The sequence below is a fragment of the Niallia circulans genome, assembly GCF_003726095.1.
In the GTDB taxonomy this organism is placed as follows: domain Bacteria; phylum Bacillota; class Bacilli; order Bacillales; family Cytobacillaceae; genus Niallia; species Niallia circulans_A.
This window is the reverse complement of record NZ_CP026031.1, coordinates 403,700-461,370: the sequence shown is the minus strand read 5'-3', so window position 1 is coordinate 461,370 and position 57,671 is coordinate 403,700. Positions and strand designations below refer to the sequence as shown.

Genomic DNA, 57,671 nt, shown 5'->3' with positions numbered 1-57,671 from the left:
TTGTCCGTTTTGACTTTGCATATACGCATATAGTGGATGGTCCCAGCTAAATATAAATACTCCTCCTGGCTTTAAATACGAAAAAATAAGTTTAAATGTAGAAGCTAAATCCGTTGTCCATCCAATTGCATAGATGGAGTAAACGATGTCGTAATATACCTTAGGGAGATCGATTTCTTCTTCCATCGCAGCACAATATAGATGGGAAGTTAAGTCTTTAAGTGTTTCTTTTGCTGTTTCAATTTGCTGTTCTGATAAGTCTATCCCCCATAATTCACTAGCCCCTTTGTCTGCCATATAAAGCAAAGAATGTCCGCTGCCACAGCCGATATCAAGGACTTTTTTATTTTCTATTTCTTCAAATAGCCTTAATTCCTCTTCTGTTTGACTAAAAGGTCCATAACTTGGTAGTGCATCAATCCCGTTAAAATGATGGGCTACTTTATCCCAGCTTTCTTTATTTTGTTGCAAAATATCTCTCTTCATATTACCCTCCTCTATCGTACTTACTGATTCTACATTCTTCTTGCACTTACCTGCTTGCTTTTTCCTATGAAAAAAACCCGCCAAAATGGACGAGTTTTTCTCATTCTTATTTATTTCTATTAAATATTCTCTTGCTTTAAGCCATCGATAATATTTTCTTTCTTAATTTTGCTGACTGAATATAGCATAGCTGAAGCGACAATGATAAATATGGCAATAACTACATAGAGAATACTCATCCATGGAAGCGCAAAACCATATTCAAATGTATTGCTTATCGACCAGTATATGATAGCTATTACTCCAATACTAATTGGAAGACCATACATCAATGCTTTTATTCCATAAAAAATGCTCTCAAAATAGATCATTTTATTAAAGCCAGTTGGCGTCATTCCAACCGAACGCAGCATAGCAAACTCTCTTTTCCGCAAAGAAATGCTTGTAGAAATGGTATTAAAGATATTAGCAATACTAATTAATGAAATGAGGGTAATAAACCCATACATAAAGACAGACATCATCATAATCATCTGCTCTGATTGCTTACGATCCTTTTCGACATTGTAAATATAGACCGAGCTTGTTTTCAGATCTTCTAATTCCTCTTGGGCCTTCTCTGGATTTTCGCTGTTTAAATAGAGTGTGTAATTCATAACCAAATTTTCATTTTTAAATAATTCCTTTGCAACCTCATCGGATATAATCATGGTAATCGTTCCATAACTATTAGCATCAATCCCCATTATCGTTTCATTAGTAAATGCGCCAATTTGAATCTTATTAAACTTTTCATCCTTTTCCTCGTCCATATTGTAGCGGTAGAGATCCATATAATCACCAGGTTTTGCGTTCATCACCTTTTCTTCCACAAATTTCTTTTCATTTGGATCCAAATAGGAAACATTCTCTATTACAATACCTTTTGGAACATTAGGATTTGTATATTCTTGGGAATTAAAGCCTGCAGTTTTAGCATATTTCTGCATAGCTGTATCAGATAGCACAAAGAAGTTCACATTAAATGATAGTTTACCATTCTCCAGAATAGTTTTATCTTTCTTCACTTTTTCTCTATTATTTTTACTTAACACATCTTCAGGAAGATAAGTGTTCACATAGGTGCTTTTAATTAAATTACTTTTTGTAACACTAGGTGCATTGGCTAAAATCTTCATCTCTTCCTCTGTAGTATGAGAATCCGCAGACACTGCAATATCATAATCAATATTTTTCTGTGATAACCCAACTGATTTTTTCATATTATCTGTGAAATATGCTACGGTTAAGAAAAGCAAAATACTTATAACTAATGAAAAAACAGTTGTTTGATATCTTCGTTTATTACGTTTTAAATTTTTCAAGCCAATTTCCGCTTCTAAGCCAAATACCTTGCGCACAAGTTTAGAAGTTTTTACTTTTTTTCCAGATAATTTAATATCTTGTGTTTGTCTAATTGCATCTATTGCTGAAATCTTTGATGCCTTCCTTGCTGGCAGATAGGTAGAAATAAAAATTGTTACAATGGAAATCAGAATGGAAAATAAGATAGAATAAGGCGTTACTACTACATTTAAACCTTCTGTAGTGTTTAAAGCTTCTTTAAAATATTTGTTTATAAAATAGAATGTCGCGCCAATTCCTGCTAGTCCCGCAAGGATTCCTATCGGGATGCTGATGCCTCCTATAACTGTGCCTTCAAAAAACACTGAATTTCTTTTTTGTTTCTTCGTTGCGCCGACACTGGAAAGCATGCCTAAATGTCTTGCCCGTTCTGACACACTGATGGCAAAAGCATTATAAATCAATGCCACAGAACCAATTACAATTACAAGTATGATAATTCCTAATAGAGAATACATCGTAACAAGCACATTATCATGTGAAGATACCCCCTCATAACGCAGGAGCTCATCATTAAAATTCACTTTGGCGATAGATAATTTCTTTGCAGAGGATTCCATGTCCTCAAATAAAGATTGCTTTACCTTTTTCATTACTACACTTGCATTGACGCTGCTGTTAGTCGTTAACTCCTTTTGGTCCAAATAGCTAATAACTGTATAGCCTGGTGCCCATGAAGATTCCCATGATGGGGTTTCCATAATCCCCACAATTTTGAATGTAGCTGCTTTGGCTTGCTGGATTTCCTCCGTTTTTTCTCCTTCTTCATTCCTTTGCAAAGGATCTGTTTGTGTTAATATCGTATCTTCTCCATCTGATTTTACATGTCTTTCCCCAATACTAACTTTTATTTCCTTACCGATGGCATAAGAACTATTCCCTTTCTTCCTCATTTCATCAGATATGATAATTTCATTCGAAGATTTTGGATATGTTCCTTCTTTTAAACGAATTGGAAATTGCTCAAATCCTTGCTCATCATATTGTTTAAAAAATAAGTACGGTTTATTATCGTTTTTTGAATCCTTCCATTCCGCATAACCCAAATCATTTGATAAGATAACCTTTTCGATTTTGCTGTCTTTTTTTAGCTCTTTAGCTTGCTCACTATTCACGCCTATAAACTGCGCATGCCATTCTCCGCCCCTTGCTATCGTATCTCTTTTTAATAAATCAATAAAAGAAACACCAAGGGTGGCAACAGCTGTCAGCATACTGACAGAAATAATGACGCCAATAATCGTCACTAGTGTTCTTCGCTTGTTCTCCTTTAAATTTCTCAAAGTAAGTTTATTCATTATATTCATGGACGAATCACCTCATTTTTGGCGATTTTTCCATCTTCAACCGAAATGACACGATCCGCTTGTAAGGCAATCCGTTCATCATGAGTAATTACAATAAGTGTTTGATTATAGGTTTTATTAAACATTTTTAATAGTTCCATAATCTCTTCACTATTTTTACTGTCTAAATTCCCTGTAGGCTCATCTGCCAGCATAATTGCGGGATTACTGATAAGTGCTCGTCCAATGGATACACGCTGCTGCTGTCCCCCAGATAATTGATTAGGCAGGTGATCTAATCTTTGCTGCAGACCTAATATCGAAACAATGCGATTAAATTGTTCTTTATCTACCTTGTGATTATCTAATAGAAGAGGCAGCGTAATATTTTCTTCTACCGACAAAATGGGGATTAAGTTATAAAATTGATAGATAAGACCAATTTGTCTTCTTCTAAAAATAGCTAATTGTGTTTCATTTAATTGATAAATATCTGTATTATCTACAAAAACTTTTCCACTTGTTGGTCTATCTACCCCACCTAGCATATGAAGCAAAGTCGATTTCCCTGACCCAGATGGTCCAATTATCGCTACAAACTCACCCTTATTAACAGAAAAGGATACGTTATCCAATGCTTTAACAGCTGTTTCCCCTTTTCCATATACTTTAGACAGATTTTCTATTTTTAAAATTTCCATTTATTCGCCCTCCAATTACTTGATGCTCTTAGTCTACCTGTCTAAAGTGACTATTGAGTGACTTTAAAGTGACAATTTAGTCACTTTAAATGGTTTATAGCTCTTTTGTGTTAATTTATTGATATTGGGGGTTCTTTGGTTGAACACTACTTTTTCGAATTCCCGCTTTCATTAACTCTATGAACACCATTTTTCCTTGCTGCCCAACCAGTTTTGGCTTTCATCCTCTTTATGAACACCATTTTCCCTTCCTACCGAACCAATTTTGGCTTTCATTCCCTCTATGAACACCATTTTTCCTTCCGGTCGAACCAATTTTGGCTTTCATTCCCTCTATGAACACCACTTTTCCTTCCTGCCCAACCAATTTTGGCTTTCATCCTCTTTATGAACACCATTTTCCCTTCCTGCCGCACCAATTTTGGCTTTCATTCCCTCTATGAACACCACTTTTCCTTCCGGTCGAACCAATTTTGGCTTTCATCCTCTTTATGAACACCATTTCCCCTTCCATCCGAACAAATTATGGCGTTCATTCCTTTAATGAACGCCTCCCCACAGTAAAACGAATTCTCTTTTTCATCTATTCTAATTTCTGCTATCATCCATAATTCAATTTCACTAAATCACTTGTTTATAGAATTTAATATGAAAAGTAGTTCCTTTTCCTATCTTACTTCTTACTTCAATATCCCCATGCTGGCTTTTTATAATACTATAGGCCATTGCTAAGCCTATGCCGATGCTGTCTTCACTAGCATTTTCCCCTTTATAAAATCGTTTAAAAATATAAGGTAAATCTTTTTTAGCGATGCCTTTGCCGTTATCGTGAATAACTATTTCTGTAAACAAAACATTTTCTGCGAAACTAATGTGTATTTGTCCACCTTCTCCGGTGTGTTCTACACAATTTTTTAAAATATTTATTATTGCTTCTACTGTCCAGTTAAAATCACCTATGTATGTAACACTATCATCTCCAGTAATCTGCAAAGTCTGTTCTTTTATATCGATCGGAATTAATACTGGTTCAACCGCCTTATGAATTAGTGCTTTCACAACTACTTTTTCCTTTTTAAAAGGAATCGTCCCAGCATCCATTTTCGATAATTTCAGCAAAGAAGAAACTAACCACTCCATTCTTTCCAGCTGTATCGAGATATTATTCGTAAACTCACGCCGTTTTGATTCCTCTAGATGGGGATTGCTTAACAAATCAGTCATTACCACCATGGAAGTCAGCGGTGTTTTCAATTGATGAGAGATATCAGAAATTGCATCTGTCAGTTTCAATTTTTCCTGACGAAGAAGTGAGCTATGTTCAGAAAGCATTAAGGTAACTTTATAGATATTATTTTTTAAAATACTTAATTCACCTTCGACATTGTCGCGGATGTCCAGACTTTCATCTCCATTACTTATTCGCTGTAAGTAGCTCGAAAGGTTTTCTATTTCCTTATAACGGAATCTTGTAAATAAAAAAAAGCTAATAAAAATAATGCTGATAACGCTAAGCAAATATGCGGCCACAGCGAAAGAAAAGACGGTAAGCGCATATATAATCGCTACTATGCTTATGATTGCTAAAATAAGTATCAGTACTTTCCATTCCCGATTACGAAGCATTACTAGTCACCTACCTTATAACCAAGACCACGGACAGTTTTTATAATGGTTGGCTTTTGGGGATTATCTTCTAATTTCTCGCGGAGCCTTTTAATGTAAACTGTTAAGGTATTGTCATTAACAAAATCCCCTGCAACATCCCAGATTCGCTCCAATAGCTGTGTCCTTGTTAAAACTTGGCCTAAATTATTGGCGAATATCAAAAATAACCGGTATTCCAGGGCCGTGACTACTACTTCTTCATCCTTTTTATAGATCTTTCCTTCCAAAGTATTAATACGTATATCGTCGATTTCGATGAAAGGAGTATTTTGGGGCTGTACATTGTAGCGGCGCAATACGGATTTTATTCTTGAAAGAAGCTCTCTCAGGCGAAACGGTTTAGTAATATAGTCATCTGCCCCCATATCAAGTCCCATTACTACATTAACTTCATCATCTAATGCCGTTAAAAAGATAACGGGCTTATCTGATTTACTTTTCACAAGCTCACATAATTCATAACCAGAACCATCTGGCAGAGACAAGTCAAATAAACATAGATCGATATGGTTAAGCTCTGCCTCTATCGTTTTTCTCGCACCTTTGGCATCATGACAAATAATTGTTTCATAATTTTCACTTTGTAAACTGTAATCTAAACCAGAAGCAATTGTTTTATCATCTTCAACTATTAGTATTTTCATTTTCTACTCCCATAAGTTTTCTTTTCTGTAATTATTCTAAACGATTGGTACATAGAGTGAAAGGTCTTCCCTTATAAAAAGGAAAAAGCTAAAAAATTGATTCAATATTAATAGGTAAATTTAGCATACGATTAAATATGTCTGTGAATACTAAAACAAAACCAACTAAAGGAGTTTTTTGAGATGGACGCGAGACCAAAACCATTGAATATAGATTTAAAACAAACTGACCTAAGTGAAAAGCTAACATCAGCGGAATTAGGTAAACTTTGGGCAACTTATATGGGCAACAGCATGTCAAAATGTTTTCTCCATTATTTCCTTCAGCATGTCGAGGATTCTGATATTAAAAAGCTATTGAAAAATGCCTTAAAGTTGAGCACAGAATTTTTATCTATATCAGCAGAAATACTTTCAAAGGAGAATTTTCCATTGCCAAAGGGTTTTTCCCTAGAAGAAGATGTAAACCTTCATGCTCCTCGTTTGTTTGAAGATGAATACTATGTTCATTATCTTAAGTATGCCGCTAAGGCTGGAATAAGCATTTATAACGTAGCTATTCCCCTTGTTTTTCGAAAGGATGTAAAAGAATTTTTCCAATATTGTATGAGTTCTACCGTACGTTTAATAGAGCAAATTAAGGAAATATTAATGAAAAAGGGCTTCACCCGTAAACCGCCTATTATTCCCATTCCTGAAAGTCAAATGTTTGTTCAGAAGGATTTTTTAAATGGGTATTTTGGACATGTGAGATCTTTACATGCTTTAGAAATAGCACATCTTTACGATAATATCGAGAACAATGTTGCGAGTAAAGCATTGATAATGGCATTTAGTCAGGTTGTCCAACAAGAAGAGATTCGAGAACTCTTTATAAGAGGAAAGAACTTTACCGATAAACATGTTGAACAGTATATGGAAAAACTACATAATGATCATTTACCAACACCATCGTTTCTTGATCACTTAATTACAACATCAACCGTTTCTCCTTTTTCGGATAAAATAATGTTATTTCATAAAATGGATATGTTTTCGATGAAAATCAGATCCTTTGGAAACTCAATAGCTGTAAATGGTCGGCATGATATTGCCTTTATGTATACAAGAGCATTAACACAGATAGGTTTATTTACAGAAGATGCTGCTAAAATTATGATTAAAAATGGCTGGATGGAGCATCCACCCTTTGCAGTGAAACGTGAAAGCTAAGGTATTTCATTCATAAAAAAAGGTATCTGGCTAAAATCCACATACCTTTTTCTCTTTGCTATTTAACAATTAATTATTGCTATCTGCCATCTCTTGAAGTTCATTAACCGTAACAAATGTATACCCAGCTTCTGTTAGTGTTTTTAAAATTCCTTTTAGCGCTTTTCGTTCTTGCCCTGTCTTATCATACATTGGGTGCATCAAAATAATGGACCCTGGCTTTACTGACTCTTTCACATAGTTTATCTTGTCTTCTGCTGTCTGATAATACGTATCAGGCTCCATGTTCCATAGAATCGTATCTATTTCTGCTTGTTTCAAGAAATAAGGAAGCCCAACTAGCTTCTTTCCATTAGGCGGTCTGAAGTCTATTTCACCTGTATAACCAGCTTTTTCAATTAATTGATTTGTTTTTTCTACTTCATTCCTTATAAAAGCTTGCGACTTAAATATCATACGCTCATGTGAGTATGTATGATTTCCAAGTTGATGTCCTTTTTCCGCAATTTCCTCTGCCAAAAGAGGATTTTTTTCTATTTCATTTCCAATTAGAAAAAAAGTTGCTTTTGCATCGTAAGCATCTAGTAAGGACAGAATATCATCTACATTTTTAGTAGGTCCATCATCAAATGTTAAAGCAACTACTTTCTCCTTTGTCTTTACATAATCGGTTAATCCACCGAATAATTGAAAAGATCGAGCGTTCATTAGTTGATAGGCACCAAATAGGATAAGCAACAAAACCAAAAAGCCAATTAATATCTTCCATCTTTTTTTCATTCCAACAACCTTTCTTTACTTTATTTTTTCCGCTATAATTATATCCTCTTCTTGCCCCCTTATCTATTATTTAGTGACATAAAGAAGATGGAGAAAACGATTCCTCGTTTTCTCCATCTTCTTAAAGTTTAAAATGGTTATTCTTTGTTTTTTTTCTTATCAATTGTTCCTTCTGTTAAACTATCATTTGCTTGATCATGCGTTTCTTTCAATCCTTTTGAAGCTTCATCCTTTTGTTTCTTCTCGTCAGGCTGATGAGTTTTGCCTGCAGGGTTTGTGTTTGAATCTTTATTCATTTTAAAACGCCTCCCATTATTTCATGATGTATATATTTATCTACTAGATTTATACCACCATTAATAGATTAGGAAACATTCCATATTACGAACCGGTTGACCGATAGTGACGCACACCAACTATCCACACAAGAATACAAGGAAGGATAAATAGAATACCTGCCAGCGGTGTTAGCATATATAACCATTCTGCTTCTCCTCCCTTACCAAGGAGGTAAAGCAAAGGTAAATAATTGACAGCGCCAAAAGGAATAACAAAAGTAAAAAAACGCGTCACCCATTTTTGATAAATATTTAATGGATACTGAGCCATTTCCCTGCCACCATCGGTAAAAATATTAGCAATCTCCAATCCTTGAATGGTCCAAAAGCTAAGAGTCGCTGCCAAAATAAATATTCCTGTAAAAATAAAAACACCACTTAAAATCATTAACAATAGGGTGATGCACTTCATTATGTTCCAATCAATTGCTAGATTAAATAAAGCCCACCCTAGAACCATAACACTCTGCAATAACCTTCCCACTCTTGTAAATTCAAATTTCGAACCTAACACTTGTATAAAAGTCGTCCTTGGTCGAACAAGCAATCTATCAAAATCACCGCTGGCAACAAGACTGGAGAAATTATCAAATCCTCTTGCGAAGCATTCACTTAATGCAAAAGCCATATGAATGACAGCAAAACAAAGACCAACCTCATAAAAATCCCAGCCTTTAATTTGCCCAAACCTTTCAAACAAGAAATATAATCCAGCAAAGGCAGAAAAGGGAACAAGAAACTGCCCTAATGACAATAGCCAAAAAGACGTTCGATACTGCATTTGTGATTTAAATAATAGCAGAAGGTATTGAAAATAAAGGCGCATAATATTTACCCTCCTTGTACAATGACTTTTTTCATCGCTTTATGTAATGCCATTTTCCCAAGAAACACAAGTGCTACCAGCCATATTAATTGAATCATGATTCCTTCAACTGCTTCGCTGTTCGGAATGTTACCAGAATAGACTCGAAACGGAAAATCTGCCGTTAATCGGAAGGGAAGAAGGTAAACAATTTGCTGAAGCCACTCTGGCAAAAGCGGAATAGGTATTACCATTCCAGCAAAGAACTCCCCTACTACACCAAATACTAACAGAGATCCCATTGGGGAAAGCGTAATAAAAACGGAAATATAAATAAACATAGAAATAGACACTAATACGAACAATCCTAATAAGAGGGAAATACAAAATAATATAAATGTTTTTAAATCTGGCGGTAACATTAGCCGATAAGCAGACGGAAGGAGAAATGCCAGTAATAGTATGGGGAAGCACCTTAGCAGCGCACTTGCTAACCGCTGCGCTAATAACTTACTAAACCAGTATTCATAAATCCCAATTGGTCTGCATAACTCATAGGCAATATTTCCTGTCGTTATTAAATCAAACAATTCATTGTCACGAAACCATAGCATAATAAACGCTAAAAAAGATTGCTGCAACCATAAATAAGTAACTAATTCTTCCAAGGAAATCGGCTGTTCTCCCATCGTTTGTGCATAAAAAGCTTGAAAAATCATAATATAAATAAATCCCCAGAAAAACTGTGTAGCCACTCCCGCTAAAGCGGCTGCCCGGTATTGCATCCCATTTAATAATCGTAATCTTAACACAGCCACATATGGTTTAATTATCCTCATATTTCGTACTCCTTATAAAGCTGTACAATAATATCTTCAATCGGCTGTGATGTTACAGAAACGTCGACAAGATCCAGAGAATGAGACAATTGCATAATAACTTCCGAGACAGAAATTACCGATGTATCTACACTTAAAATGGCTCTTTCCTCCGTCCAAGAAAGAATATCGGCTCCTGGAATTTCAATTGGTGCATTGCTAGATTTATAGTCTGCAGTAATGGTACGATGAGAGCCAAAACGGCTTCTTAATTCCTGCAAATTCCCATCATATAACAGGCTCCCTTTTCCTATTAGAAGAACGCGGTCACATAGTGCTTCGATATCAAACATATCATGTGTTGTCAGGATAACCGTTACGTTCTTTTGTTTATTGATTTTTTTTATAAAATTTCTTACTGCTATCTTGCTTACGGCATCAAGACCAATGGTAGGTTCATCTAAGAAGAGAATTTGTGGATTATGGATAAGAGAAGCAGCAATTTCACAACGCATCCGCTGCCCTAAACTGAGCTGTCTTACTGGTGAATGTATGATATCTTTTAACTCGAGTGTTTCCATTAATAACGAGAGTGTTTCCTTATAGTCCTTGTCTGATACATGATAAATATCTTTTAAAAGGGCAAATGAATCAATTACTGGGACGTCCCACCATAGCTGGGATCGCTGCCCAAAAACTACGCCAATATTTTTCACATATTCTACACGATCCTGCCAAGGGGTATAGCCCATAATTTCACAAGCGCCGCTGTCTGGTACTAGAATACCACTCATTACTTTAATCGTCGTTGATTTTCCTGCTCCATTTGGACCGATATACCCCACAATTTCTCCAGGATTTATTGTAAAACTTACATCCTTTAATGCATGGACAATCGTATGCTCCCTTGAAACAAGAGCTTTCAGTCCTTCTCGAAGACCTGCTGCCCTCTTCGCAACCTTAAAGGATTTATTGATTCCCTGAACCTTAATCAATGCTTCTCCCTCCTTTTCAAAAGAAGAATATAATAGCATTTTATTGAAGATTTTGTCAATATATTTTTTTGATTTTTTCAAATCTTTTGCCACTCAAAAAAACAAAGCCTGAAACCGATATGTAAATCAATTTCAGGCTCTATTTTTAAAAGAAATCTATTAATTTGCAGATTGTTTCCACTTAATTTGATAAATCACCAATAACAAGATAAACCAGACTGGTGTAACAAATAATGCAACTCTTGTATCTTCAGCAAGCGCTAATACAACAAGGACAAACGCTAGAAAAAGAAGAATAAGATAATTTGCAAATGGAAAGAGTGGCATTTTAAATTTATTTTTTGCCGCTAGTGCTGGGCGTGATTTACGATACTTTAAATGACAAAGAACAGTAATTGCCCAAATAAAGATAAAGCAAACGGTCGATATGCTTGTGATTAACGTAAATACGCCTTCTGGCATGATGTAATTTAAAATAACAGCAATTAACACGACAATCACAGAAAAGAATAGCGCATTTGATGGCACTTGATTTTTTGTTAATTTAGCAAGAGATTCTGGTGCATTCTTTTCCTTTGCCAACGCAAACATCATTCTGCTTGTGCTAAAAATCGCACTGTTACAGGCTGATGCTGCGGAAGTTAACACGACAAAGTTCACAATTCCTGCCGCTGCTGTTATCCCAACAGCCAGGAATACTTGAACAAAAGGACTTTCAGCGGGATTAATGGCATTCCAAGGGTAAATACTCATAATAATAAGCAATGCCCCCACATAAAAAATTAAAATTCTTATCGGAATATTATTAATTGCCTTTGGAATAACCTTTTCAGGATTCTCAGTTTCCCCAGCTGTAAGCCCTACTAATTCAATTCCTACAAAAGCAAAAACAACCATTTGAAAAGAAAGAATAAACCCATTCATTCCATTAGGAAACATGCCGCCATGATTCCACAGATTGGTAAAGCTTGAAGGACCCGCATCTGTTGAAAAACCTTTTACTATCATAATGAAGCCAATAATAATTAATGCAATAATGGCAATAACTTTAACTAAAGCGAACCAAAATTCCATCTCTCCAAAAAGCTTTACTGTAGCTAAGTTCATAATAAGTAAGACAATTAAAGCAATAAAACCTGGTAACCATTGAGGTACATGAGGAAACCAAAGCTTTGTATACAAGCCGATAGCAGTTAAATCTGCCATTGCAATCGAAATCCAACAAAACCAGTACGTCCATCCTGTTACAAAGGCAGCTTTTTTGCCAAAATAGTCATTTACAAAATCTACGAAGGAATGATATTCCAGATTAGATAAAAGCAGTTCTCCTAGTGCTCGCATAATCAAAAAACAAATGATACCAGTTATGATGTAGGCAAATAGAATAGATGGGCCCGCTAAGTGGATTGATTTACCAGCCCCTAGAAAAAGCCCTGTTCCTATTGCTCCTCCAATTGCAATTAATTGAACATGTCTGTTTTTCAATCCTCTAGACAATGTTTCTTGCTGCATGTTTAATCACTCTCTTTTCAGTTATACTATTTAAATTTTTTTATGTAACAAGAGTTAACGAAATATAGTTTAGCACATTCTAAGACAAGATACACGAATCACTGTATTTATCGAATTGCAAAAGTTTCTTTTAAAAAACAATCTTTCATTTTAGGTTTGGAAAAGCAGATTATTGGACTATAAAGTATTAATACTATTCTATTGCTCCCACTTGCAAGAGAAGGATGTTTCATTAAGAAAAAAACTATTATTAGGTTGCAATGCAAATATCAGTAACCTACAATATTTGATAGAAGTATCTTTAGGAAAATGAATCATCACTAAGAATGTTCAAATTATAGGAGGAAGCATTCATGCCCAATACATATCAAGGAACCAAATTAAAAGTTTTCGCACTCAATTCGTCGCTAGAACTAGCTCAAGAAATCGTGGATCATCTTGGTACCGAATTAGGAAAATGTACAGTCAAAAAATTCAGTGATGGTGAAATTCAAATCAATATTGAAGAAAGTGTCCGCGGCTGCGAAGTATTTGTTATTCAATCTACATGTGATCCAGTAAATCAAAGTATTATGGAATTGCTTATCATGATAGATGCGTTAAAACGAGCTTCTGTTAACACTATTAACGTTGTTATTCCGTATTATGGATATGCACGTCAAGATAGAAAAGCTCAGCCAAGAGAGCCCATTACCGCTAAGCTAGTTGCCAATTTAATTCAAAAATCTGGTGCAGACCGTGTGATAACTTTAGATTTACATGCACCACAAACACAAGGCTTCTTTAATATCCCAGTTGATCAATTAGTAGGTATCCCGCTCCTTGCCGATTATTTAAATACGAAAGAATTTTCACATGATGTTGTTGTAGTTGCCCCAGACCACGGCAGCGTAACTCGTGCACGTGAGCTCGCAGACCGCTTAAAAGCACCTATCGCTATTATCGATAAACGAGGCCCAAAAGATTTCGGTCCACGCGAAGTAAACGTTGTTGGTAATATTGAAGGAAAAACGGCAATTATTATAGACGATATAGTGGATACCTCTTATCGAATTACTACTGCCGCGAAAGCCTTACTTGATAATGGAGCTGAAGACATATACGCATGCTGTATTCATCCTGTTTTATCTGAACCAGCTATTGATATGATTCAAGAATCACAAATTAAGGAATTGATTGTAACAAACAGCATTCCACTTACGGAAGAAAAAAGAATCGACAAGATTACACAGTTATCTATTGCTGAATTACTAAGTGATGCCATCAGCCGCGTTTATGAACATAAGTCAGTAAGTGTGTTATTTAAATAAACCGTATTAAGCAAAAGGGTTGTCCTGTTGGACAGCCCTTCTGACTGTAAACAAACTCCGGTATTTTGGAAATGGAAGTTTGAGTAAAGAAACTTTATTCTTTGAATCAGGGTATTGCTTTCCGCTCCGGGGGTTCGCTTTCCGTGAGGCTCGCACTGAGCCGCTTCGGCCTTCAGCCTGTAGGGTCTCAGGCTGTCTCGCTAATCCCACAGGAGTCTCACCCCCTCCACTCCAAGCAACACATGATAATGCAATTCCACTTCTCCAAAATCTTTTGTCGACAAACTGAAGGGTTGTCTTATAGGACAGCCCTTTTTACTATAAAAATTCTAATTTAATAAACGTGTTTCCATCCTATAGGGAGAACCATTTAGCACTCTACTTCAAATCTAGCAAGATCCAATTATATACAAATAGACTCCGGCAAAAAATCCATTTCACCTTAGAGCCTATCATGTCTATTTCCTATATTACGTATTTAGATAACTCTCAGCATTACAATTCCGTCGATTTCCTTTAATTGCTTAGATAAAAGAGGAACAATCTCATCCGCTACTTGGTTATCAATATCTATCATCGTGTATGCATACTCGCCTCGACTTCTATTTATCATATCAGCAATATTTAACTGATAAGTAGAAATGACTTGTGTCATTTGACCAACCATATTAGGAACATTTAAATGGAAGGCCGTCACCCGACGTTTCCCCGCATAGGGGATAGATGCATTCGGAAAGTTTACTGCATTTTTAACATTTCCGGTTTCTAAGAAATCCTTTACTTGACGCGCTGCCATTACTGCACAATTTTCTTCTGATTCTCCTGTAGATGCTCCAAGATGTGGAATTGCAATCGTATTTTTCATTTGGAGAACATTTTCATTTGGGAAGTCTGTTATATAGCGTCCGATCTTTCCATCTTCCAATGCAACAGCCATGTCTATTTCATTCACTAGCTCTCCACGAGAAAAATTTAGAATTTGTGTCCCTGGTTTCATTAAGGAAAATGCCTTTTTATTAAACATGCCCTTCGTGTCTTCTGTTAATGGAACATGAACCGTAATGTAGTCAGACTCTGCAAATAATTGATCTAATGTCATTGCTCGCTTGACATTACGTGACAAATTCCAGGCAGTATCAACAGAAAGAAATGGATCATACCCAATAACATCCATATCAAGAGCAAGAGCATCGTTTGCTACGAGAGCACCAATTGCACCTAAGCCAATTACACCTAGTGTTTTTCCTTTAATTTCATGACCAACAAATTGTTTTTTACCTGCTTCCACAAGTTTTGGAACTTGATCCCCTTCCGTAACAAGGGTTTTGGCCCATGACACTCCTTCAAATAAATTTCGGGAAGAAGCCATTAATGACATGAGCACCATCTCTTTTACGGCATTTGCATTCGCACCAGGTGTATTAAATACAACAATTCCTTTTGCAGTACATTGTTCAACTGGTATATTATTTACTCCTGCACCTGCACGTGCTATTGCCTTTAAATTATCTCCCAATTCCAACCCATGCATATTAAAGCTGCGTAAAAGTATCGCATCAGGATTGGCACACGTATCATCCATTGTAAAATTCCCTTTTTTAAATACGTTTAGTCCACTTGCTGCAATATTATTTAACGTTTTAATTGTTTTTACTTCTTTAACAGTCGTAGTGCTCATCTCCATTGCTCCCTTTTTCATCAATTATATTCTTTGTAAGCTTGGAACATCCTGCATCCCTTTTTCAACCGCAATAGTAAAAAAAGAAAAAGGCAAGGAGTTCATTCCCTTACCTCTGCCCAGGCGAACGGCATACGACACTATGTGCTCCCCTACGGTTATCCGTATTTCGCCAGTTACACATAGCCTTTAGATTTGCCTTCATTCTATCAGACTATTCAGTATTCATCAATTACTAATTTCTTATTAATTTTGTTCTTTTTTATGCTTTTTTTAGAATGGTTTATTGATATAACTTATTTTTCTTTATATATTGATAACACTTTTCTGGCAAAAGATACCTTGGTTCTCCCCCCATTGAAAACTCTTCTCGTATATAAGTAGAGCTTATTTCCATGGACAGTCCCTTATCTAACAAGTGAAAGGTCTTCCCATCATCATGATTGCGAAGAAGTGGTGAGCGGCTGATCGTGGAAAGCATATCAATCCCATTTCGAGCCATAACGATAAATCGATTTTCCGCTACTAATTCTTCCCCTTTGGTCCATTTACCTTGACCAATATCAACAAGTAAATCGGCTCCCATAATGAAATATACCTCGTCTTCTGGAAGTAACTTTTTAAAATAATTCATCGTGTGATACGTATAGATTTCCCAGCCATCTTGCTTCATTTCATAGTCATCGAATGCAAATTTATCATTGTCAGCTATTGCCATATTAACCATCTCTATACGATGTTCATCAGCTGTTTCCATTGTTTTATCTCTTCTTTTGCTCGAAGAAGGAAGAAAAATGACTTTATCTAACTTGCATCGATGAGCAACTGTACTGGCCGTCCAAAGATGAACATTTGTAATGGGATCAAAGGATGATCCATAAACCCCTATTTTTCTCACCATATTTTCTTCCCTTCTGTTTTAAATTGGGTTCGTCTTTTCCTTCATTTTCTCTATATAATTGCGCTTGTTCTCCCAGCAAGCTTTACTTAAATCAACTGGATACTCTTCCGGATTGAGCGTTCTTTTATATTCATTCCATAACAACTCTAGGTTATCCTCGACCTTTTTTTGAATATCGGTTAATAGTGGCGGCGTTATTTGAATATGCCCATTCTTTATAACTGGATGATGTAATTCAATTGCCTGGTAATTTGTTACCACCTTATTTAAATAAGGATGAACAGGATGAAACATTTTTAAAGGCTCTTGTGTGATGGCTTCAGATGCGAGGGTAATATAATCCCCTTCCGCATGACCATTTTCCTTGTTAATAATTCGATATACTCTTTTCTGCCCTGGTGTAGATATCTTTTCCGGATTTCCAGATAATTTTATCGTATCCCTCATTTCACCTGATTCATTTTCAATGCTTACTAATTTATACACAGCTCCTAATGCCGCCTGATCAAACGCTGTTATCAGCTTGGTTCCAATTCCCCAAATATCAATCTTTGCTCCTTCTGCCTGTAAATTCATAATTGTATACTCATCTAAATCATTCGATGCGATAATTTTCGCATCGTAGAACCCGGCTTCATCGAGCATTGCTCTTGCTTTCTTAGAAAGATAGGCTAAATCTCCACTGTCTAAGCGAATTCCTTTAAAATGAATTTTATCACCAAATTCCTTTGCAATCTTTATGGCATTTGGTATACCGGAACGAAGTGTATCATATGTATCCACTAAAAAAACGCAGTCTGTATGCGCCTCCGCATATTTCTTAAAAGCTTCATATTCATCTTGATACGCTTGAACTAATGCATGGGCATGTGTACCAGATACAGGAATGCCAAAAATCTTACCAGCCCTTACATTACTAGTTGCAGAAAATCCTCCGATAAAGGCAGCCCTTGTTCCCCAAATCGCCGCATCCATTTCCTGCGCTCTTCTTGTCCCAAACTCCATCGCCGTTTGACTGCCAATAACCTGCTTCATTCTCGCAGCTTTCGTGGCAATAAGCGTTTGATAATTAACAATATTTAACAATGCAGTCTCCACTAATTGCGCTTCTGCAAGTGAAGCTTCTACACGGAGAATAGGTTCATTAGCAAATACTAGCTCTCCTTCTTGCATGCAATAAATGTCTCCTGAAAAAGTAACATTTTTTAGGTAATCTAAAAAATCCTCCTTATAGCCAACTTCATTTCTTAAATAATCAATATCACTATCTGTAAATCGGCAATTTTTTATATAAGATAAAATCCGTTCTAAACCAGCAAAAACAGCAAAGCCATTACCAAATGGCAGCTTGCGAAAATAAAGTTCAAATACAGCTTTTCGCTCATGTACCCTATCTCTCCAATAGGTCTCCATCATGTTAATTTGGTAGAGATCGGTATGAAGCATAAGACTGTCATCAGCATAATTCATCTAAAATTTCCTCCTCCAAATAAATTCATATCAACATGCAAAAATTATTTTATTTCCTTAGGATGTGACAAATCTCTGTATCTTATATAATTATCCTTTTATTCGTCAAATCATTCTTTTTTAAGCAAACCTTTTCACATATATAGTATAAAATTTATTTTTAAAAGTCATATAGTGAATTTCTTTGTATATCTCTTGCCGCTAAAGTCTGAACTAATTCGATCACTCTGTCCCTCACTAGTGTTCCCTAACTATTAAAACGATACAAAAAAAGCAAGTAGTTCAGAAATAACTACTTGCTCGTCTTCACTTCTATTAAAACTTTACTTTTTCCAAAAATAATCCATTCGCTTCTGCCATCATGCCTGTTAGACTACGATCTTTTGTTTCCAAAATTGCTGGAATAGTATCCGCTTCGACTTTTCCTAGGCCAACTTCAATCAATGTACCAACTATTTTTCTGACCATATTATAAAGGAAGCCATCGCCGCTCACGCGAATTTCTATAAATCCGTCTACTTCTTTTATATCAACATAGTATACTTCTTTCACCATTGACTTTTTCTTTGATTTAGCATTGGAGAAAGCTGTAAAATCATGTTTCCCCACAAAATAGACAGCTGCTTGTTCCATTTTCTTTAGATTTAATCTTTTCTCTACATGCATGCTATATTTACGCATAAATGGATGGGTATACGATTTATTCCATATTTTATATAAATACGTTTTATCCTTTGCATTATATCTGGCATGAAAGCGATCAGGAACGATTTGTACTTTTGAGATACTAATATCATTCGGCAAGTAGTGGTTTAAATAATTCATTACTTCTTTTTCCGTCATCTCTTTCTTCATTTTAAAATTGGCAACTTGAGATAAAGCATGCACCCCTGCATCTGTTCTGCTGCAACCTATAATTTCAATCTTTTCTCCTACCATTTCTGTTAAGACATTTTCAATTTTTCCTTGAATGGATTGGTCTCCATTTCCCAGACGCTGCCATCCTTTGTAACGGCCGCCATCATATTGAATAAGCATTTTATAATTTTTCATTTTTTCTCCTGTTCTTTACCCTTTTATGTTATTTATTATAAGAAACTACGAGCATCCTTGTTTCAGGTTTATTAACACGCCATCACCTTACTATGTTGAAATCATTTAAGGAAAATACTCCATAATGGATATTATCTCATTATACACTATTAATCCTCAAACCTTTATTAGCTAAAAAGTCAATTTATTACAAGAAATATTTCTTTTTTATAAAAAATTTTTTTATTTATTTCCTAAATAATAGAAACAATGTTAGAGTATGATATAGCAGTATACTTTAGAAAGAGTTGTAGGTGATCAATTATGATTGAAATTAAAACATCTCCCTTAAGTGATGGAGAATTCAATAGAGGCGTGTTTGCTACATGTGATATCAAAAAAGGTACTTTATTCCATGAAGCTCCCGTTGTTCCATATCCAAATGAGCAGCACAAATATATCGAAAGAACAGTACTAGAAGATTATGTTTATGAATATGGGATTAACCACAGTGCTGTTGTTCTAGGATACGGCATGCTTTTTAACCATTCCTATGAACCAAATGCAACATATGAAATTAATTTTGATAAGCATACATTTGACTATTATGCTTATAAGGATATAAAAGCTGGCGAAGAAATATTAATCAATTATAATGGCGAAGTCGATGATTATGAGCCGTTATGGTTTAATAAAGATAAAGAAGATTAAGAAGAAAAAAGGCTCGATATCACATCGAGCCTTTTTTCTTTTTCCACTTCGATTCATATTCTGCTTTCTCCCGATGCACTTCCTTCAATAAACTTACCGTCATTAAGATCATAATAACGGAAAAAGGGAGAGCGGCAATAATCATCATATTTTGTAAACCATCTAATCCCCCTGAATAAAGTAAGACCAGCGAAATAGAGGTAAGTAAGAGTCCCCAAATTACTTTAATTCTATTGCTCGGATTCTGAATTCCATTGGCAGAAAGCATACCTAAAACAAATGTACCTGAATCTGCTGAGGTAATAAAGAACACACCAATTAATACAATAGCTAAAATAGATAGTACCGCACTAAGAGGAAAATGTTCTAAAAGAGCAAATAATGTTTCTTCCGTTGCAAAAGTGGAAATAGTACCTAATCCTTTATGCTCGATAAACATCGCATTACCGCCAAATACTGTAAACCATAAAAACCCAATTATTGAGGGAATAAATAAGACAAAGGTAACAAACTCACGAATGGTTCTTCCTTTGGAAATTCTAGCAATAAAAATTCCGACAAACGGTGACCATGCAATCCACCAAGCCCAGTAAAAAATGGTCCAAGTATTTATCCATTGACGATTCTCACCATTTAAAGGAGAAATGCGAAAGCTCATGCGCACTAAATTCTGTAAATACGTCCCCAATGTATCTGTAAATAAATTGAGGATAAAGACTGTATTTCCCAAAATAAATACAAATAAAAGCAAGATAAACGCTAATATCATATTCATATTACTAAGGATCTTAATTCCTTTCCCTAATCCTGAGACAGCTGAAAGTAAAAATAAGATGGTAACTATTACGATAATAATGAATTGAGTTAAAAAACTTGAAGGAATCCCATAAAGAAAGGAAAGCCCTCCATTTATTTGCACAGCACCGAATCCTAGTGTTGTCGCTATTCCAGTAACTGTCGCAAAAACAGCGATAATATCAATGATTCTTCCTAATCGTCCATCCATAGAATTACCTAGCAATGGTTTTAAGGTCGAACTAATTAACGTCTTTCCTCCCTTGCGAAAGGTAGTATAAGCAAGACTTAATGCCACAATTCCATACACTGCCCATGCATGAATTCCCCAATGAAAATAAGTAAATCTCATTGCATCTTTCATGCCTTGTTCTGTGCCAACCTCATTTGTAGGTGAACTAATAGCATAATGACTAAGTGGTTCCGCAGTCCCGTAAAACACAAGTCCGATTCCCATTCCCGCGCTAAAAAGCATCGCTAACCATACTATTCGGGAAAATTCAGGCTTATCCTCAGGTTTACCTAATTTAATTCTCCCTACCGGACTTAATAATAAGTACAAACATATTATCACGAAAAACGTGACGACAATTAAATAATACCAACCAAAAGAATCTGTAATAAAAGATTGTGCACTAGCTGAAGTTTGTTCAAGCGTTTCTGGTGCAAATACTCCTACTAACACAATCACTAATAAAATAATTACAGAAACATTAAAGACAAGATAATTTTTAAACTTCATATAATAAATTCTCCTTCTAATAATCGAATACTAATCTATGTAGAATTGCTGTCTAGGTTATTATATCCTTTATTAGGAGAATTAAACAAATACTAGCCCTTTCAGCTTCTTAAGGAGCTATCCTTTTTCCTGGTTCTCTACTGGACTCCCTAATTGCATCTAATACTTGTTGATTCATTACTCCCATCATAAAATCAGGGAAACCTAATCTTACCTCCCCATATAGCATTTTGGCGAAATCTTCCCATTCTGTCAAATAGACCGATTTTGGAACATGTATTTTTTTCTCCACAAGTTCACCCAATGATATGATAATTTATATTACCTACTTAGTTGATATTTCGCTACAATACATAGATTTTATTCATTCTCAGAAAAACGTTGTAAATACAATTTGTGACTATATTGATGAACATTATCATGAGAATATTACAAGAGATAATATTGCAAAGATTGTATACTTAAGCCCAGATTATATAACAAGAATTTTTAAGAAAGAAAAAGGACTCTCTCTTGTAAACTATATCATCAAAAAAAAGAGTAGACATCGCTAAGGAGCTACTCATTCAAACTACATTACCAGTACATATCATCTCAGATAAAGTCGGATATGGAAATTACTCCTACTTTACCAAACTTTTTAAAAAAGAAACAAATTACACTCCTTTTGAATATAGACGAAAAGAAAAATCCTCCGCTTTATAAATAAAACTAACCATCAGTATTTTTGCTTATCCCACTGATGGTTAGTTGCAATTTCGCATTTTTATATCGAGCTCCCATATCCAGCTTCCTCAAATTCAGCAGCTTGAGATGCGGAGAATTACTGAATGATGAAGTTAAGATAAAGCTTCGCTTTATTTATCTATCAAATACACTAACAAGTTAATAAATGGATCTTCTTGGGTGAATAAATTCGATGTCATTTAGGAGCTAGTTCTACAGCTTGTCGCATTGCTTCCATCAAGCTTTTTTCATCCGCGATTCCTTTTCCTGCGATATCAAATGCCGTTCCATGATCTACACTTGTTCGAATAATCGGCAAACCAACGGTAATATTTACTCCGGCATCTAATCCTAATACTTTCACTGGACCGTGTCCTTGATCATGATACATTGCTACTACAATATCAAAATCCCCACGTACCGTACGGAAAAATAATGTATCTGCCGGAAGTGGACCAACTGCTTCTATCCCTTCTTTTTGTGCTCTTTCTACAGCAGGAATTACTTTTTCTTCTTCTTCTCCATAACCAAATAATCCATTTTCACCAGCATGTGGATTAATGCCGCAAACAGCAATTTTCGGATTAGAAATACCTGCCTTTTGTAAAGTATCATGAGCAAGTTTAATAACATGATAGACACGTTCGGGATTAATCATCTTAACCGCATCAAGAATTCCAACATGTGTTGTAACATGAATAACTTTTAAATTCGGAGCAGACAGCATCATAGAAAAATCTTGAGTACCAGTAAGGTCAGCTAGAATTTCTGTATGGCCTGGATATTTATGCCCCCCTTTATGCAACGCCTCTTTATTTAGTGGCGCTGTACATATTGCATGGATTTTATCTTCTTTTGCAAGCTCAATGGCTTTAGCAAGATATTGAAATGCCGCATTTCCAGCTTCTGGAGCCACTTTCCCTACCGGAAGTGTTTCATCCAATAAATTTAAATCTAAACAATAAACAGTGCCATAATCATAGGTTATTTCGTTAATTTCCTCGACGGAAATATTTTGGATAGCTAAATCACTATTAACGAATTGTTTGGCTCTATTCAAAATCTTACTATCGCCAATCACCAATGGTCTGCTAATCGTATACATTTCCTCTTTACCAAGGCTTTTTAAAATAATCTCTGGACCTACCCCTGCTGCATCTCCCATTGTTATCCCTACAATTGGTTTTACATTACTCATACTATCACCCTTCTATTGTTAATTAAAAACTCTAATGCTTTTATTAAGGAATCTTCTTGGCCAAAGCCTCCTGCTTTCGTTACAGCCCAATAGCTATTCGTTTCTGTTCTAATTTTTCCAAAAGGAAGTCCTGGCTCAATTTCCATATATAAATCCATTTCTGTTACTCCCAGCGCACGACATACTGCCTTTGCAGTATCTCCTCCTGTTAAAACTAACCCTTTAATAAAAGGAACATTTTTTACTATATGGGTTGAAATGGTACCCAAACCATTTGATATTGCTGCACTAACATCATGTTTACTTAATCCAAGCATCTTACCTGCTTCAATGGCACGCTTTCTGTTGTCATCATCCGCTTCCACATAAAGAACAAAATGATGATGTTCTTTATTCTGCTGGACTATTCCCATAAACTCATCCAGCCTATAGCTACCATTTATTAAATCTACAGGGTCAACCTGCATAAAATAGGAATCTTGCAATCTATCAACCTTGAATAATTGTTTTTTCGTTACGTGAGATAAGCTTCCAGATACAATCAAAGTAGTTTGGATTTCCATATCTTCCTGTTCTTTTACTGATGAAGGTATCAAATGCAGCATTTCCGGCAGGTATTCTATCAAGCCAGCAGACCCTGCCCAAATAATCGACTTATTTTGCTCAGAAAATAGTTTAGCAATATTTATAAGATCTTCTTCAGCTGCAGCATCACAAACAAACCATTTATTCCCTTCTACTAAGGCTGATTGTATAAGGTTGTTTATCTCCTCTTTAGACTTATGCCAAACTTCCTTATTCAACAACGTAATTTTCCTGTTATTCTTCGAATTTAAAAGCTTAGGCAAAAATGATTCCTGCACAGGTGTCTTCGGATCATTGGAAAATTCGGTTTCTGTAATGATTTTACCGTCTACAAAATGGTGCCCATTGATGGTTTGACGTCTCATTTTAGGATAGGCCGGCGCAATAACAACCATATCTGGATTATAAACAGATTCTAGCGCTGCAAGTTCTGCCTCTAAATTGCCTCTTAATGTGGAATCTACCTTCTTATAAATATGTTTATACCCATTCCTTTTGAGAAAGGTTGCTGCCTCTACTACTGCCTTATATGCATCCTCTTTTGCTCTCGCTCTACTGTCCGTATCTACTATTAGAACATCTGAAGCCATCTCTTTAGATGAATTTGTATAATCAAATACAACACTAGTAGATAACTTTTTTATCGCCAGCTGCACACCAGAATCGTTTGCGCCTGTTAAATCATCAGCAATAATCCCCATTTTGTTTTTCACGTCGAACACATCCTTATCTTACATTTTGATACCTTGTTCCTCAAACTTATATCCCTTTTTTTCTAATCTTTTCACTAAGAAACCTACATAGATTGGAAGCAGTATTGCCGTGGTCACCACTGATGCGGCCACCTGTACTGTTGCAATATCAACCACCGATGCAAAACTAGCATTTGCAGCGGCAATTACTGCAGGTGTTGCAACTGCATTCCCAGCTGTGGAGCCCTCAGCAGCCCCAACAATCGGATTCCATTTTAAAAGCTTAAACACATAGTAACCAGCAGTTCCGGTTACAAAAACGGTTAATAATCCTAGAATAATACCAGCCAATCCACCTTCTAGAATGGCAGAAAAATTGATGCCCATCCCGAGAGAAAAAGCAAAGAATGGAATTAACATAGAACTTCCACTATCTAAAAAATCTCTCATTTTATCATCTAAATTACCTAATACCATACCAACTATGATTGGAAGAAGTACAGAGATAAAAGAAGTAAAAGAAAATAAACCGTCCACAAATCCCATTGCACCAAAAATGGATAGAGCAACCATTGTTAAAAATGGTCCATCATTAAGAGCTAATAAGGAATAAGCAGCTCTGTCTTCCTTACTTCCGTATTGCCCAACTAAAGCAACAAATAAGCCTCCATTACTATTTGTCATCGCGGCAATTACTGCAATAGGAGCTAAACCTAACCAAAGACCATTATCTCCAGCAAACAGATATGCTAGTAATCCAAAGGCTGCACCAACAACCCATTTTGTGATTAATAATGTTGCCCCTTTCCCAACAGATACCCCAAATGATTTTACATTTATTTGAGCTCCAGTACACAATAGAAATAATGCAATTAAAGTAGATGATCCATTAACAAATAAAGCCTCTGTAAAATTCCCGATTCTCAGAAGATTTGGAGCAAATGTATTTAATAATGCTGCAATTAACAACGGAACTACCATCATCCCTCCAGGAATCCGATCCAACGTTTCTTTAATCTTCATAATTTTAACACTCCTTTTTATATGTTTCAATTTTAAACAACAAGTAATCGTTTACAATTAAAATTGTAACTGCTTTCACCTATTACCACAATATAATTAGTATAAAACGTTGCAAAATGAAACAAAAAAATAAAAAAGCTGAAACTTTTATTGTTTCAGCTTTCTCCACAAAGTTGTTCGATTAATCCCGAGTCTTTCAGCAACTTTTGTTTGATTGTAATTTTCTTCTTTCATGACGGCATCAATAATTCTTTTTTCTATTTCTTCTAATGTACCTTGTAAATATTCATTATCAAACATTTCCATTTTACTCAACCGATCCCCAAGTAGCTGTTGTATAAGCCCTTTTCCTATTACAAATCCTTTTTCTTCCTTAACAGCATCATGAATAAGTATATATAATTCTTCGACATTTCCTGGCCATGAATAGGATTCCAATACTTTCCATGCATCTTCCTTTATCTTGATCGCTGAAGTGCCAAATTCAGCATGAAATGCAGTTAAAAAGTGGGTCGCTAATGGTCTGATGTCCTCTTTACGTTCAACCAAAATTGGTAAATCAACTCGTATAAATTCAAGATAAGGAAGAGCAGTATACCTATTTACGTCTGACGTCTCTATCGCTATTATAACTGTGATGCCATTATTGTAATTACGCTTAACTTTTCCAACAAATATCCTTAACTCTTCATGGCTTAACATCTCTATTTCATTCAAATAAATTGTTTTTATATCAGGATCCAACTGTTGGTTCATATTGATAAATGCATTGGCAGACATAACAGCCAAAAAACCATTCCCTCTATTTTTTTGAAAATGAATCCATTTGGAGATTAACTTTTTTCCTGTACCCGATTTCCCAATAAGTATCCAACCATAACTACTAAGATTATTTTGAATCTTTTCTATGCACCTTTTCATACTATCACTTTTCGAAAGGATAACGGGCGGAGTTTGTATATCTATAATATGTAAGGAGTTATCCGGTACTAAATCTTTCATAAAAGAAAAAGCAAATAAATAATGAAGTTCCCCCTCTACCTTTATAGGAATCACCATCTGTTTTACTCGTTTATGCTGATCCGTTTCAATGATATCTAATTCTTCTTTATTATCATTTTTTTGTTGAATTATATTTATCATTTTTTTGACCGATAGCGGGGACTCCCTAAATCGTTTCCAATTTTCATAGACAATATTTCCATCACGAGTCATTACAATGACATCCGAAAACTGTCTTTCTATAATCATTTGCATAATACTCATTTGAAAACGCTGCTTTCTCAGCATTCGGTAGATGCTCTTCACTTCTTTAATTGCTTCAAATATTGCCTCTCTGCCTGACTGTATTAGTATTCCTTCTAGATTATATTTAGCGGCGGCATCACGAGTTATAACATCTCCAATAATTAATTGATATCCATCCATTTTCAATTGATTGACTAATGGATCAACTTCAATAGCATCTTCGATTGTAAATACCTCAATAGGTATTTCTAACAAGTCCGTTATCGCCTTCGCTCCAATTGTAATGTTAGAAAAACCGACAATCGCTTTTTTGCCTGGATAATCATTTGCCAGGGTCAAAACACGGAGCATATCATAACCAGAAACATGTATGTCAACAACTGGAATATTCACTTCCTGTTCTATTAATTGCGCGGTTCCCCCACGACTTATAATAACCTCAACACCATGTTTTTCAGCCTCTTTTGCAATTGGAATTGCTTCTTGAAGATTGGCCAATTCAATTTTCATATTAAGGTCAGGCTCTAGTTTTATGCATTCTTCCATCACATGCTCCAATGCAGGATAAGGAGCAATTAACAATGTTTTAATTCCCATTTTTTTCACCTATTATTATTTATTACTTTATACATTGAAAGAATTGTGTCTAGATGTCAAGTTTCGTTAATAATTTACTAGATACTGACAAGCAAACAGAAACTAAAAAAATCGAGTAAAAGACAAGTTTCCATGTTGCAGTAGACGCTCTTGCCTTTAAACTGATGGATGGATGATCTGGTCTTTTACTGAAAGGGGCTGAGACAAAACTAAAAAGGATATGCTTAAAGCTGAATAATCATTTGTTGAATTAGACGAATGATAAATAAAATCTATTTTTGTTTCTCGCCCCATTTTATAAGATTAGTGAAATGGAGTGGAAGACACTCGACTCCTGCGGGAAATAGAGGAAAGGCTGAGACCCCGCAGGCGTGAACTGCACCCCAATTGTTAGACACTATCTACAATAATTGGAGGTGCAGTTTTTTTGTCCAAATTTACTGCGGAAATGAAGCTACAAGCCGTAACTCGCTATTTAAGCGGAAAAGAAAGTTACAGAGAAATTGGAAAATCAATTGGAATAGATCACAAATCGATTGTTAAATGGGTAAGACAATACAACTACAATGGTGCAGAGGCATTGATGAAACGTTGTACAAGTTATACACAAATGTTTAAACTAGAAGTACTACAATATATGACTGAAAATGGTACTTCTCTATGTGAAACGGCAGCTATTTTTAATATCCCAGCGCATTCCACTCTAGCTGTTTGGAAAAGAAAGTTTGAAACACAAGGGATAGAGGCCCTTCAGTCACAGGAACAGGGACGTCTATCCATGAAAAAAGATTCAAATAAACAAAGTTCTACTGATCGTTCTTTTGAAGCACTAGAAGATCGAATAAAACAACTGGAAATGGAAAATGAGTATTTAAAAAAGTTGAATGCCTTAGTTCAAAACAAGGAAAAATCACCAAACAAGACAAAGCACAAGTAGTCTATGAGTTAAGGCATAAGTATTCGGTGAAGTCACTCGTAAAACTCGCTGGCATTCCACGCAGCACCTATTATGATTTAGTAAAACGAATGAATCGACCTGATCCAGACACCGATATAAAAAGAGAAATCCAAGCCATTTATGAAGAACATCAAGGTCGTTACGGATACCGACGTATTCGGGATGAGCTAGTGAATCGTGGAAAAAAAGTAAATCATAAAAAGGTTCAACGAATCATGAAAGAGCTGGGTTTAAAATGTCTAGTGAGGATGAAAAAATATAAATCTTATAAAGGCACAGTCGGTAAAATTGCGCCAAATCATTTAGACCGTCAATTTAGTGCGGACGCACCAAATGAAAAATGGGTAACAGATATTACAGAATTCAAGTTATTTGGGGAAAAGCTGTATCTATCGCCTGTATTAGATTTATTTAATGGGGAAATTATTACGTATACCATCGGTTCTCGACCAACGTATTCATTAGTTTCGGACATGTTAGAAAAAGCATTAGAATCCTTACCAAAAAGGCATCAATTACTCATGCATTCCGACCAAGGTTGGCATTATCAAATGAAACAATATCGCAACTTGCTTCAAGCAAAAGGGATTAAACAGAGTATGTCACGTAAAGGGAACTGTTACGATAACTCTGTAATGGAAAACTTCTTTGGGATACTGAAGTCAGAACTCCTTTATTTTAAGGAATTTGAAAGTGTGAACCACTTTAAACTAGAATTAGAAAAATATATAGAATACTATAATAGAAAACGGTTAAAGGGAAAATTCAAAATGAGTCCGGTACAATACCGAACTCATTTTCAACAAGTTGCCTAATGAAATAACTGCGTCTAACTTTTAGGGGTCACTGCAGCGCAGTGAGGAGGCTCAGCTTCCTCCCCGCGGAAAGCGAGTGACTGGAGCGCAATGGAACGAACTTGTTTTTTAGCTATAAAAAAGATAAATCAGCGAAAAGAAAAAACCGAACTATTACGATGTTTATTGTATTATAGTTTGGCTTTTTCTTTATGTAAAATTCTTTTGTCCCACCCTTTTAAACTTTTATTATATTTCCTAATCCTTACTTGGCTTACCAAACACTGGCAGCCCATTCTCATCCCAAGTAAATACTTGTGCTCTCGCGTGGCGATCTGGATTATTCAAAGGATCTCCCTCTATTTCTGTATATGGTCTTGCATGATAGATCAGAACATCTTCCCTTCCATCTTCACTAATAGTAAAGCTATTATGTCCTGGACCATATTGTTGATTCTCTGGAGCGCTGCTAAAAACTGGCTTATCTAATTTAGTCCAAGAATATCCATCTAATAAATCGGAATTTATATCTGCCCAAAGCATTCCCATGCAATAATTTTCATCGGTTGCACTAGCTGAATAGGTTATGATGACTTTTCCATTTCTAATCAATACTGCTGGACCTTCATTCACTAAAAATCCGATTTTCTCCCAAGCGTATTCAGGAACAGATAATAATAACTGCTTCCCTTTTAAGGTCCAAGGGTTTTCCATTTCAGATAGATATAGATTAGAATTCCCTGGAATAGCTGGCTCCTTTTGCGCCCACACATAATAAAGCTTGTCGTGTAATTCAAACACCGTTGCATCTAAACTAAAACTTTCTTGAGCCGTTTTCACTTGACCCTTTTCAATCCATCTTCCAGTTAAAGGGTCTTCATCAGCACATTCAAGTACAAACATCCGATGCTGAAAAATCCCATTTTTAGGGTAATCATACTCTGCAGCGGCAAAGTAGATATACCATTTTCCATGGATATAATGAATTTCCGGTGCCCAAATTAGAGAGCTTAATGGGCCTGTTGAATGAGCATGCCAAACAAATGCACTTTCACCATTTTTCAGCCCATTTAATGTTCTAGCTCTGCGGACTTCTATTTTCTGATAGCCAGGAACAGAACCAGTAAAATAATAGTATCCATCTGTATGTTTATATACCCAAGGATCTGCTCTTTGTAAAACTATTGGGTTGTTATAATGAACTGTCTTGACATTCGTCATCTTACTCTCTCCTTTTTATCCATTACATTTCAGATTATAAAGATTGTCTCTCCCATCAAATTATCCAAATAGCCATCGTTATGATTATCTTAGAACTTATTTGATTGAGAAATTTAAAAACTGCATAAGTTATCATTTTTAATCTGTCGTTGTATGATTTCCATCTAATAAAAATTCCTTCAGCATTTTATCTATTCAAAATCTCTTATTATTCCTTTTTTGACTAAATCTCCTGCTATGAACTTATCTATACATAAAAAATAGGTACTAATTAAAAATAGCGGGATTATAATACTAAACTTATAAGCTACTGCTAAAAGTACTAAAAAAAAGAGTAAACTAAATACTGTATGTAAAGGTAGTAATAACGGTAAACTCAATACTAATTTCGCTTTCTCCTTGAACGTACCATGGGTATAAATGGCAATGGGAAATGTATAAAGAAGAGCAGCCAAAACATATATAATGAAGAATAGAACTGGATAATAGAAAATAGCAGCCCCAACTGTCATTCCTCGTACCAGCTGTAAATCGATCCAAAGCACATATAATACAAGGAAATAAATAATTCCAACACCATTCATTTTTAGAAAGTTCTGCTTATATGCAGAAAAGTATTCCTTCGCAAGCCTACTAAATGATGGAAAATCATTAGAAAACTCCTCTCTTCTAATTAGGACATTAAGGGCATAGGTTGCTGGAAAAATCCCGAAAATTCCAAGCCCAATTATGCTCCCCATAATCCAAAGCAGATTAAGAATGATGACACTTAACAGCCTATCAAGAACGATCATCACTTTGTTTGACCACACCATAGATTACACCCTCTTTCCAAATATAGCATTTCCTGATTTTGTTAAACCGGAGAAGGCTATTGTCTCTACATTGTTTCTCCAATCTTTAACTGGAAAAATAACAAACTCAAAATTTCTATCCGCAAAGGCAAACTGATTATTACCTAATGAATCAATCTCAGTTAGACTATTCTCTTTTAAAGAAAACCTTTTACTATGCTTAACTCTTCTGTCTTCATCAAAAGAAATATATTCCCAATCACCCAATAGATCCTGAACGGAATAATTAGGTGGTTCAGTATGATAGTAGTATTCTGGCGATACAACCGGCCAGCCGCTCTTTAGCCAAAACATTTCTCGTATAAATCCATAATGATAGGGAGAAAATTCCTCTAAACGAACATGATGAACCATAAATTGTTTATTCATTTCGGTAAAAATGGAATTGTGACCTGGTCCAATCCAAGCAATATCATCTTCAAACTGATAGCTTCCCACTAACTTAACACCAATAGTATGTGGTTCATCCTCTGTATCTATCATATTTTTACCGTTTACATCCACATAAGGACCGGTTATTTCTTTCGATCTCGCTACACGAATATTGTAACTATCATGTAAACTATCATAAGAAGTAAACAAATAATAATAATCAAATGCCGAATTGTAGATAATAAAAGCGCCTTCTATCGCACCTTCTACTTCTTTTGGTCTTATCGCAAGCAATGTTCCATAACCATCCTCAGCAACCGGCATCCCTGTTTCCATATTTAGTCCGACAAGGTAAATGCCTCCAAAGAAGGATCCATAACAAAGCCAGTACTTACCATATTTATCCCTTACTACATTTGCATCTATGGCATTATGTGTTGCAATTTCTGGATTTGTTTGAAGCACAATCCCTTGATCACACCAAGGTCCTTTTAAATGATCAGCAGTAGCCAATCCAATACAAGAAATCGTACTTCCAAAAGTGGAAGCGGAATAATACATATAATATTGACCTTTATAGTTAATAACTTCAGGGGCCCATAAGCCTAATGCCTTGGACCACTCTTTAGCCTCTTGAGGAACAGCCTTCAATGCAGTTCCAATATAATCCCAGTGAATTAAATCCTTTGATTTTCTAATTTGTGCCCCCTCAGTTGGCGCATTATCGATATATGTATCTGTTGAAAACATATAGTAGAAATCATCTTCTTTGATAATCGTAGGATCATGCGTACCCAATGTTCCCCAGCCGTATGATTCAATCAATTCTAATCCTTTTCTTGTTTCTTCTTTCATTTTCATAGCTTGATCCTCCTGGTTATCCTTTCACACCTGATAAGGCAACTGATTCAATAATCTGTTTTTGAAATATCAAGAATACGATTAATACTGGAAGTAAGGAAACAACAGAACCTGCCATAATCAATGGATAATCCGTTTGAATAGCGTAAGTTGCTTTTAAGTTTGCAATAACTACTTGTAATGTTTGTTTCTCTGGACTATTTAAATAGATTAGTGGTGCTAAATAGTCATTCCACACACCCATGAACCAAAGAATAAATTGTGCCGCTACCGCTGGGCGAATAACAGGGAAAATTAATTTAAAGAAAATTTGAAGGTAACCTGCTCCGTCTACCTTTGCTGCTTCAATTAAAGAATAAGGCACATTTGTTAGATATTGACGAAGGAAGAAAATCATCGTAATATTTCCAAATAAACCTGGCACAATTAACGGTAATAATGTATCTACCCAACCCATTTTAGAAAACATTACGAATTGGGGAATCATAATAATCGGATAAGGAATCATAATTGAAGCTAATAAAATCAAGAATAATGTATTTTTAAAAGGCATTCTGAGTTTTGCAAAAGCAAAAGCAGCCATACTAGAGGTTATGGTACCAATAATAGTTACGGTTAAAGAGACAATTATGGTATTTTTAAGTCCGTATCCCAAAGTATCAAGCTGAAATAATTTAGTATATGCATCAAACTGAAAGGGATCTGGTATCCATTGTGGCGGCAAGGCAAATACACCAGTCTTGTCTTTTAATGAAGTGGTAATCATCCATAATAATGGTCCAATCATAAACACGGAACCAATTGTGAGAATGAAATAAATGAATATATCCGTTATTTTCTTATGCTTTTTCATACTATGCACCCCCTTAATCCAAACTATAATCTGATTTTCTATTAAAATAAAATTGAATAACAGTTACGATAAAGATAAAGATAAATAGAATAAGTGACATTGCTGAACCATATCCCATTTGATAATATTTGAATGCTTTTTGCCATACGTACCAAACAATAGACGCTGCACTATAAGATGGACCACCAGTCGGGGTCATAATGTTAATTTCAGTAAAGATTTGGAATCCGCCAATTATGTTTGTAATAACTAAGAAAAACGTTACCGGTTTAACCATTGGCCATGTGATACTTTTAAATTTTTGGAAAGAATTTGCACCATCTAGATCAGCCGCTTCATAATAGGTTTTAGAAACACTTTGAATTGCAGCTAAATAAAGCAGCATCGAATAACCTAACCCTTTCCATACTGCCATCAGGATAATTGCAGGTTTAACAGTTGCAGTATTTTCTAACCAGTTCGGGCCCTTAATGCCAAATAAATCTAAAAATTGATTAATCAATCCAAAATCTCCATTATAAGCCCATGCCCACATGATGGATATCGCCGCCAGAGAAGAGATAACAGGAATATAGTAGATCGTTCTAAAAACAGTAGTCCCTTTCAGCCCCCTGCTCAAAGCCATTGCGAGCAGCAATGCCAATCCTAATCCAATGGGAATTCCTATCATATAAAAAACTGTATTATAGAGAGTTTGATAGAAATATTCATCTTTAAATAGTTTAATAAAGTTATCCAAGCCGACAAAGTTCATCCTATTCAAGCCATTCCAATCTGTAAAAGATGCATATACAGAATAAGCAAATGGATAAACAGAGAATAATAGGAACCCAATAATTGGAGCAGCCACAAACATCAGTGCAACTCTATGTTCTTGCTTATATAAGTTACTAGTTTTTCTTTTTGGTTTTATTTTCGGATTTTTATTTTTTTCACTATTTGTAGCTATCACACTGGACATATTATCACCTCTTTAACGATTGGTGATGTCTTAAAAGCAGAGAACCTCACAAGAAGTTCCACTTGAAGTTCGTGAGGTTACTCTTAGTAATAAGACATCCTAGTTATTTAGACATTTTCGCTTGTTCGTTGGCTTCATCCAAAAGTTTTTGCATTTTAGGCTGTATTTCTTTTACGAAATCAGCTGCAGTCTGTTTTCCTTGCATCACAGGAGTAATATTCGACCAGAATTCATCTAACCATTGAGAGTTATAGGTAGCGAAAGTTGGGTACGGAACACCATAATCTCGCACAATATCTAAAAATTCTTTCTTGTTATTTGGAACCGTTTCTGTATCGTTAGCCCATTCTTCAGCCATATCAATTAAATTCGGAATTTGCACTTTAGCATCTAATAATGTTTGTTGTGCATTTTCATCTGCAGACAAGTAAATGGCCAATTCAGTCGCTAAATCAGGATATTTTGTAGTCTCTGAAACTACTAATCCTAGAGAACCAACATATGCGACTGATTTTCCTGTTGTACCAGATGGCCATGGCATGAGATCATATTCAAAATCTAGTTTGGCATATGTACTCATATCCCATGGACCTACTGGGAAGAAAGCCAATTCGCCATTCATCCATCTTTGGTATGTGTCCAATGTTTCTGCTTGTGAAGCATTTGGTGTTGTATTATATTTATTAGTTAAATCGGCAAGGAACTGCAAAGAACTTGCAAATTCTGGTGTGTCAACTGTTACAGTATCTCCAGCATCATTTAAAAAGGACGCCCCATTACTATAAGCAAATGATTGCAGAGTCCATGTGGCATTAAAACCGCTTGCCCATTGATCAACTTCGCCATCACCATTTGTATCTTTTGTTAATTCTTGACTAATTTTCAAGAATTCATCCCAAGTATAGGCTTTATCTTTATCTGGCAACGGAATTCCGGCTTCTTCAAACATGTCTTTGTTATAACCTAGCGCAAATGGACCGATATCTTTTGGTAATCCATAAAGCGCACCCTGACCAGGCGTTTTTCCATCATAGCGATAGATGTCTACACCAAATTTCCAAATACTATCTAAATCAAAATCTGCATTTTCAACTTCTTCTGTAATATCTTTAATGATGCCATTATCAACATAATTTGCGATACTTCCAGAATCAAGATAAAAAACATCGGGTACATTCCCACCGGAAACAGCAGCAGATAATTTAGTAGCATATTGATCAGCATCTGTATTAATGATTTTCACCTTCACGTCCTCATGCGATTCTTCAAACTTTTTAATCGCTTCAGTATAAGCCGTTTTCTCATCTGGCCCTCCTCTAAACATAAACGTTATTTCTTTCTTCCCATCCGCATTACTGCTACTGCTACTTGAACATGCACCTAAAAGCAACATACTGAAAATCACAAAACTTGAAAGTAATATTTTTACTTTTTTCATTTTATATTCTCCCCTATTTTTAATTTCTTTTATAAAACAAAAAGGATAATACTAATCTGCATTTCTATCACTTTAAGCGTAGACTTACTTTGTTCTCTTTATGTAGCATTTAATTCAAAATTACTTTCCTTTTCACCAACATATCGACAGTTTATTTGTTTTGTCATTCCTCCCCTCCCTTTTTACATGACACTATAATACAACTTAATAGCAAAAGGCGATTTTTACAAAGTTTGTTGTTTATTTACTGATAGTCTCAAGTTGTGTTGAATCCCCCAAAAAAGAGAACAACATTTTTAAAAACAACCTTTTTATAAAATATCTCATAAGTTATTTATACAATCATCTGTAAGCGTTGTCAATAACTTTCATATAAATCTTAATATATTTTTCATGCATTAAGTTAATGAATATGTTAATCTTATTTATCGCTTAGTAAATCATCTAAACAAAGTTAATGTTTATATTAACCTTTCCCTTTCATTACACCATTATTAACAACTAACTATATTTAAAAATCAGAAAGAAACGATTTTTCCTTTCAACTTGAATTTTTGAGAAGCAGTACGCTCTTTAAATACAAAAAAAGACAGACCTGCTAACTTCGCAGAATCTGCCTTTTTAGAACATTTCTAAATGATAACTACCGCAGCAAATAAATAATTTCCTCAGCCAATTTAATCATTCGCTCTTTGGCATCATTGTCTGTAATTTCATTCTCTTCATCGAAATAATCGTTATGAACAAATACATTTTGCACGGTAACCAGTGCTTTAAAATACGTAAGAATTGGTTTTAATTGATATTCCATCACAAGAAAATGTTTATCTGTACCACCCGTGATAACCATTCCTGTTACTTTTGATTTAAATGCATCGACCGGTAGATGATCAAAGAGATTTTTTAATACACCTGAAATGGAAGCTTGATATACTGGTGTTCCAATCACAAGAGCATCTGCACTCAAAATAGTATTGACCACTTTAATCGTATCATCATTATAATAACTTAATGGCACTCCATTCACAAATTCGATCTCATATTCTCTTAAATCAATTAATTCCACTTGAATAGTTGGATCAAGTGCCTTGGCAGCAACTAAAACCTCATTAACCGCCTTAGCTGTTTTAGAACCAACTAACGATCCGGAAACTCCTACAAGCTTCATATTTTCCTCCAAGCTTAAAGATAAGCAGGAAACATCTTATCTTCATCTATCTGATTAGTTATTATTAGCAAATTTATCAGCTACTACACTCCAATTAACAATAGAGAAGAAATTGGAAATGTATTCAGGTCTTCTGTTTTGGTAATTTAAATAGTAAGCATGCTCCCATACATCCAATCCTAAAATAGCACGTTCGCCATCCATAATTGGATTATCTTGATTTGGCGTGCTTGTTACTTTTAAGTTGCCTTCTTTATCAACAACCAGCCAAGCCCAACCAGATCCAAATCGAGTAGTAGCAGCAGCAGTAAATTGCTGCTTGAATTCATCAAAGCTTCCAAAAGCTTTATTCATTGCTTCTGCTAATTCACCAGAAGGAGTATTAGCACCCGAAGCTGGGGCAATTACTTCCCAAAATAAGGAATGGTTTAAGTGCCCACCACCATTGTTTCTTACAGCAGTTCTGATTTGTTCTGGAACTTCATCCAGATTGCTTAATAACTCTTCTAAAGATTTTGCTTGTAATGCATCCTGTCCTTCCAGTGCAGCATTTAAATTACTAACGTATGTTTGATGATGTTTTCCATAATGAATTTCCATCGTTTTCTGATCAATATGTGGTTCTAAAGCATTAAATTCGTATGATAAAGCTGGTAATGAATATGTAGTCATTTGTGTTTCCTCCATTTTTTTATTTTTTATACTTATTAGTTTAAAAAGTATATTTAAACAATAAACCATCCATAAAAAAAAATCAATTACTTTGGCCTAAATTGGTGGATGTTTTTTTACTAACTAACCTAATCTTATGCACTGACTCTTGTACAGGTAACTACTTTCAACATTTTATACTTTCTGGTATAATTAATTTCTATACCTTTAAAAATCTTTTTGATTTTTTTCTCCAATGAAATAGAATGGAGGTTTAAAATGGTTCCAACACAAAAAACGACAAAAGATAAAATTCTGTATCTTCTTAAGAAAGAGGGTTCCTTAACGGTAAACGATTTTACCGATCGTCTGCAAATAACACATATGGCTGTGCGAAAGCACTTAACAATATTAGAAAAAGATAGTTTAATCCAATCCGAATTTATCAAACAGCCAATGGGCCGACCTATTCAAAGCTTTACTTTGGCGGAAAAAGCAGAACAGTTTTTTCCAAAGAGTTATGAAGGAATCAGCATCGATTTATTACACGACGTTAAAGAACTGTATGGAAAAGATTCGGTTCAGCAATTATTCAACAAACGAGAAGAACGTCTAACAAAAGAGTATATTTCACGTATGGATGACAAAGATCCTGCTGAAAAAATGCAAGAAATGATTACTATTCAAAATGAAAAAGGATATATGGCTGATTTAACAAAAGTGGACGACCATACTTTTGAAATAACAGAATATAATTGTCCTATCCTCGAGGTAGCAAAGGAGTTTAAAATAGCCTGTAAATGTGAGACAGAAATGCTCAAAAAAGTTCTCCATGCAGAGGATGTTACGAGAACATACTGCCGAACAGAAGGAGACAATCACTGTAAGTTTGTCGTAAAGTTTGTTTCCCAGCATGATTCCTCGTTAGTAGTGGTATAAAGACTTTTTCTTAGAAAAGACTTACAATAATAGAAAAGGGAAGTCATCAAGAAATTAATTCTTAAGACTTCCCTTTTCTATTATTTCTTCTATTAAGCAAATACAGCTAATTCTGCTTCAATTTGTTTCATTATTAATTCAAGACATTCCTCAGTAGTTTTTGCAAAAATTCTTTTTCCGTTTACAATTGCATAAGGACGTTTTGCACACATTCCACAAAAGGAAAGACAGCTGCTTTCAATCACGGCTACTTCTGGATATTTAGATTCTAGTATTTCTTCTAAATTTATTGAAGTGATCAAACTTCCATCACAAATTTCTACAACCACAATCCCCATTTGCTACTTCCTCCCTTCAATTTTACAAACACTATATATATACGATTAATTTTATGGTCCATAGTTATGAGAAAAAACAAATCACTCTGTATAAAAATTTTTTATACCATATAGTATAAAAACAAGTATATACATTTAATCATTTTCTATATAAAAATGCAAGTAAAGAAGCTCTAAATATGCTTGATAGACTAAGAATAAAAATTACTCCTTTCCAGCTGTTAATATGTATGAACATGTTTTTCATCAGCTGCCAAGGAGTATGACACTATCATTATGAATTTATAGGTGGAATTTTGCTACTTATCCTCCAAAAAATTTCTTGAATTTTTCCAACTCTTCTTTACTATATGTTTTTGTTTTATCAAAATAAGGATTATCTTCTAGCACATTTTTAGGATCTAAACTTGTCTTAATCGATACACTTGTCTTATCTGAATCAGCATTCATCATGTGATCATTTATTTGGCCAAAATCAGGGATATTCGCTCCGTTTTGTTCGTTCATCCAAATCACTCCTTTTTTATAAGTTTTACAGAAAACAGAAAATTATTCTCTTCCATTAACATCTATATTTAACGAACAAAAAAACATCTTACTAAAAAAAGAAATAATATTCTGAAAATAGTTCACCACTTCACAATATTTGATTTTGAAATCGTTTTCATTTATAATAAAAAATAGGTTGGATAACATTAGTGGTTATCACTGTACACAGCGTAGGTGGAGCTGGTACTTCAATAGAGCTTTATTAGTTCTAAATGAGAAGCAGAAAAGTATCCGATTCAATAAGAATCGGATACTTTTCATTAACCTGCACAACTAACCCATAGCTAAAGGGAAAGTACCATCGATGGAGTTTTGTCTTTGTCCTATTATATAGTGATAGTTTTCCATTTCTGCTCATGACTAAGCAGCCATTCCTTTCTCCATAAACCACCCGCATAGCCAGTCAGCATTCCATTCGCTCCTATTATTCGATGACATGGAATGACAATGCATAGTTTATTCCTGCCATTTGCACTTCCCACCGCACGAACTGCCTTTTCGTTACCGATGCTATTTGCAATATCCTTATACGATCCCGTTGCTGCATAGGGAATACTAGTTAAAGCATTCCATACTTGCCTTTGAAATGGAGTCCCATCCATTTCAATAGGAAAAGAAAAATCTTGACTATTTCCATTAAAGTAAGCATCAAGCTGTTTATAACATGTCATTAAAACCTGAGGCGTCTGATCATCTATCTGGTTCTCTGGCGACTCTTTCTCTGAAAATAAGATCGAATAAATTGCCTTTTCTGTTCCAGTTATCTCTATTACTCCAATTGGAGATTGGTAATCGAGTACAAACATCCTATCCCCCCAAAAAACTATTTTCTATTATTTTAACAGAATAGTACTGTTCACTTCATAAAAACCTCTTTATTTTTTGAAAATTATATTTACAAATGAGGCAATTAGTGTTAGTCTTTTAAAGAAATTATGCAATCCCTATTTAACCTATAGGAATTACAATAAAAGGAGGACATAGCATTGAATCTTTATGCTATTTTAAACATTATTATATTACTTATTTTGCTTAGTGTTCTATTCTATATGCAAAAGAAACATATATCCTTCTCTAAACGCGTGTTTACCGCTTTAGGACTAGGTGTATTATTTGGGGCCATCTTACAGTTATTTTTTGAACCGACTTCAGAAGTAATCACGGTTACAAATGATTGGTTCGGATTAGTTGGAAACGGATATGTAAAACTGTTACAAATGATCGTTATGCCACTAGTCTTTATTTCCATTGTGGCGGCCTTCACGAAATTAGAAAAATCAGCTAACCTCGGGAAAATTAGTGGTCTCGTAATCGGAACATTATTACTAACAACAGCTATAGCTGCAGGAATCGGGATCGCATCTGCTGCAGGTTTTGACTTAAAAGCAATTGATGTAAACGCTGGAGATGCTGAAGTTCTTCGCGGACAGCAATTAGAAGAATCTTTGGGGGAAGTCCAAAGCACAACTGTACCACAGAAAATTCTTAGCTTTTTACCAGCTAATCCATTTCAAGATTTAACTGGTGCAAGACCAACTTCTACTATTGCGGTAGTAATTTTTGCGGCATTTGTTGGCGTTGCATTCCTAGGGATTAGAAGAAAAAATCCAGAGCAAGCAGCTTTCTTCCAAAAAATCGTTGAATCATTACATACAATAGTGATGCGAATTGTAACATTAGTACTACGATTAACTCCATATGGAATACTTGCGCTTATGGCAAAGACAGTTGCAGGAAGTAACCTTGATGCAATTGTGAAACTAGGAAAATTTGTTATTGCGTCCTATGTTGCCTTAATAGCAATGTTTATTATTCATTTAATTATTCTTGCGATTATGGGACTTAGCCCAAAACAATATGTGAAAAAAGTTTGGCCTGTACTTACTTTTGCATTCACATCACGTACAAGTGCAGGAACAATGCCTTTAAATATTGAAGCACAGAGGAATAAATTAGGTGTACCGGAATCTATTGCTAACTTCTCTGCATCCTTCGGAGTTTCGATTGGCCAAAATGGTTGTGCTGGTATCTACCCTGCAATGCTTGCAGTCATGATTGCACCAACACAAGGAATCAATCCTTTATCCCCATCTTTCATCGCGACATTAATTATTGTCGTTATGATCAGTTCTTTTGGGGTTGCTGGAGTGGGCGGAGGAGCAACATTTGCAACATTGATCGTTCTTTCTACTTTAAACTTACCAGTAGCCTTGGCTGGTGTATTAATTTCTGTTGAACCATTAATTGATATGGGTCGTACTGCTCTAAATGTAAGTGGATCAATGGTGTCAGGTGTTGTAACAAGTAAAACACTTGGTGAATTAGATACAAAACAGTATCAGTCGAATGAAATAGATACTAGTGAGAATATGGCATAATAAAAAAGCAAAGCTCCTTCTAAGGTGCTTTGCTTTTTTATTATCTTATTTAATCATCGCAAAAACTTCTGTGCGCTTATCACTGTCAGTCTGAAATACACCTCGTACAGCTGATGTAACTGTTTTAGCACCAGGCTTTTTCACTCCACGCATGGTCATACACATATGCTCTGCCTCTACCACGACCATTACTCCATGAGGCTCAAGTGTTTCCATCATTGTATCTGCCACAGTGGACGTTATTCGTTCCTGAAGCTGAGGGCGTTTTGAAACTGCCTCTATTGCTCGAGCAAGCTTACTTAACCCAGCCACTCTTCCGCCTTTCGGGATATAGGCAACATGTGCTTTCCCGTAAAAAGGGACTAAGTGATGCTCGCACATGGAGTAAAAAGGAATATCCTTTACTAATACCAATTCTTCATGGTCTTCATGAAAAATCGTTTCAAAATACTCTTTTGGATCGATGGTAAGACCAGAAAAAACCTCTTCATACATTTTCGCTACCCGTTTTGGAGTATCTAATAATCCTTCTCTATTTGGATCTTCTCCAACTGCTTCTAATAGTAAGCGAACAGCCTCCTCTATTTGAGGAGTATTAATTTTACTCATTCTAAAATCCTCCTAAAATCCTTCCCGACTATCTACACTCCACGCTTATTTCCCCAAATATACGTATGTAGCTGTGGAAGTACCTTCACATTTTTGAATTGATGATCAAGCATAGTTTTATCAATCAACCACTCATACTTCGCCAATAAATGCTCGACTAATTTAGTATCATCAGTCGTTTTATTATCTTCATTCCCAACTTGCAAGAAAAAAGGAATGTCAGGATAACGCAAATGCACTTTTTTGGCATAGTTGTAATCTTCATCAGAAAATACAACAACTTTTAAGCTAATATGAGTACTTCGATTAGCATTTCTTAATCTTTGCACAATGGAATCCAACATGTCAAAATCCGTATTCATTTTAGAACTTGGCGGCTTAGGAGAAATAGTTAGTTCATCAATATCTATAAACCAATCTTGCCATTTGCTCCCTTGTGTCTCAAGGCCAATCTTTATTTCCTTTTCCTTTAATAAATTTACCAGAAAGGAAAGATTTTTCAAGAGGGCGGGATTTCCTCCTGAAAGGGTGACAAAAGAAAATCCGTCTCCCCCTAGTCGAACTAGTTCCTCCCATATTTCCTCTGCCTGCATTTGCTTAATCAGCTCTTTACCGCTGCCATCCCAAGTAAAGGCAGAATCACACCAAGCGCAGGAATAATCACAGCCAGCTGTTCTGACAAACATCGTTTTTTGGCCAATGACCATTCCTTCTCCTTGTATCGTTGGTCCAAAAATCTCCATAACAGGTACTTTACTCACTCTCCATCCACTCCCTTCTCATTTCTGCATAACTAGTAGGAGTTTCATAGAGACGAACAAATTCTACTCTAGCCCCATTATCTGCTTGCTTTATCTCATCTTTATTCAAAGCCTCTGCCATTTTTTCAAAGATCCAATATACCATATTTTCGGCTGTTGTATTCATCGGTGGCAGAGTTTCATTCAAGTAGCGATGATCTAAGTAAATTTCAATCTCGTTTTTCCATATTTTTTTAATGTCACCAAAGTCTATCATTAATCCTCGGTTATCTAAATATCCACTTATTCCAAAAACGACCTTGTATGTATGTCCATGAAGATTCATACATTTTCCTTCATAAGCATGCAGGTGATGTGCCGCATCAAAGGTAAACTCTTTACTAACCATAACACGTTTGCAATGATATTTTAATTGCTTAGAAGAAATATCTTCCCCAAATTTTTGCAATCTATCTACTATTCGAAAGTCATGCATTCTCTTATAACCCCTTTCGAACAGCGAGATAATCATTTAATCCCTTTTTACGCAGCTTACAAGCAGGACATTCTCCACAGCCATCTGCCACAATTCCGTTGTAGCATGTTAGTGTTTTTTCACGAACAAAGTCAAAAGCACCTAACTCATCCGCAAATCTCCATGTTTCTTCCTTATTTAACCACATAAGTGGAGTATGAATGACAAATTGTTTATCCATAGAAAGATTTAATGTTACATTCAATGATTTAACAAAGATATCACGACAGTCTGGATAGCCGCTAAAATCTGTCTCACATACACCTGTTACAATATGTTTTGCTTGTATTTGACTTGCTAATACACCAGCAAACGACATAAACAATAAATTTCGTCCTGGAACAAATGTGGAAGGCAGCTCTCCTTCCTTGCCATCTTCGACTGCAATATCGTCTCTTGTTAATGCATTTGGCGCCAGCTGATTTAGCAGAGACATATCAAGAATATGGTGTTTAATGCCAAGCTCTTCGGTGATTTTCTGTGCACATTCAATCTCTGTAATATGTCTTTGATTATAGTCAAACGTTACAGCTACTACTTCTTTGAAATTTTTTATAGCCCAAAATAAACAAGTAGTGCTATCTTGACCCCCACTAAATACAACAACCGCTTTTTCGTTTTTCATTTTGCAAATCTCCTTCATATAGAAAAAACAGCACTACTAAGAAAGTAGTACTGTTTTTTCTTAGTTTTTTAAAGAGGGTAGCTAGAACCTCCACCGCCGAAACGGATTTTTACTATGCTATTGTTTAGCTCGATTTATTATATCGCAGATTCATTAATTATTCTATGACAATATTAATTTAACTTTATAATATGCTTATTGAAAATTACCTTTTCTTTGTAAATAAATTCGTAATAACGAATCCAAGAACAATAATGATTGTCGCTAAAAAACCGCCTTCCAGACCAAAAGAACCACCTGTTAGCCAATCATTTCCCACGGAAACATCTATTCCGTATAGACCATGGGGAGTGGTACCACTGACTGGAAAACCAAACACATTCCCTTGGAAATAATTCCATGTTATATGATAGCCAATTGGCATCCAAAGGCTTTTTGTCTTATCATACATATAAGCAAATAAAAGTCCTACAAGAAAAATATTGATAATTCCAAGAGCCGCTACATGTGGATTTAATAAATGAGCTATCCCAAAAATTAATGACGAAACGATATATACTACCCATTTTGAATTTTCGTTATCGGTAAGTGTAGACATAATATAACCTCTGAAGGTCAATTCCTCTGAAAAACCGACTAAAATAAAAAACAGTAGATAGGAAATGGTATAGGCTGAAAAGTTCGGTGAACTAATTGAATTTGTCAGCTCTATATTCTTAGTAACTAGTAACAGTAAAAAGATAAAAATAATAGAAACCGCACCAAGAATTAACCCAATAAAGAAATCGGAAGTAAAATGCCCAAACCCCATCTCTTTGATCTTTTTCTTATTCACAAATTTCCACAATAAAAACAGCATTCCTATACCGCCAATTAAGCCAATCCCTTGAGTAAAAAGAATAAACCAAGGAGATGATTCTATCACATCTTCCACATTTTCATTCAAACTATTTGGATCCGTCACCATTTGCAACACTACAGTGAGAACCGTCCCTGGAATCATTAATAAAGATTGAATAATTGTTGTTGTTGCTAAGGCTAGCACAATAATCCATCCAGATCTTACCTTGCCCAACTTATTTTTGAACATATTACCCTCCACTTCTTGGCATACTTAATTCGAAATTTCTCCCTCTCATTATATCTATTTTTTTTTGGAAAATATATGCTTTTATCCGTTAGATAAATAGAAAGTGGGTCTCGAAAAAGAAAGCAGACTGACTTTATGGTTCGTTAAGATATCTTCATTTAATAGAAATGATTAGTTAGTTAAAATTTTGGGTATTGAATAGTTACATAATAATATACTATAAAGATTGGGACGATTTTTATGATTCAATTTAAAAGTGATATGGAATTTAGAAAGTTTTTAGAAGAAGAATTAGTTTCTACCTCACAGGTTACCGAATTATTAGGATGTACACGGCAATATATCCATGACTGTGTAAAAAAGGGGATTCTAGAACCGCTCAATGTTGGCAATAAAGAAAGAATCTATTTAAAATCTGATATCATGGCACATATAAAGAGAAAGAGAAAATGAGGCACTCATTTTCTCTTTCTTCTTGCAGTCCATTTGTTTTAATCAGCTAACATTACGTTAGTTCTCCTACTACCTTTACTCTTAGTCTTGTCGCATTTCCTGGATGATATGCTAACGGAATTTCTTCTATTTCTACAAGTTCAATTGTTTCCACTTTTGCACCAGCTAATATTGCTTGCTGTTTCGCTCTTTCTTCCGCATCTTTTCGCGCCTCATCACGAGGAGTTTGTGAATAGATATATATTTGCTCATATTGTCCGCTGATTTGCGAAATGGATGCGCCTATTGCATTGGCAACCGCACCATTCTCATTATGAATGATTTCTTTTACCCCTTTTAACTGTCTTGGGATAATGATGCTCCCGCCTCCTACTAAAACAACCGTGGCATCATTATTACTTGTTTTCATTTTATCAATTGCTTCTTCCGTCATTGCGGCTATTTTCGCGTATGCTTGTTGAGCGAATTCTTCATCAATATGTTTCACTAATTCTGGATTTCCTATCTCTGCAACTCCTAACCGTACTGCAATGTCCGTTGTTGTGAGTGTTTCCCCCCGAAGACAAGCGCTTCTTCAGTAATTCGGTAACCTACGCTGTCTGGTCCAATCGTTACTTCATTATTCACGTTTCGGACAATACTTCCTCCGCCTAATCCAATGGATACAATATCCGGCATACGGAAATTTGTTCGGACTCCGCCTACATCTACTGCAAGCGAAGACTCACGCGGAAATCCGGCTGTTAAGACACCAATATCCGATGTCGTTCCACCTACATCTAATACCATCGCATCTTTAATCCCAGCTAAATAAGATGCCCCACGAATGCTATTAGTTGGTCCACATGCAATCGTTAAAATGGGAAATTTCCGAGCATACTCTATCGACATCAATGTTCCATCATTTTGGCAGAGAAATACTTGGGCATCTGTTATTCCTTCTTCTCTTAATGCATTTTCAAAGCCATTGCTTGTTGCTGCAATAACCTTAAATAAAGCACTATTTAATATCGTTGCATTTTCCCTTTCAATTAATCCAACAGAACCAATTAAGGAAGAACAAGATACTGGGGTTTCTTCTCCCATCACTTCTGCCACTAAATCGGCTACTCGAAGTTCTTGATCGTTTTTCAAGGAAGAAAAAACACCAACAACTGCTATTGCTTCTACTTTTCCTTTCCATTCCTTTAAAATGGAGCGGATTTCTTCCTCTGAAAAGCTAGACAGTACTTGTCCATCATACTCATACCCGCCTCCGGCTAAGCGATACTCTCCCGTTAAGACAGAAACCATTTCCTTTGGCCAAGCAGTATAAGGAAGGACAGAGGCCGTTGCAGGATATCCCAGTCGAATCACACCTACTTTAGCTAGTTTTTTTCTTTCCACAATAGCATTTGTACACTGAGTAGTTCCTAACATCGCATGGGTTACTTTTTTTCTATCAATCCCTGCTTCTTCTAATACTCTTTTTAAAGAAGAGACAATCCCTGACTCGATATCTTCACTTGTAGGCATTTTTACTTGATGGATTAAATTTAAACCTTCATCAAGTATAACAGCATCTGTATTTGTTCCCCCAACATCAATTCCTACTTTATACATCTATCACACTTCCTTTCTCACAAGATCCTCTAATGGTGTATAGGAAATATCGTAACCAAAATACTTTGGTCCTACTGTTTCAATCCCTTTCTCTGTTCTCCACTGGGGATCAGAAGGCAATGCCAGCAGCCTCACTCTTTTTCCATATTTCAGCGCTTCTGTCGTAACTGGATTTAATGTTTCTAAATCTACTAAACAAATGAGGTCAGGAGTCATAGCTAATGGTTTACCATTTTTTTGGGCTACTAAATTTTCATTTTGGAAAAATACTTGTACTTCTTCTCCGGTAAATTGCTCCAATCCATCTAATGTTACACAGCCCCTATTAAACCCTCCCATTGTATTTCGTTCAACATCTATAATTTTTCCATCAAACAAATGATATCCACTAGTAGTATCTAAGAGTTCGTGTAGTTTGGTTAATTCATCCTTTGTATTGGAGCGGATAATTTGTCCAATTGTTTCAGATAAGGTAATAATATTTTTCACACTATATTTTTTTAACTGCTCCCCTGTACATGGATAAATACTAACTAATGAACTTGCACCCATTTCAACGGTAGCTACTCTAGCAATCCGTTCTGTCCATTTATTATCAATTGTTTCCATAATACCGATATTTCCTTTTTCATCTGTTATAGCCATCGGCGTAGAAGAAACGCCATTTAGATGGAAGGTTACCATTTGTAGTTCTGGAAATGCCCGTCCCATTCCATCACAATCAATGAGCGGCAATCCTAACTGTGCAGCAACTACAATAGGAATCATGGAATTGACTCCCCCTGCTTCCATGGGAAATGTTCCCTTTACTTCTTTATTTAAATATTGACCTAGTTTTTTAAATACACGTACGAATTCATCACCTTTTGGAAATTTCTCTATCAACACAGATGGAGCCCCCATCATTGCCGCTGGGATAAAAAAATCATCATTTTCTACTTCTTCGGGTGACAAAAGTTGAACGGGACCATTTTCTTTTATCGCTGAAAGAGCCATCATTTTTCCTATGTAAGGGTCCCCTCCACCCCCTGTACCTAGAAATGCTGCTCCAACTGCTATATTTTCAATCGCTTCTTCATCTAAATATCGCATGTGATTCCCTCCAGTTGTGATTATTGATTAATAGATACTTGTTTTTGAACGATAATATTTCTGGCTACTAGATAACATACAAAGGAAATAACCATTCCAATCAATGGCTGATTTGGTAGCTGTGGTAAGCTTGGAAAAAAAGAGAAGATAACAGGAATGCCTGCAATCGCTGCCCCAACAAGCCAAGAGATTACTCCTAAGAAATTTATTCCTGCTTTACTAGCCCATTTTGATTTGTCCCCTTTTTGAATAACCCAATAAGAAGCAATCATTACCCCTGCGACAGGAGGAATCATGGCAGAAAGCACGGACATAATCGGAATAAAATAATCTAAAATTCCAACCACAGCAAGAAGTGTGCCTACACCACCTGCAATCGCAACTGCTATCCGTTCTTTTTCTTTTGAAATATTAAATACATTGATAATGGCAATTCCACCAGAAAAGGCATTTACTGCATTCGTAGTCCAGGTTGCTAAGATAAGAGCAATAATTCCCAAAACAGGTAGTCCTAGTTCTGTAAATACACTTGTAATATCAGCAGTTCCAGCAGTAAGGGTCAATATAGCGCCAACAGTGATCATTAAGACTCCAGAAGGCAATATCCCAATAAATGCAGCTTTGCCAACATCTTTACGTGATTTCGCATATTGAGAATAATCCCCTGCAATAACTGCACCTAACGCAAATGAACCAATCGTAATAGAAAGTCCAGATAAAAAGGACATGGATCCAGCCGGCAGATAATTTTTTATTTGTGCAACACCGTCACCCATTAAAGAAACCGCAACTGCATAGACACAGACTGCAAGCAAAATAGGAACTGCAACGTAATTTAGAATATTCAGTATTTTTATCCCGTAAATGGCTGATAACAGCATAATGATGCCCCATATGAGGGAAGAAAGCGGTACTGGCAGATTAATCCCATATACGCTTAAAAATTGGGAAAATGCTGCCCCACACACATTTGCTTGTATTCCGAACCAGCCCAGACATGCAACAGCTAATATAATCGAAATTATTTTCTTTGAGCCTTGTTCTCCAAAAACTTGCGAAGCGACACTAACGGTCGGCTTGTGTATATCACTGCTTTGTATTCCTTGAAAGATCATTAAAACAACAATAATTCCATACCCTAATAACCCGACTAGGACAGCTTCCCATAAAGGCATACCACTAACTAGTGTACCGCCTATTAATAAACTAGGTATACAAATCATCGAGCCCGTCCATAGAAAAGCTAGACTCTGCCATGATTGTGCCTCCTGATTTCCGTCTCTGTTGTCACTCATTTTCACGCCTCCTTTATTTAATTAAAACTTATTATATCGATAACGAAACTATATGTATTTAGCTGAACCGAAAAATAAAAAGAGCATTCTTTGTTTAATTGAACAAAAATGCTCTTTTTTCTATTGCTCTTTTATTTGTGCTAACATTCGATAAACAGCGACAGCTTTGTATAACTGAAAAACTTCTGGTGATTTCGTAACAGGATATTTGAGAATTTCGATTATCCTTTGAATTCGATATTTTATCGTATTTTTATGTAAGTAAAGAATATCAGCTGTTTCCTGAAAACGATTATTACCTTCTAATAAATATACCGTAAGTGTACTTAAGAGCTCTTCTGCTTGGTTGCCATGTTCTCTTATAGGCGAAATAGGCTGCAATATTTTCTCAATTGCCAATTCTCCACTATTAATAATCTGAAAACACTCTAAAGAAAAATTCATTTCTTGCAGGGTAAATATTTTTTTATATGGATAAATAATTTTTGCTATCCGTAAATACTCATTACAGTTCGTATATGCTTGCTGAACCTCTGTTGTATTGTTCATATTTTGACAAATAGTTATCGTAAAGTTCTGTTCCTTTTCATCCAACAAAGCTAACAATCGATTTGCTGACTGAAAGGGATCTTCTTGAATAATAGAATCATCTACTAGGATAATAAGAAAACCATTATAAAAATCAACCAATGAAACATGATAATTCTGTCTGACGTATTCTTTCACTTTCTTCAGCAGTTGCTCTTCCTCCATATTGTTCGTTTCCACAATCCACATCATATGGATAGCTGTGACATCAATATTTAATATATTGGCCAGACGTCGCATCTTTACACTTTCATCGTTCATAATCGCCTTCATTAGCTCTGCTGTACTTATTTCATCGTAGTGTTTTCCCCATAAATTAATAAATACTTGCACGACTTCTGCTAATTGAACAGCTGTATCAAGAACTAAAGGATCCTTTTCCTTCAAAATATATAAATTTAAAAAAGGGATTCCTTCTTGGGCAATTACTTTTTTTGATATATATAAAGGCTGGTCGCCATTTCTTTTCACCAAAACTTGGTCAACAGACAATTCTTTATATTGCTCAACTGTTTCAAAGATATTCATTGTACTTGTTCTTGGCCATGTGACTGCATGGATCACCTGGTTATTTTTATTGGCTAATACAAGAGAAGAACGAGTACGGTCAGCCAGTATTTTTAAGACAGTGTCCATATTTCTTTGTGGAAGTGGTACTCCAGATATTTGCTCAACCATCTCACTTACAAAGCTAGGGGAAGCCATCTCATTCTTTACAATCGCTTCAATGACTTCATATATAACTTCACTATAACGCAAAGACATTTGCTTTTCAGGCATAACAATTAATGTAAAACCGAGTGTATCTGCTAATTCGATAACTTTCTCATCAATTTTCGGGAGAAAAACACCGACATAATATAAGATTAAGCCAATTTCCCCTACTTTATGCAAATGCTCAATTGTTCTGCATTGTGCCTCAACATCATCTTTAATCATGATTAAGGCAGAAATAACAATTTCACTTCCATAAAACTCATCATTATTAAACAAATCTTCCTTCAGAGAAGCTACATCCGTATATTCTAAAACCGAAATAGAGGAAACTAGCTTTGTTAGTCCCTCTTTCCCTGCAACTACTTTTGCCTCACGCAGGGAAGGGAGCTTTAATAATTCTTCTAACTTTATACTCATCCAAAAACCTCTTTCTTATTTGGCAAATCTAAATCCTTTATCCATAAGCCTGGGCTGCAATTACATAAAGACTGCCATTTCTCTCAGGAAACGCTTCGCTATTTTTAACCATTACCGGAGGACGATCCTTTTCTTGAAAATCTAATTCTACGAGTGCTTTTATTATCTCTTTTTTCCCTTCTACTAGGTCCATTCTTATCATCCCCCTATTGTTAGAGATGATTGTTTGTATAAGAAGCATAGCCTGTTCATCATTTTGAGCAACAACGGGACCTATTACTAGATTAGCAGGCTTTTTTACAGCAGCAGCATAGCCAACAATCAAATTACTTTTCTTTATCACTATTACTTCTTTTGCCTGCTCAAATCTATTCTTTAGAAACAGGTCTCTCTCACAGCCAAATGCCTCTTTGTCCAATTTGAGCATTTCTTTAAAATCTTTTGACTGATATGGGCTTATCGTATAACCATTTAGCGATTGTCTGCACTGCTGCCCTTCTCCAAGTAGTTTCGTCACATGACTATAATCATTAAATCCCAATTTTTTATAAACTGGTCTTCCTTCTCGCGTGGCAATTAACATAAGGGCAGAATCTTTTGAAACCTGATTCATACATGTAACTAATAACTCCTTGGCTAAACCAATTCCACGATAATCTGGATGAACAATAACCATACCGATAGATGCCAAATTGCTTCCATATGGAATAATTGCGGCACAGGATACCACCGTATGTTTATCATTAACATGCCCAAAGACCGTCCCCGAAGCAAGTAAAGTGCGGATTTCTTGCTTATCATAATCCCAGCCGACAATAGTCGCTAGAGAAAGCAGTTCTTCCATATGTTTTTGATTTAAAAGCTGCATTGTTACGATTTTTTCCTTGTTCATCAGATTCTCCTTCCAAAACAAATCAACAGAATATTATAAATAATATTTCTATTATAATGGGAATCTACAAAAAGTGGGGATTTTTCTTTTATCATTTCGTTTAAAAGAGTTTCCATACATAAAAAAAAATCAGAAATAGCTTTGCATCGTGCCGCCCATTTCTGATACTATCTATATATTACTTAGATTTTCATTTCCCGTCCTCTAAAATCAATAAAACCTAATTCACTCGTTCCGACGATTTTTCCTTCTAAAATATCTAATATCCCCTTTGCCGAATCGTCTGGATAGCCTGTTGCATCTTCCCCACCCATATCCGTTTTGATCCAGCCAGGATGAATAGCATATACCGTAATATTCTTTTCTTTTACATATCTTGATAATTGAACACTAAACATATTCAGTGCCGCTTTGGAAATACCGTACGGGAAATCTCCTCCATAGGCGTTTTGGATACTTCCTGCTTCGGAAGAAATATTAATAATAGCTTTGTCCTCGCCTTTATGTATAAGCGGAAGAAAATGCTTCATTACTCTCATTGGTCCTAATACATTGACGTCCATCGTAAATTGGACATGCTCGAAATCTAATTCTTCGATCTTTTTCCCTCGTTCTGTTAACACTCCTGCATTATTAATAATCCCATCAATGGCTCCAACATCCTTGGCAGCAAGTTCAGCCGCTTTGATAATTGATTCTTCCTGAGTAACATCAAGGTAATATGTATGTAGTTGATCTGGATATTGTTCTTTCAAAAGATTAATAGGAGAAGTTTCCTGAACCGTTCGAACTCCTGCAAGCACAGTATGTCCCCTTTTCAAAGCAGTTTTAGTTAGATGAATTCCCAAGCCTCGATTTGCCCCGGTAATTAATATTTTCACTTTTTATCCACTTCCATTCCAAATGAATGTAGTATTATTGACATTTACCCTTTTTCTGGCTGTATCTCTGTATGAAGTGCTTTAAAAAAATGTTGAATATGTTTATAGCTTGAGCCGAAATCACCCAAAGTCCCTTCCTTTGAGCAATAAACATCCACAGCTGATTGCATTCCTGCTAATTTGTAAACAGTCACAATCATTAAGCTTGAGCCTTTGCTGAGTACGATTTCTCCTCTCTCCATATCTACTTTTTTCAGATCCCAATTTGTCAGTTTTCTTTCGACTACATTCTTAATCGTTTCCATTAAGCGATCCCGGCTTTTTTTATAATAACGAGTCTTCAATTCAGGAACCTTAGGCTGTTCCTTTGTTTCTTCAAAACTTTTAAAAATACCAACTAGTACACGTGATAAAGTCAATTGCTTTTCCTCCTTAAAAACATGAAATCCTCTTATTTTGTTAACCGTTTGTTAGTACTCATCTTCTACTAACAGCCGTTCTTCTTTTTGGTTATACGATTTAAATGTAAGAGCTTTCTTTTTGTTTTTATTATAGCTTATATACGTAAATCAATCTAGGACAAACTATTTAGATAGCTAGTAAACAATAACCCTTTCTATTAATATATTATCCTGCCAGTTAGCTTATGCCTGAATGGAGCTTAACTAATGAATAAGATGAAGAAGGCTAGTTTAATATAGCTTTTTAGTGAAAACCTGTTTCTTCTACTTTGATTTTTAATAAGGAATTCTCAAAAGAGTGAATAGACGGAGTTTAATGGCATCCCTTTCTCTATTTATCTTATTTCAGCCCTTTCCATGCTAAAGCTGGCGGGACACGATGCTTTGTTGCTTGTTCGTAGCTATAGGCCATTTCAATCAGACTCGGTTCACTATAAGCTACTCCAGTGAAGGTTAATCCCATCGGCTTCCCTTTCGGGGTATAACCAGCTGGTACAGTAATTGATGGATAGCCTGCTTTTGCTGGCAGCTCACAGCCTACATATTTCGCGAATACTAAACCATCTAATTCATATTTTTCTATCGCTGCATCTATGCCCTCCAAAGCGGATAATCGAATATCTTTATCCCGATGTTCCTTATAGGTAGGGTCTGCTAAATCTCCATTTAACGTTTCACAGTATTCCAAAATAGTCTGGCCATATTTTACAACATCTAAATGATTTTTATTAAACTCAATTACTTCCTTTAATGAATGGACAGGAACTTCTTCTGCACATTTACGCAGGTAATTATCTATCCCATATTTAAACTCATGATAAAGAACAATGGAGTCAAATTTTTCACGGTGGATCGTCATATCTATTAAAATAGCACCTTGCTGCGTTAATTCTTCTAAGCCTTTATTAAATAATGCAACTTCTTCTTCCTCTTCCGGTAAGAAGGAACGATCAACTCCAATTCTTTTTCCTTTCAGACCATCTGCTTTTAAAAATGCAGTATAATCCCTAGGCTGACCAATACTTGTTAATGTCACCTCGTCTCTTTCATCCACTCCTGCCATTATTCCCAGTAAGATAGCGGCATCTTGAACCGTTCTAGTCATCGGCCCTGCCGTATCCTGGCTATGCGCCAGCGGAATAATTCCGGTCCGGCTAATGAGACCTAACGTTGGTTTAATACCAACAAGGGAATTATTGCTAGCAGGACTAAGAATCGAACCAGATGTTTCTGTCCCTATTCCTACCACAGCAAAATTGGCAGCAATGCTTGCTCCAGTGCCAGAGCTTGAACCACCAACATCCCATACTCCTGGCCCATACGGATTCATTACCTGGCCGCCTAATGAGCTATAACCATTTGGCATATTTAATTCCGTAATGAAATTGGCAAATTCGGATAAATTTGCCTTGCCAATAATAATCGCTCCTGCTTCGCGCAGCTTTTTTACAATAAAGGCATCCTCTTTGGCAAAATTATTTGCTAAGGCAATCGAGCCAGCCGTTGTGGCCATCGCATCCTGTGTATCAATATTATCCTTAATGATGACTGGAATACCGTAAAGGGGGCCAATTTGATCCATTTCTTGTCTTTTTTTATCCAGTTCAGCAGCAATTGCTAATGCATCTGGATTAATTTCTCTAATGGAGCATAACGTCGAATCAAATGTCTTGATTCGTTCTATATATTGTTTTGTTAGCTCCCATGAAGTAATTTGACCCGAATCCAGTGCCTTTTGTACTTCTAATATAGTTGTTTCTTCTATATGAAATAGAATTTGATTTTCTTTTTCCATTTGTCTGATGCCCCCTTCTTATTTTCTTAAGTATAGCCTGTTCAACTAGACGAGAGAAGAGTAATTTCTCATTTATCAAAATATTTCTATATGTTATGATTTAAAAAAAAGAGAGGTTTTTATGTATTCATTTCAACTTATTACCCAAGAGCAAGCAGAGGAAATTGCTTTTAACTGGCATTATGATGGAAAGTATGCGTTTTATAATATGGAAGCGGATGAAGAGGATTTAACAGATTTTCTTGATAGGGAAAAAAGAGCTGACTCTGTTTATGCTGTTACAGAAAACAATCGACTCACTGGCTTTTTTAGTATTCATCATGAAGAAAACGACACAATTGATATTGGTCTTGGTTTAAGGCCAGACTTAACAGGACAAGGACTTGGCTATACCTTTTTAGCCACTGGGATCGATTATATAAAGGAACGCTTTTCGCCAGCTTTTATCACCTTGGCTGTTGCTGTCTTTAATGATCGAGCCATAAAAGTATACAAAAAAGCCGGCTTTAAAGAGGCAGCTACATTTCTTCAGTATACTAATGGTGGAGAATATGAATTTGTCAAAATGATTTATCCGTGCAAAAAAAGTGTTGATTTCAATTAAATGAAACCAACACTTTTTTTACTGCTATTTAAAATCTATTTCCATACCTGGATAGACCAACTGAACGGAACCACTATAAATTTCTTTTGCTTCTTCCACCAGTTTTTCCTGTTCTCCATAATGGGGAAGATGGGTTAATAAAAGCTGCTTTACACCGGCAAGTTCCGCCAACTTCCCAGCTTCTTCACCAGTTAAATGTCCTTTTACCAAGCCGAACTGTTCTTTATATATACTTGCTTCACTTATTAAGAGATCCGCATTTTCCGCAAAAACAACTAACTCATCCTTCCACTCTGTATCTGCTGTGTAAAGAATGGTTTTGCCATTTGCTTGGATCTTCATTGCCAAACAGTAGGCAGGATGAATCGTTTCACAAAAAGAAATAGTAAACGGTCCAATATTAGATGTTTTTCCTACAGAAATTTCTCGCCCTTCTGTATAAATATTGTTAGTTAATTCCTCAAACTTGCTATCCTGTTTATGTCCATAAATTGGGAAAGCTGCTGCGCGATTTCCAAGTATAGATTCCACTAACATAGCATATTGCAGCACGCCTATATCTGCGATATGATCATGATGATAATGGGAAAGAATGCACGCATCTAAATCTTTTAAATCCACATAGGATTGCACCTTTGCTAGCACGCCGCTCCCACAATCAACCAATAAATGAAATCCAGCGGACTCCAATAAGAAGGAAGAGGTCGGACTTTCTTTCCCAGGATAACCTCCATATTTTCCTAAAAAGGTAATTTTCATCACATTATTCTCCTTTAAACAATCTATATCTATTTATTATTACCGATTTCGATTAACCATATAATCTACTAAGTACCTTAAAAAATTAGTCTTCTTCGGTATAGCATCGACTACATCTAACGCTATGCAATAATGCTCCCACATTTCCTTTTTGGCACCTTCTACACCTAGCACACTTACAAAAGTGGATGTATTATTGTCTTTGTCCATTCCAGACTCTTTTCCTAATATTTCTTTACTTCCCTCTTCATCGAGTAAATCATCCTTTATTTGAAATGCAATTCCAGCATGATAAGCATATTTCTTCAGCAAATCCTTAACCTTTTCTGGAACTCCTGCTAAAATGGCTGGCATAACAAGTGCTGCTTCAAATCCAAGGCCCGTCTTATAAAAACATAGAGTATTCAGTTCTTGAAGAGATAGTTGTTTTTCGCGTGATTCTAAATCCATTATCTGGCCTTTACACATATCAGCGGTGGCTTTCGTTGTATATTGAATCAGCTGTAATACCCTGGATTCATCAAAATCACGTAAATTAGCTTGTTCTTCTATTGCCTTTTGTGTCAGAAATAATCCAGTTAATTCTGCTGTTGCAGTATCATACACTTCATGCAGCGTTGGTCGTCCTCTCCTTATTGCGGCATTATCCTGCGATGGCAAATCGTCAAATATTAGAGAAGCTGTGTGCATATATTCCACTGATCGTAATAGGGGGGCAATTTGGGTATTATCTAATCCCCATTCTTTTTCCCCAATAAAACTAGTAATAACCGGTCGTAATCTTTTTCCATTTCCAGTAAGACTATAATTTGCTGCGTCTGTCA

General features: G+C 35.7%; 56 protein-coding genes, 1 pseudogene and 2 riboswitches (2 of these 59 running past the window's edge). Of the genes and pseudogenes, 9 read left to right on the top strand and 48 right to left on the bottom strand.

All coding sequences use genetic code 11. From position 1 onward, the window contains the following. From C2I06_RS02080 to C2I06_RS02060, 6 genes are all read right to left on the bottom strand, one after another. On the bottom strand, positions 1-486 hold the 5' portion of the coding sequence (locus C2I06_RS02080; RefSeq protein ID WP_123257366.1) for a class I SAM-dependent methyltransferase. Its footprint begins 270 nt before the window's first position; 486 of the gene's 756 nt are visible here — the first part of the coding sequence; its start codon is at positions 484-486; its stop codon lies beyond the left edge, outside the window. Positions 487-605: 119 nt separating this feature from the next. Next, a complete protein-coding gene (locus tag C2I06_RS02075; RefSeq protein ID WP_123257365.1) occupies positions 606-3,197 on the bottom strand; it encodes an ABC transporter permease in 2,592 nt (863 codons plus the stop codon). Beyond that, entirely contained in the window at positions 3,194-3,877 is a 684-nt protein-coding gene (locus C2I06_RS02070) for an ABC transporter ATP-binding protein (protein ID WP_047941584.1), read from the bottom strand. The genes C2I06_RS02075 and C2I06_RS02070 overlap by 4 nt, the downstream gene beginning before the upstream one ends. A 333-nt stretch (positions 3,878-4,210) precedes the next feature. Then, a complete protein-coding gene (locus C2I06_RS24805; RefSeq protein ID WP_164463599.1) occupies positions 4,211-4,348 on the bottom strand; it encodes a hypothetical protein in 138 nt (45 codons plus the stop codon). A 150-nt stretch (positions 4,349-4,498) separates the two neighbouring features. Next, positions 4,499-5,503 (bottom strand): sensor histidine kinase, encoded by a 1,005-nt coding sequence (locus C2I06_RS02065; RefSeq protein ID WP_123257364.1) that lies wholly within the window; start codon positions 5,501-5,503, stop codon positions 4,499-4,501. Positions 5,504-5,505: 2 nt separating this feature from the next. After that, positions 5,506-6,189 carry a response regulator transcription factor gene (locus tag C2I06_RS02060; protein WP_095333169.1) on the bottom strand — a complete coding sequence of 228 codons (684 nt, stop codon included), beginning with the start codon at positions 6,187-6,189 and terminating at the stop codon, positions 5,506-5,508. A gap of 183 nt (positions 6,190-6,372) precedes the next feature. On the opposite strand from C2I06_RS02060, the gene C2I06_RS02055 reads away from it, so the two are divergent. Next, complete coding sequence (locus C2I06_RS02055; RefSeq protein WP_095333171.1) at positions 6,373-7,401, top strand: DUF3231 family protein; 1,029 nt, start codon at positions 6,373-6,375, stop codon at positions 7,399-7,401. Between the two features lie 69 nt (positions 7,402-7,470). On the opposite strand, the gene C2I06_RS02050 is transcribed toward C2I06_RS02055, so the two are convergent. The 6 genes from C2I06_RS02050 to C2I06_RS02025 all read right to left on the bottom strand — a co-directional run bounded on the left by C2I06_RS02050 (position 7,471) and on the right by C2I06_RS02025 (position 12,649). Continuing rightward, complete coding sequence (locus C2I06_RS02050) at positions 7,471-8,181, bottom strand: polysaccharide deacetylase family protein (protein WP_123257363.1); 711 nt, start codon at positions 8,179-8,181, stop codon at positions 7,471-7,473. Between the two features lie 137 nt (positions 8,182-8,318). Then, positions 8,319-8,477, bottom strand: a complete 159-nt coding sequence (locus C2I06_RS02045) for a YozQ family protein (protein WP_095333175.1) — start codon at positions 8,475-8,477, stop codon at positions 8,319-8,321. Positions 8,478-8,562: 85 nt separating this feature from the next. Then, positions 8,563-9,345 carry an ABC transporter permease gene (locus C2I06_RS02040; protein ID WP_095333177.1) on the bottom strand — a complete coding sequence of 261 codons (783 nt, stop codon included), beginning with the start codon at positions 9,343-9,345 and terminating at the stop codon, positions 8,563-8,565. A gap of 5 nt (positions 9,346-9,350) precedes the next feature. Then, the gene (locus C2I06_RS02035; protein ID WP_217279807.1) at positions 9,351-10,163 is read right to left on the bottom strand and encodes an ABC transporter permease; all 813 of its coding nucleotides are present in this window, start codon (positions 10,161-10,163) and stop codon (positions 9,351-9,353) included. Then, on the bottom strand, positions 10,160-11,137 hold the full coding sequence (locus tag C2I06_RS02030) for an ABC transporter ATP-binding protein (RefSeq protein ID WP_249928269.1): 978 nt from the start codon (positions 11,135-11,137) through the stop codon (positions 10,160-10,162). The genes C2I06_RS02035 and C2I06_RS02030 overlap by 4 nt, the downstream gene beginning before the upstream one ends. A gap of 159 nt (positions 11,138-11,296) precedes the next feature. Beyond that, the gene (locus tag C2I06_RS02025) at positions 11,297-12,649 is read right to left on the bottom strand and encodes an amino acid permease (RefSeq protein WP_095333179.1); all 1,353 of its coding nucleotides are present in this window, start codon (positions 12,647-12,649) and stop codon (positions 11,297-11,299) included. 353 nt (positions 12,650-13,002) lie between these two features. Here C2I06_RS02025 and C2I06_RS02020 point away from each other — a divergent pair, with 353 nt between their 5' ends. Beyond that, the gene (locus C2I06_RS02020) at positions 13,003-13,959 is read left to right on the top strand and encodes a ribose-phosphate diphosphokinase (protein WP_095333181.1); all 957 of its coding nucleotides are present in this window, start codon (positions 13,003-13,005) and stop codon (positions 13,957-13,959) included. A gap of 478 nt (positions 13,960-14,437) precedes the next feature. Here C2I06_RS02020 and C2I06_RS02010 read toward each other — a convergent pair whose 3' ends face one another. The 4 genes from C2I06_RS02010 to truA form a co-directional block, all read right to left on the bottom strand. Beyond that, a complete protein-coding gene (locus C2I06_RS02010; RefSeq protein ID WP_095333183.1) occupies positions 14,438-15,637 on the bottom strand; it encodes a phosphoglycerate dehydrogenase in 1,200 nt (399 codons plus the stop codon). 110 nt (positions 15,638-15,747) lie between these two features. After that, a riboswitch (ZMP/ZTP riboswitch) is annotated at positions 15,748-15,827 on the bottom strand. Positions 15,828-15,920: 93 nt separating this feature from the next. Beyond that, complete coding sequence (gene nadD, locus C2I06_RS02005; RefSeq protein WP_217279794.1) at positions 15,921-16,538, bottom strand: nicotinate-nucleotide adenylyltransferase; 618 nt, start codon at positions 16,536-16,538, stop codon at positions 15,921-15,923. 18 nt (positions 16,539-16,556) lie between these two features. Continuing rightward, positions 16,557-18,008 carry a nicotinate phosphoribosyltransferase gene (locus C2I06_RS02000; RefSeq protein ID WP_095333185.1) on the bottom strand — a complete coding sequence of 484 codons (1,452 nt, stop codon included), beginning with the start codon at positions 18,006-18,008 and terminating at the stop codon, positions 16,557-16,559. A gap of 315 nt (positions 18,009-18,323) precedes the next feature. Further along, positions 18,324-19,061 carry a tRNA pseudouridine(38-40) synthase TruA gene (truA, locus tag C2I06_RS01995; protein WP_095333187.1) on the bottom strand — a complete coding sequence of 246 codons (738 nt, stop codon included), beginning with the start codon at positions 19,059-19,061 and terminating at the stop codon, positions 18,324-18,326. A 303-nt stretch (positions 19,062-19,364) separates the two neighbouring features. Between truA and C2I06_RS01990 the strand changes: the two genes are divergently transcribed. Then, positions 19,365-19,751: an SET domain-containing protein gene (locus C2I06_RS01990; protein WP_095333189.1), complete on the top strand. Its 387-nt coding sequence runs from the start codon at positions 19,365-19,367 to the stop codon at positions 19,749-19,751. Between the two features lie 19 nt (positions 19,752-19,770). On the opposite strand, the gene C2I06_RS01985 is transcribed toward C2I06_RS01990, so the two are convergent. Next, positions 19,771-21,288, bottom strand: coding sequence for a glycine betaine uptake BCCT transporter (locus C2I06_RS01985; RefSeq protein ID WP_123257361.1), 1,518 nt, complete (start codon positions 21,286-21,288; stop codon positions 19,771-19,773). Between the two features lie 109 nt (positions 21,289-21,397). Further along, a complete protein-coding gene (locus C2I06_RS01980; RefSeq protein WP_176474249.1) occupies positions 21,398-21,580 on the bottom strand; it encodes a hypothetical protein in 183 nt (60 codons plus the stop codon). A 230-nt stretch (positions 21,581-21,810) separates the two neighbouring features. On the opposite strand from C2I06_RS01980, the gene C2I06_RS26000 reads away from it, so the two are divergent. Further along, positions 21,811-21,993, top strand: coding sequence for a helix-turn-helix domain-containing protein (locus C2I06_RS26000; RefSeq protein ID WP_123259095.1), 183 nt, complete (start codon positions 21,811-21,813; stop codon positions 21,991-21,993). A 217-nt stretch (positions 21,994-22,210) separates the two neighbouring features. Here C2I06_RS26000 and pdxA read toward each other — a convergent pair whose 3' ends face one another. The 4 genes from pdxA to C2I06_RS01955 all read right to left on the bottom strand — a co-directional run bounded on the left by pdxA (position 22,211) and on the right by C2I06_RS01955 (position 27,357). Further along, complete coding sequence (gene pdxA / locus C2I06_RS01970) at positions 22,211-23,212, bottom strand: 4-hydroxythreonine-4-phosphate dehydrogenase PdxA (protein WP_095333195.1); 1,002 nt, start codon at positions 23,210-23,212, stop codon at positions 22,211-22,213. Then, positions 23,209-24,510: a four-carbon acid sugar kinase family protein gene (locus tag C2I06_RS01965; RefSeq protein ID WP_123257360.1), complete on the bottom strand. Its 1,302-nt coding sequence runs from the start codon at positions 24,508-24,510 to the stop codon at positions 23,209-23,211. Before C2I06_RS01965 ends, pdxA begins: the two co-directional genes overlap by 4 nt. Before the next feature lie 18 nt (positions 24,511-24,528). Further along, positions 24,529-25,512, bottom strand: coding sequence for a 2-keto-3-deoxygluconate permease (locus tag C2I06_RS01960; RefSeq protein WP_095333199.1), 984 nt, complete (start codon positions 25,510-25,512; stop codon positions 24,529-24,531). Positions 25,513-25,659: 147 nt separating this feature from the next. Continuing rightward, the gene (locus tag C2I06_RS01955) at positions 25,660-27,357 is read right to left on the bottom strand and encodes a sigma-54-dependent transcriptional regulator (RefSeq protein ID WP_123257359.1); all 1,698 of its coding nucleotides are present in this window, start codon (positions 27,355-27,357) and stop codon (positions 25,660-25,662) included. 427 nt (positions 27,358-27,784) lie between these two features. Between C2I06_RS01955 and C2I06_RS01950 the strand changes: the two genes are divergently transcribed. Continuing rightward, a protein-coding gene (locus C2I06_RS01950; RefSeq protein WP_095334233.1) for an IS3 family transposase occupies positions 27,785-29,130 on the top strand; the annotation gives its coding sequence in 2 pieces (ribosomal slippage) (positions 27,785-28,229 and positions 28,229-29,130; 1,347 coding nt in all). Between the two features lie 237 nt (positions 29,131-29,367). Here the strand turns inward: C2I06_RS01950 and C2I06_RS01945 are convergent. The 8 genes from C2I06_RS01945 to C2I06_RS01910 all read right to left on the bottom strand — a co-directional run bounded on the left by C2I06_RS01945 (position 29,368) and on the right by C2I06_RS01910 (position 37,509). Then, on the bottom strand, positions 29,368-30,330 hold the full coding sequence (locus tag C2I06_RS01945) for a glycoside hydrolase family 43 protein (protein ID WP_095334009.1): 963 nt from the start codon (positions 30,328-30,330) through the stop codon (positions 29,368-29,370). Positions 30,331-30,521: 191 nt separating this feature from the next. Continuing rightward, positions 30,522-31,145: a YesL family protein gene (locus C2I06_RS01940; protein WP_095334011.1), complete on the bottom strand. Its 624-nt coding sequence runs from the start codon at positions 31,143-31,145 to the stop codon at positions 30,522-30,524. A 3-nt stretch (positions 31,146-31,148) separates the two neighbouring features. Next, positions 31,149-32,417, bottom strand: coding sequence for an arabinan endo-1,5-alpha-L-arabinosidase (locus tag C2I06_RS01935; protein ID WP_206427983.1), 1,269 nt, complete (start codon positions 32,415-32,417; stop codon positions 31,149-31,151). 16 nt (positions 32,418-32,433) lie between these two features. Then, complete coding sequence (locus C2I06_RS01930; RefSeq protein WP_095334013.1) at positions 32,434-33,270, bottom strand: carbohydrate ABC transporter permease; 837 nt, start codon at positions 33,268-33,270, stop codon at positions 32,434-32,436. Positions 33,271-33,283: 13 nt separating this feature from the next. Beyond that, positions 33,284-34,126: a carbohydrate ABC transporter permease gene (locus tag C2I06_RS01925; protein WP_235850359.1), complete on the bottom strand. Its 843-nt coding sequence runs from the start codon at positions 34,124-34,126 to the stop codon at positions 33,284-33,286. Positions 34,127-34,334: 208 nt separating this feature from the next. Next, positions 34,335-35,669: an ABC transporter substrate-binding protein gene (locus C2I06_RS01920; protein ID WP_095334017.1), complete on the bottom strand. Its 1,335-nt coding sequence runs from the start codon at positions 35,667-35,669 to the stop codon at positions 34,335-34,337. A gap of 643 nt (positions 35,670-36,312) precedes the next feature. Next, positions 36,313-36,837: an NADPH-dependent FMN reductase gene (locus C2I06_RS01915; RefSeq protein ID WP_095334019.1), complete on the bottom strand. Its 525-nt coding sequence runs from the start codon at positions 36,835-36,837 to the stop codon at positions 36,313-36,315. A 54-nt stretch (positions 36,838-36,891) separates the two neighbouring features. Beyond that, positions 36,892-37,509, bottom strand: a complete 618-nt coding sequence (locus tag C2I06_RS01910) for a superoxide dismutase (RefSeq protein WP_095334021.1) — start codon at positions 37,507-37,509, stop codon at positions 36,892-36,894. A gap of 258 nt (positions 37,510-37,767) precedes the next feature. Here C2I06_RS01910 and C2I06_RS01905 point away from each other — a divergent pair, with 258 nt between their 5' ends. After that, a complete protein-coding gene (locus C2I06_RS01905; protein WP_095334023.1) occupies positions 37,768-38,427 on the top strand; it encodes a helix-turn-helix transcriptional regulator in 660 nt (219 codons plus the stop codon). Positions 38,428-38,519: 92 nt separating this feature from the next. Here the strand turns inward: C2I06_RS01905 and C2I06_RS01900 are convergent, their stop codons facing one another. From C2I06_RS01900 to C2I06_RS01890, 3 genes are all read right to left on the bottom strand, one after another. After that, positions 38,520-38,765 (bottom strand): YuzB family protein, encoded by a 246-nt coding sequence (locus C2I06_RS01900; RefSeq protein ID WP_047941554.1) that lies wholly within the window; start codon positions 38,763-38,765, stop codon positions 38,520-38,522. 303 nt (positions 38,766-39,068) lie between these two features. Then, entirely contained in the window at positions 39,069-39,272 is a 204-nt protein-coding gene (locus tag C2I06_RS01895) for a hypothetical protein (RefSeq protein ID WP_095334024.1), read from the bottom strand. Between the two features lie 368 nt (positions 39,273-39,640). Then, on the bottom strand, positions 39,641-40,120 hold the full coding sequence (locus C2I06_RS01890) for a methylated-DNA--[protein]-cysteine S-methyltransferase (protein ID WP_095334026.1): 480 nt from the start codon (positions 40,118-40,120) through the stop codon (positions 39,641-39,643). Between the two features lie 180 nt (positions 40,121-40,300). Between C2I06_RS01890 and C2I06_RS01885 the strand changes: the two genes are divergently transcribed. After that, positions 40,301-41,692, top strand: a complete 1,392-nt coding sequence (locus C2I06_RS01885; protein WP_095334028.1) for an L-cystine transporter — start codon at positions 40,301-40,303, stop codon at positions 41,690-41,692. Positions 41,693-41,737: 45 nt separating this feature from the next. Here the strand turns inward: C2I06_RS01885 and folE are convergent, their stop codons facing one another. The 5 genes from folE to C2I06_RS01860 form a co-directional block, all read right to left on the bottom strand. Further along, positions 41,738-42,301: a GTP cyclohydrolase I FolE gene (gene folE, locus C2I06_RS01880; protein WP_095334029.1), complete on the bottom strand. Its 564-nt coding sequence runs from the start codon at positions 42,299-42,301 to the stop codon at positions 41,738-41,740. Positions 42,302-42,333: 32 nt separating this feature from the next. After that, on the bottom strand, positions 42,334-43,062 hold the full coding sequence (gene queE, locus C2I06_RS01875) for a 7-carboxy-7-deazaguanine synthase QueE (protein WP_061799649.1): 729 nt from the start codon (positions 43,060-43,062) through the stop codon (positions 42,334-42,336). Further along, positions 43,055-43,537 (bottom strand): 6-carboxytetrahydropterin synthase QueD, encoded by a 483-nt coding sequence (queD, locus tag C2I06_RS01870; RefSeq protein ID WP_095334033.1) that lies wholly within the window; start codon positions 43,535-43,537, stop codon positions 43,055-43,057. Before queD ends, queE begins: the two co-directional genes overlap by 8 nt. A 4-nt stretch (positions 43,538-43,541) precedes the next feature. Beyond that, a complete protein-coding gene (queC, locus tag C2I06_RS01865) occupies positions 43,542-44,219 on the bottom strand; it encodes a 7-cyano-7-deazaguanine synthase QueC (protein ID WP_123257358.1) in 678 nt (225 codons plus the stop codon). Positions 44,220-44,255: 36 nt separating this feature from the next. Further along, positions 44,256-44,298, bottom strand: a riboswitch (PreQ1 riboswitch). A 108-nt stretch (positions 44,299-44,406) separates the two neighbouring features. After that, positions 44,407-45,291, bottom strand: a complete 885-nt coding sequence (locus C2I06_RS01860; protein WP_095334037.1) for a CPBP family intramembrane glutamic endopeptidase — start codon at positions 45,289-45,291, stop codon at positions 44,407-44,409. Positions 45,292-45,531: 240 nt separating this feature from the next. Between C2I06_RS01860 and C2I06_RS01855 the strand changes: the two genes are divergently transcribed. Then, complete coding sequence (locus C2I06_RS01855; RefSeq protein WP_095334038.1) at positions 45,532-45,744, top strand: helix-turn-helix transcriptional regulator; 213 nt, start codon at positions 45,532-45,534, stop codon at positions 45,742-45,744. Between the two features lie 52 nt (positions 45,745-45,796). On the opposite strand, the pseudogene C2I06_RS01850 reads toward C2I06_RS01855, so the two are convergent. The 8 genes and pseudogenes from C2I06_RS01850 to C2I06_RS01815 form a co-directional block, all read right to left on the bottom strand. Beyond that, positions 45,797-47,346: pseudogene (locus C2I06_RS01850) on the bottom strand (hydantoinase/oxoprolinase N-terminal domain-containing protein). Between the two features lie 3 nt (positions 47,347-47,349). Further along, positions 47,350-48,438, bottom strand: coding sequence for an S-methyl thiohydantoin desulfurase family protein (locus C2I06_RS01845; protein ID WP_095334042.1), 1,089 nt, complete (start codon positions 48,436-48,438; stop codon positions 47,350-47,352). 20 nt (positions 48,439-48,458) lie between these two features. Then, positions 48,459-49,733, bottom strand: coding sequence for a cytosine permease (locus tag C2I06_RS01840; protein ID WP_095334044.1), 1,275 nt, complete (start codon positions 49,731-49,733; stop codon positions 48,459-48,461). Between the two features lie 120 nt (positions 49,734-49,853). Next, complete coding sequence (locus C2I06_RS01835; RefSeq protein ID WP_095334046.1) at positions 49,854-51,455, bottom strand: PucR family transcriptional regulator; 1,602 nt, start codon at positions 51,453-51,455, stop codon at positions 49,854-49,856. A gap of 37 nt (positions 51,456-51,492) precedes the next feature. Further along, positions 51,493-52,347, bottom strand: a complete 855-nt coding sequence (locus C2I06_RS01830) for a GNAT family N-acetyltransferase (RefSeq protein WP_095334048.1) — start codon at positions 52,345-52,347, stop codon at positions 51,493-51,495. Between the two features lie 182 nt (positions 52,348-52,529). Further along, positions 52,530-53,228 (bottom strand): SDR family oxidoreductase, encoded by a 699-nt coding sequence (locus tag C2I06_RS01825; RefSeq protein ID WP_095334050.1) that lies wholly within the window; start codon positions 53,226-53,228, stop codon positions 52,530-52,532. 44 nt (positions 53,229-53,272) lie between these two features. Further along, entirely contained in the window at positions 53,273-53,647 is a 375-nt protein-coding gene (locus C2I06_RS01820; protein ID WP_047941533.1) for a hypothetical protein, read from the bottom strand. Positions 53,648-54,029: 382 nt separating this feature from the next. Next, positions 54,030-55,484 (bottom strand): amidase family protein, encoded by a 1,455-nt coding sequence (locus C2I06_RS01815; RefSeq protein ID WP_123257357.1) that lies wholly within the window; start codon positions 55,482-55,484, stop codon positions 54,030-54,032. A 121-nt stretch (positions 55,485-55,605) separates the two neighbouring features. On the opposite strand from C2I06_RS01815, the gene C2I06_RS01810 reads away from it, so the two are divergent. Next, positions 55,606-56,088, top strand: a complete 483-nt coding sequence (locus C2I06_RS01810; protein ID WP_123257356.1) for a GNAT family N-acetyltransferase — start codon at positions 55,606-55,608, stop codon at positions 56,086-56,088. 24 nt (positions 56,089-56,112) lie between these two features. Here the strand turns inward: C2I06_RS01810 and C2I06_RS01805 are convergent, their stop codons facing one another. Then, on the bottom strand, positions 56,113-56,847 hold the full coding sequence (locus tag C2I06_RS01805) for an MBL fold metallo-hydrolase (protein ID WP_123257355.1): 735 nt from the start codon (positions 56,845-56,847) through the stop codon (positions 56,113-56,115). A gap of 39 nt (positions 56,848-56,886) precedes the next feature. Then, positions 56,887-57,671: the final stretch of a polyprenyl synthetase family protein gene (locus tag C2I06_RS01800; RefSeq protein ID WP_123257354.1), read on the bottom strand. Its footprint extends 1,582 nt past the window's final position; 785 of the gene's 2,367 nt are visible here — the last part of the coding sequence; its start codon lies off the right edge, out of view — the gene reads right to left on this strand; its stop codon occupies positions 56,887-56,889.

What these genes read in the sequence shown, in the direction of transcription:
- C2I06_RS01805 (WP_123257355.1), bottom strand. Translation starts at nt 56,847, where the DNA reads ATGAAAATTACCTTTTTAGGAAAATATGGAGGTTATCCTGGGAAAGAA.
- C2I06_RS01960 (WP_095333199.1), bottom strand. Translation starts at nt 25,512, where the DNA reads ATGAAGATTAAAGAAACGTTGGATCGGATTCCTGGAGGGATGATGGTA.
- C2I06_RS01920 (WP_095334017.1), bottom strand. Translation starts at nt 35,669, where the DNA reads ATGAAAAAAGTAAAAATATTACTTTCAAGTTTTGTGATTTTCAGTATG.
- C2I06_RS01925 (WP_235850359.1), bottom strand. Translation starts at nt 34,126, where the DNA reads ATGTTTGTGGCTGCTCCAATTATTGGGTTCCTATTATTCTCTGTTTAT.
- C2I06_RS01985 (WP_123257361.1), bottom strand. Translation starts at nt 21,288, where the DNA reads ATGAAGTTTAAAAATTATCTTGTCTTTAATGTTTCTGTAATTATTTTA.
- C2I06_RS01810 (WP_123257356.1), top strand. Translation starts at nt 55,606, where the DNA reads ATGTATTCATTTCAACTTATTACCCAAGAGCAAGCAGAGGAAATTGCT.
- C2I06_RS02070 (WP_047941584.1), bottom strand. Translation starts at nt 3,877, where the DNA reads ATGGAAATTTTAAAAATAGAAAATCTGTCTAAAGTATATGGAAAAGGG.
- truA (WP_095333187.1), bottom strand. Translation starts at nt 19,061, where the DNA reads ATGAAAAATTATAAAATGCTTATTCAATATGATGGCGGCCGTTACAAA.
- C2I06_RS02020 (WP_095333181.1), top strand. Translation starts at nt 13,003, where the DNA reads ATGCCCAATACATATCAAGGAACCAAATTAAAAGTTTTCGCACTCAAT.
- C2I06_RS02000 (WP_095333185.1), bottom strand. Translation starts at nt 18,008, where the DNA reads ATGAATTATGCTGATGACAGTCTTATGCTTCATACCGATCTCTACCAA.
- C2I06_RS01940 (WP_095334011.1), bottom strand. Translation starts at nt 31,145, where the DNA reads ATGGTGTGGTCAAACAAAGTGATGATCGTTCTTGATAGGCTGTTAAGT.
- C2I06_RS01930 (WP_095334013.1), bottom strand. Translation starts at nt 33,270, where the DNA reads ATGAAAAAGCATAAGAAAATAACGGATATATTCATTTATTTCATTCTC.
- C2I06_RS02075 (WP_123257365.1), bottom strand. Translation starts at nt 3,197, where the DNA reads ATGAATATAATGAATAAACTTACTTTGAGAAATTTAAAGGAGAACAAG.
- C2I06_RS01900 (WP_047941554.1), bottom strand. Translation starts at nt 38,765, where the DNA reads ATGGGGATTGTGGTTGTAGAAATTTGTGATGGAAGTTTGATCACTTCA.
- C2I06_RS01905 (WP_095334023.1), top strand. Translation starts at nt 37,768, where the DNA reads ATGGTTCCAACACAAAAAACGACAAAAGATAAAATTCTGTATCTTCTT.
- C2I06_RS01890 (WP_095334026.1), bottom strand. Translation starts at nt 40,120, where the DNA reads ATGTTTGTACTCGATTACCAATCTCCAATTGGAGTAATAGAGATAACT.
- C2I06_RS01835 (WP_095334046.1), bottom strand. Translation starts at nt 51,455, where the DNA reads ATGAGTATAAAGTTAGAAGAATTATTAAAGCTCCCTTCCCTGCGTGAG.
- C2I06_RS01830 (WP_095334048.1), bottom strand. Translation starts at nt 52,347, where the DNA reads ATGAACAAGGAAAAAATCGTAACAATGCAGCTTTTAAATCAAAAACAT.
- C2I06_RS01915 (WP_095334019.1), bottom strand. Translation starts at nt 36,837, where the DNA reads ATGAAGCTTGTAGGAGTTTCCGGATCGTTAGTTGGTTCTAAAACAGCT.
- C2I06_RS02045 (WP_095333175.1), bottom strand. Translation starts at nt 8,477, where the DNA reads ATGAATAAAGATTCAAACACAAACCCTGCAGGCAAAACTCATCAGCCT.
- C2I06_RS01860 (WP_095334037.1), bottom strand. Translation starts at nt 45,291, where the DNA reads ATGTTCAAAAATAAGTTGGGCAAGGTAAGATCTGGATGGATTATTGTG.
- C2I06_RS02050 (WP_123257363.1), bottom strand. Translation starts at nt 8,181, where the DNA reads ATGAAAAAAAGATGGAAGATATTAATTGGCTTTTTGGTTTTGTTGCTT.
- C2I06_RS01845 (WP_095334042.1), bottom strand. Translation starts at nt 48,438, where the DNA reads ATGCGATATTTAGATGAAGAAGCGATTGAAAATATAGCAGTTGGAGCA.
- C2I06_RS01855 (WP_095334038.1), top strand. Translation starts at nt 45,532, where the DNA reads ATGATTCAATTTAAAAGTGATATGGAATTTAGAAAGTTTTTAGAAGAA.
- C2I06_RS01895 (WP_095334024.1), bottom strand. Translation starts at nt 39,272, where the DNA reads ATGAACGAACAAAACGGAGCGAATATCCCTGATTTTGGCCAAATAAAT.
- C2I06_RS01955 (WP_123257359.1), bottom strand. Translation starts at nt 27,357, where the DNA reads ATGGGAATTAAAACATTGTTAATTGCTCCTTATCCTGCATTGGAGCAT.
- C2I06_RS02055 (WP_095333171.1), top strand. Translation starts at nt 6,373, where the DNA reads ATGGACGCGAGACCAAAACCATTGAATATAGATTTAAAACAAACTGAC.
- C2I06_RS02060 (WP_095333169.1), bottom strand. Translation starts at nt 6,189, where the DNA reads ATGAAAATACTAATAGTTGAAGATGATAAAACAATTGCTTCTGGTTTA.
- pdxA (WP_095333195.1), bottom strand. Translation starts at nt 23,212, where the DNA reads ATGAGTAATGTAAAACCAATTGTAGGGATAACAATGGGAGATGCAGCA.
- C2I06_RS01840 (WP_095334044.1), bottom strand. Translation starts at nt 49,733, where the DNA reads ATGAGTGACAACAGAGACGGAAATCAGGAGGCACAATCATGGCAGAGT.
- C2I06_RS01990 (WP_095333189.1), top strand. Translation starts at nt 19,365, where the DNA reads ATGATTGAAATTAAAACATCTCCCTTAAGTGATGGAGAATTCAATAGA.
- folE (WP_095334029.1), bottom strand. Translation starts at nt 42,301, where the DNA reads ATGAGTAAAATTAATACTCCTCAAATAGAGGAGGCTGTTCGCTTACTA.
- C2I06_RS02025 (WP_095333179.1), bottom strand. Translation starts at nt 12,649, where the DNA reads ATGCAGCAAGAAACATTGTCTAGAGGATTGAAAAACAGACATGTTCAA.
- C2I06_RS01815 (WP_123257357.1), bottom strand. Translation starts at nt 55,484, where the DNA reads ATGGAAAAAGAAAATCAAATTCTATTTCATATAGAAGAAACAACTATA.
- C2I06_RS01945 (WP_095334009.1), bottom strand. Translation starts at nt 30,330, where the DNA reads ATGACGAATGTCAAGACAGTTCATTATAACAACCCAATAGTTTTACAA.
- C2I06_RS02065 (WP_123257364.1), bottom strand. Translation starts at nt 5,503, where the DNA reads ATGCTTCGTAATCGGGAATGGAAAGTACTGATACTTATTTTAGCAATC.
- C2I06_RS02010 (WP_095333183.1), bottom strand. Translation starts at nt 15,637, where the DNA reads ATGAGCACTACGACTGTTAAAGAAGTAAAAACAATTAAAACGTTAAAT.
- queD (WP_095334033.1), bottom strand. Translation starts at nt 43,537, where the DNA reads ATGCATGACTTTCGAATAGTAGATAGATTGCAAAAATTTGGGGAAGAT.
- nadD (WP_217279794.1), bottom strand. Translation starts at nt 16,538, where the DNA reads ATGGTGAGAAAAATAGGGGTTTATGGATCATCCTTTGATCCCATTACA.
- C2I06_RS01935 (WP_206427983.1), bottom strand. Translation starts at nt 32,417, where the DNA reads ATGAAAATGAAAGAAGAAACAAGAAAAGGATTAGAATTGATTGAATCA.
- C2I06_RS02035 (WP_217279807.1), bottom strand. Translation starts at nt 10,163, where the DNA reads ATGAGGATAATTAAACCATATGTGGCTGTGTTAAGATTACGATTATTA.
- C2I06_RS01910 (WP_095334021.1), bottom strand. Translation starts at nt 37,509, where the DNA reads ATGACTACATATTCATTACCAGCTTTATCATACGAATTTAATGCTTTA.
- queC (WP_123257358.1), bottom strand. Translation starts at nt 44,219, where the DNA reads ATGAAGGAGATTTGCAAAATGAAAAACGAAAAAGCGGTTGTTGTATTT.
- C2I06_RS02040 (WP_095333177.1), bottom strand. Translation starts at nt 9,345, where the DNA reads ATGCGCCTTTATTTTCAATACCTTCTGCTATTATTTAAATCACAAATG.